Source organism: Kitasatospora sp. NPDC048722 (assembly GCF_040650235.1).
GTDB lineage: Bacteria > Actinomycetota > Actinomycetes > Streptomycetales > Streptomycetaceae > Kitasatospora.
Window position 1 is genome coordinate 1 of record NZ_JBEZGX010000061.1, and the last position, 55,484, is coordinate 55,484.

The 55,484-nt window shown below is 73.2% G+C and carries 52 protein-coding genes and 1 pseudogene; 38 read left to right on the top strand and 15 right to left on the bottom strand.

The window, feature by feature from the left end; all coding sequences use genetic code 11:
* Window positions 1-394 precede the first annotated feature (394 nt).
* The 3 genes from AB0C76_RS33155 (at window position 395) to AB0C76_RS33165 (ending at window position 1,893) form a co-directional block, all read left to right on the top strand.
* Entirely contained in the window at window positions 395-622 is a 228-nt protein-coding gene (locus tag AB0C76_RS33155) for a hypothetical protein (protein WP_359972735.1), read from the top strand.
* Between the two features lie 431 nt (window positions 623-1,053).
* Window positions 1,054-1,416, top strand: coding sequence for a hypothetical protein (locus tag AB0C76_RS33160; RefSeq protein ID WP_359972737.1), 363 nt, complete (start codon window positions 1,054-1,056; stop codon window positions 1,414-1,416).
* Window positions 1,417-1,635: 219 nt separating this feature from the next.
* Window positions 1,636-1,893 carry a hypothetical protein gene (locus AB0C76_RS33165; RefSeq protein WP_359972739.1) on the top strand — a complete coding sequence of 86 codons (258 nt, stop codon included), beginning with the start codon at window positions 1,636-1,638 and terminating at the stop codon, window positions 1,891-1,893.
* 189 nt (window positions 1,894-2,082) lie between these two features.
* On the opposite strand, the gene AB0C76_RS33170 is transcribed toward AB0C76_RS33165, so the two are convergent.
* Complete coding sequence (locus tag AB0C76_RS33170) at window positions 2,083-2,613, bottom strand: MarR family winged helix-turn-helix transcriptional regulator (protein ID WP_359972741.1); 531 nt, start codon at window positions 2,611-2,613, stop codon at window positions 2,083-2,085.
* Window positions 2,614-2,675: 62 nt separating this feature from the next.
* Here AB0C76_RS33170 and AB0C76_RS33175 point away from each other — a divergent pair, with 62 nt between their 5' ends.
* The gene (locus AB0C76_RS33175) at window positions 2,676-4,805 is read left to right on the top strand and encodes an MMPL family transporter (protein WP_359972744.1); all 2,130 of its coding nucleotides are present in this window, start codon (window positions 2,676-2,678) and stop codon (window positions 4,803-4,805) included.
* A 91-nt stretch (window positions 4,806-4,896) separates the two neighbouring features.
* Complete coding sequence (locus AB0C76_RS33180) at window positions 4,897-6,513, top strand: MFS transporter (RefSeq protein WP_359972747.1); 1,617 nt, start codon at window positions 4,897-4,899, stop codon at window positions 6,511-6,513.
* 330 nt (window positions 6,514-6,843) lie between these two features.
* On the opposite strand, the gene AB0C76_RS33185 is transcribed toward AB0C76_RS33180, so the two are convergent.
* From AB0C76_RS33185 to AB0C76_RS33200, 4 genes are all read right to left on the bottom strand, one after another.
* On the bottom strand, window positions 6,844-7,275 hold the full coding sequence (locus AB0C76_RS33185) for an SRPBCC family protein (RefSeq protein WP_359972749.1): 432 nt from the start codon (window positions 7,273-7,275) through the stop codon (window positions 6,844-6,846).
* Window positions 7,276-7,671: 396 nt separating this feature from the next.
* Entirely contained in the window at window positions 7,672-8,487 is an 816-nt protein-coding gene (locus tag AB0C76_RS33190; RefSeq protein WP_359972752.1) for a DUF2071 domain-containing protein, read from the bottom strand.
* A gap of 349 nt (window positions 8,488-8,836) precedes the next feature.
* Window positions 8,837-9,121, bottom strand: coding sequence for a hypothetical protein (locus tag AB0C76_RS33195; RefSeq protein WP_359972753.1), 285 nt, complete (start codon window positions 9,119-9,121; stop codon window positions 8,837-8,839).
* A gap of 322 nt (window positions 9,122-9,443) precedes the next feature.
* Window positions 9,444-10,793, bottom strand: a complete 1,350-nt coding sequence (locus AB0C76_RS33200; protein ID WP_359972755.1) for a glycosyltransferase — start codon at window positions 10,791-10,793, stop codon at window positions 9,444-9,446.
* A gap of 347 nt (window positions 10,794-11,140) precedes the next feature.
* Between AB0C76_RS33200 and AB0C76_RS33205 the strand changes: the two genes are divergently transcribed.
* The 3 genes from AB0C76_RS33205 to AB0C76_RS33215 all read left to right on the top strand — a co-directional run bounded on the left by AB0C76_RS33205 (window position 11,141) and on the right by AB0C76_RS33215 (window position 14,767).
* Window positions 11,141-13,096 carry a glycosyltransferase family 4 protein gene (locus AB0C76_RS33205; protein WP_359972758.1) on the top strand — a complete coding sequence of 652 codons (1,956 nt, stop codon included), beginning with the start codon at window positions 11,141-11,143 and terminating at the stop codon, window positions 13,094-13,096.
* A gap of 1 nt (window position 13,097) precedes the next feature.
* On the top strand, window positions 13,098-14,339 hold the full coding sequence (locus tag AB0C76_RS33210) for an NAD(P)/FAD-dependent oxidoreductase (RefSeq protein ID WP_359972760.1): 1,242 nt from the start codon (window positions 13,098-13,100) through the stop codon (window positions 14,337-14,339).
* A 176-nt stretch (window positions 14,340-14,515) separates the two neighbouring features.
* A complete protein-coding gene (locus tag AB0C76_RS33215; protein ID WP_359972837.1) occupies window positions 14,516-14,767 on the top strand; it encodes a UBP-type zinc finger domain-containing protein in 252 nt (83 codons plus the stop codon).
* Window positions 14,768-14,959: 192 nt separating this feature from the next.
* Here AB0C76_RS33215 and AB0C76_RS33220 read toward each other — a convergent pair whose 3' ends face one another.
* Together AB0C76_RS33220 and AB0C76_RS33225 are read right to left on the bottom strand one after the other, a co-directional pair.
* The gene (locus tag AB0C76_RS33220; RefSeq protein ID WP_359972762.1) at window positions 14,960-16,474 is read right to left on the bottom strand and encodes a cryptochrome/photolyase family protein; all 1,515 of its coding nucleotides are present in this window, start codon (window positions 16,472-16,474) and stop codon (window positions 14,960-14,962) included.
* The gene (locus tag AB0C76_RS33225; protein ID WP_359972764.1) at window positions 16,471-16,995 is read right to left on the bottom strand and encodes a DUF4383 domain-containing protein; all 525 of its coding nucleotides are present in this window, start codon (window positions 16,993-16,995) and stop codon (window positions 16,471-16,473) included. The genes AB0C76_RS33220 and AB0C76_RS33225 overlap by 4 nt, the downstream gene beginning before the upstream one ends.
* A gap of 646 nt (window positions 16,996-17,641) precedes the next feature.
* Here AB0C76_RS33225 and AB0C76_RS33230 point away from each other — a divergent pair.
* Window positions 17,642-18,694 carry a MerR family transcriptional regulator gene (locus AB0C76_RS33230; RefSeq protein WP_359972766.1) on the top strand — a complete coding sequence of 351 codons (1,053 nt, stop codon included), beginning with the start codon at window positions 17,642-17,644 and terminating at the stop codon, window positions 18,692-18,694.
* A 396-nt stretch (window positions 18,695-19,090) separates the two neighbouring features.
* Window positions 19,091-20,584: an SDR family oxidoreductase gene (locus AB0C76_RS33235; protein ID WP_359972768.1), complete on the top strand. Its 1,494-nt coding sequence runs from the start codon at window positions 19,091-19,093 to the stop codon at window positions 20,582-20,584.
* 384 nt (window positions 20,585-20,968) lie between these two features.
* On the opposite strand, the gene AB0C76_RS33240 is transcribed toward AB0C76_RS33235, so the two are convergent.
* Both AB0C76_RS33240 and AB0C76_RS33245 read right to left on the bottom strand, forming a co-directional pair.
* Entirely contained in the window at window positions 20,969-21,235 is a 267-nt protein-coding gene (locus AB0C76_RS33240) for a hypothetical protein (protein WP_359972770.1), read from the bottom strand.
* Window positions 21,236-21,322: 87 nt separating this feature from the next.
* Window positions 21,323-21,745 (bottom strand): SsgA family sporulation/cell division regulator, encoded by a 423-nt coding sequence (locus AB0C76_RS33245; RefSeq protein WP_359972772.1) that lies wholly within the window; start codon window positions 21,743-21,745, stop codon window positions 21,323-21,325.
* Between the two features lie 441 nt (window positions 21,746-22,186).
* Between AB0C76_RS33245 and AB0C76_RS33250 the strand changes: the two genes are divergently transcribed.
* Together AB0C76_RS33250 and AB0C76_RS33255 are read left to right on the top strand one after the other, a co-directional pair.
* A complete protein-coding gene (locus AB0C76_RS33250) occupies window positions 22,187-22,441 on the top strand; it encodes a hypothetical protein (protein ID WP_359972774.1) in 255 nt (84 codons plus the stop codon).
* A 292-nt stretch (window positions 22,442-22,733) separates the two neighbouring features.
* Complete coding sequence (locus AB0C76_RS33255; protein ID WP_359972775.1) at window positions 22,734-23,078, top strand: hypothetical protein; 345 nt, start codon at window positions 22,734-22,736, stop codon at window positions 23,076-23,078.
* Window positions 23,079-23,243: 165 nt separating this feature from the next.
* On the opposite strand, the gene AB0C76_RS33260 is transcribed toward AB0C76_RS33255, so the two are convergent.
* The 3 genes from AB0C76_RS33260 to AB0C76_RS33270 all read right to left on the bottom strand — a co-directional run bounded on the left by AB0C76_RS33260 (window position 23,244) and on the right by AB0C76_RS33270 (window position 25,564).
* Window positions 23,244-23,543, bottom strand: coding sequence for a hypothetical protein (locus AB0C76_RS33260; RefSeq protein ID WP_359972776.1), 300 nt, complete (start codon window positions 23,541-23,543; stop codon window positions 23,244-23,246).
* 15 nt (window positions 23,544-23,558) lie between these two features.
* Window positions 23,559-24,569: a YihY/virulence factor BrkB family protein gene (locus tag AB0C76_RS33265; RefSeq protein ID WP_359972777.1), complete on the bottom strand. Its 1,011-nt coding sequence runs from the start codon at window positions 24,567-24,569 to the stop codon at window positions 23,559-23,561.
* Between the two features lie 107 nt (window positions 24,570-24,676).
* Window positions 24,677-25,564 (bottom strand): Rieske (2Fe-2S) protein, encoded by an 888-nt coding sequence (locus AB0C76_RS33270; protein WP_359972778.1) that lies wholly within the window; start codon window positions 25,562-25,564, stop codon window positions 24,677-24,679.
* Window positions 25,565-25,979: 415 nt separating this feature from the next.
* On the opposite strand from AB0C76_RS33270, the gene AB0C76_RS33275 reads away from it, so the two are divergent.
* The 14 genes from AB0C76_RS33275 to AB0C76_RS33340 all read left to right on the top strand — a co-directional run bounded on the left by AB0C76_RS33275 (window position 25,980) and on the right by AB0C76_RS33340 (window position 40,719).
* Window positions 25,980-27,767 (top strand): thiamine pyrophosphate-requiring protein, encoded by a 1,788-nt coding sequence (locus AB0C76_RS33275; RefSeq protein ID WP_359972780.1) that lies wholly within the window; start codon window positions 25,980-25,982, stop codon window positions 27,765-27,767.
* A 3-nt stretch (window positions 27,768-27,770) separates the two neighbouring features.
* Window positions 27,771-30,833, top strand: a complete 3,063-nt coding sequence (locus AB0C76_RS33280) for an FAD-linked oxidase C-terminal domain-containing protein (RefSeq protein ID WP_359972782.1) — start codon at window positions 27,771-27,773, stop codon at window positions 30,831-30,833.
* A 3-nt stretch (window positions 30,834-30,836) separates the two neighbouring features.
* A complete protein-coding gene (locus AB0C76_RS33285) occupies window positions 30,837-31,352 on the top strand; it encodes a DUF1360 domain-containing protein (protein ID WP_359972785.1) in 516 nt (171 codons plus the stop codon).
* Window positions 31,349-32,452 (top strand): enolase C-terminal domain-like protein, encoded by a 1,104-nt coding sequence (locus AB0C76_RS33290; protein WP_359972787.1) that lies wholly within the window; start codon window positions 31,349-31,351, stop codon window positions 32,450-32,452. Before AB0C76_RS33285 ends, AB0C76_RS33290 begins: the two co-directional genes overlap by 4 nt.
* A gap of 87 nt (window positions 32,453-32,539) precedes the next feature.
* Window positions 32,540-34,294 carry a glycoside hydrolase family 15 protein gene (locus tag AB0C76_RS33295; RefSeq protein WP_359972789.1) on the top strand — a complete coding sequence of 585 codons (1,755 nt, stop codon included), beginning with the start codon at window positions 32,540-32,542 and terminating at the stop codon, window positions 34,292-34,294.
* Window positions 34,295-34,612: 318 nt separating this feature from the next.
* Window positions 34,613-35,689 carry an SDR family oxidoreductase gene (locus AB0C76_RS33300; protein WP_359972791.1) on the top strand — a complete coding sequence of 359 codons (1,077 nt, stop codon included), beginning with the start codon at window positions 34,613-34,615 and terminating at the stop codon, window positions 35,687-35,689.
* A 3-nt stretch (window positions 35,690-35,692) separates the two neighbouring features.
* A complete protein-coding gene (locus AB0C76_RS33305; RefSeq protein ID WP_359972793.1) occupies window positions 35,693-36,016 on the top strand; it encodes a plasmid stabilization protein in 324 nt (107 codons plus the stop codon).
* A 399-nt stretch (window positions 36,017-36,415) separates the two neighbouring features.
* A complete protein-coding gene (locus AB0C76_RS33310; RefSeq protein ID WP_359972795.1) occupies window positions 36,416-36,871 on the top strand; it encodes a hypothetical protein in 456 nt (151 codons plus the stop codon).
* Window positions 36,868-37,158: a monovalent cation/H+ antiporter complex subunit F gene (locus tag AB0C76_RS33315; protein ID WP_359972797.1), complete on the top strand. Its 291-nt coding sequence runs from the start codon at window positions 36,868-36,870 to the stop codon at window positions 37,156-37,158. Before AB0C76_RS33310 ends, AB0C76_RS33315 begins: the two co-directional genes overlap by 4 nt.
* 53 nt (window positions 37,159-37,211) lie before the next feature.
* Window positions 37,212-37,514, top strand: coding sequence for a monovalent cation/H(+) antiporter subunit G (locus tag AB0C76_RS33320; protein WP_359972800.1), 303 nt, complete (start codon window positions 37,212-37,214; stop codon window positions 37,512-37,514).
* Complete coding sequence (locus AB0C76_RS33325) at window positions 37,511-37,801, top strand: DUF4040 domain-containing protein (protein ID WP_359972803.1); 291 nt, start codon at window positions 37,511-37,513, stop codon at window positions 37,799-37,801. The genes AB0C76_RS33320 and AB0C76_RS33325 overlap by 4 nt, the downstream gene beginning before the upstream one ends.
* A 41-nt stretch (window positions 37,802-37,842) precedes the next feature.
* Window positions 37,843-38,550 (top strand): MnhB domain-containing protein, encoded by a 708-nt coding sequence (locus AB0C76_RS33330; protein WP_359972805.1) that lies wholly within the window; start codon window positions 37,843-37,845, stop codon window positions 38,548-38,550.
* Window positions 38,550-38,897: a cation:proton antiporter subunit C gene (locus AB0C76_RS33335; protein ID WP_359972807.1), complete on the top strand. Its 348-nt coding sequence runs from the start codon at window positions 38,550-38,552 to the stop codon at window positions 38,895-38,897. Before AB0C76_RS33330 ends, AB0C76_RS33335 begins: the two co-directional genes overlap by 1 nt.
* A 4-nt stretch (window positions 38,898-38,901) precedes the next feature.
* Window positions 38,902-40,719 (top strand): proton-conducting transporter membrane subunit, encoded by a 1,818-nt coding sequence (locus AB0C76_RS33340; protein ID WP_359972809.1) that lies wholly within the window; start codon window positions 38,902-38,904, stop codon window positions 40,717-40,719.
* Between the two features lie 166 nt (window positions 40,720-40,885).
* Here the strand turns inward: AB0C76_RS33340 and AB0C76_RS33345 are convergent, their stop codons facing one another.
* Complete coding sequence (locus AB0C76_RS33345; RefSeq protein ID WP_359972811.1) at window positions 40,886-41,059, bottom strand: CsbD family protein; 174 nt, start codon at window positions 41,057-41,059, stop codon at window positions 40,886-40,888.
* Window positions 41,060-41,509: 450 nt separating this feature from the next.
* On the opposite strand from AB0C76_RS33345, the gene AB0C76_RS33350 reads away from it, so the two are divergent.
* The 10 genes from AB0C76_RS33350 (at window position 41,510) to AB0C76_RS33395 (ending at window position 52,987) form a co-directional block, all read left to right on the top strand.
* Window positions 41,510-41,941 (top strand): STAS domain-containing protein, encoded by a 432-nt coding sequence (locus AB0C76_RS33350; RefSeq protein WP_359972813.1) that lies wholly within the window; start codon window positions 41,510-41,512, stop codon window positions 41,939-41,941.
* Window positions 41,931-42,395 (top strand): ATP-binding protein, encoded by a 465-nt coding sequence (locus AB0C76_RS33355; RefSeq protein WP_359972815.1) that lies wholly within the window; start codon window positions 41,931-41,933, stop codon window positions 42,393-42,395. The genes AB0C76_RS33350 and AB0C76_RS33355 overlap by 11 nt, the downstream gene beginning before the upstream one ends.
* 211 nt (window positions 42,396-42,606) lie before the next feature.
* Window positions 42,607-42,975 (top strand): STAS domain-containing protein, encoded by a 369-nt coding sequence (locus AB0C76_RS33360; protein WP_359972817.1) that lies wholly within the window; start codon window positions 42,607-42,609, stop codon window positions 42,973-42,975.
* Window positions 42,976-43,232: 257 nt separating this feature from the next.
* Complete coding sequence (locus AB0C76_RS33365; RefSeq protein ID WP_359972819.1) at window positions 43,233-47,342, top strand: HAMP domain-containing protein; 4,110 nt, start codon at window positions 43,233-43,235, stop codon at window positions 47,340-47,342.
* On the top strand, window positions 47,339-49,657 hold the full coding sequence (locus AB0C76_RS33370) for a SpoIIE family protein phosphatase (RefSeq protein ID WP_359972821.1): 2,319 nt from the start codon (window positions 47,339-47,341) through the stop codon (window positions 49,655-49,657). Before AB0C76_RS33365 ends, AB0C76_RS33370 begins: the two co-directional genes overlap by 4 nt.
* Window positions 49,658-50,105: 448 nt before the next feature.
* Window positions 50,106-50,471, top strand: a complete 366-nt coding sequence (locus AB0C76_RS33375; protein ID WP_359972823.1) for an ATP-binding protein — start codon at window positions 50,106-50,108, stop codon at window positions 50,469-50,471.
* A gap of 228 nt (window positions 50,472-50,699) precedes the next feature.
* A complete protein-coding gene (locus AB0C76_RS33380; protein ID WP_359972825.1) occupies window positions 50,700-50,900 on the top strand; it encodes a hypothetical protein in 201 nt (66 codons plus the stop codon).
* 15 nt (window positions 50,901-50,915) lie between these two features.
* Window positions 50,916-51,284: a low affinity iron permease family protein gene (locus AB0C76_RS33385; protein WP_359972827.1), complete on the top strand. Its 369-nt coding sequence runs from the start codon at window positions 50,916-50,918 to the stop codon at window positions 51,282-51,284.
* A 149-nt stretch (window positions 51,285-51,433) separates the two neighbouring features.
* A complete protein-coding gene (locus AB0C76_RS33390; RefSeq protein WP_359972829.1) occupies window positions 51,434-52,252 on the top strand; it encodes a ribonuclease BN in 819 nt (272 codons plus the stop codon).
* 276 nt (window positions 52,253-52,528) lie between these two features.
* Window positions 52,529-52,987, top strand: a complete 459-nt coding sequence (locus tag AB0C76_RS33395; protein WP_359972831.1) for an SRPBCC family protein — start codon at window positions 52,529-52,531, stop codon at window positions 52,985-52,987.
* A gap of 545 nt (window positions 52,988-53,532) precedes the next feature.
* Here the strand turns inward: AB0C76_RS33395 and AB0C76_RS33400 are convergent.
* Window positions 53,533-53,691, bottom strand: a complete 159-nt coding sequence (locus tag AB0C76_RS33400) for a hydrophobic protein (RefSeq protein WP_359972833.1) — start codon at window positions 53,689-53,691, stop codon at window positions 53,533-53,535.
* Window positions 53,692-54,224: 533 nt separating this feature from the next.
* On the opposite strand from AB0C76_RS33400, the gene AB0C76_RS33405 reads away from it, so the two are divergent.
* On the top strand, window positions 54,225-54,680 hold the full coding sequence (locus tag AB0C76_RS33405; protein WP_359972835.1) for an STAS domain-containing protein: 456 nt from the start codon (window positions 54,225-54,227) through the stop codon (window positions 54,678-54,680).
* A 276-nt stretch (window positions 54,681-54,956) separates the two neighbouring features.
* On the opposite strand, the gene AB0C76_RS33410 is transcribed toward AB0C76_RS33405, so the two are convergent.
* Window positions 54,957-55,178: a hypothetical protein gene (locus AB0C76_RS33410; RefSeq protein WP_359972839.1), complete on the bottom strand. Its 222-nt coding sequence runs from the start codon at window positions 55,176-55,178 to the stop codon at window positions 54,957-54,959.
* Between AB0C76_RS33410 and AB0C76_RS33415 the strand changes: the two are divergent.
* Window positions 55,132-55,401, top strand: a pseudogene (locus AB0C76_RS33415) (IS5/IS1182 family transposase); the annotation flags it as partial. The gene AB0C76_RS33410 and the pseudogene AB0C76_RS33415 sit on opposite strands and share 47 nt — an antisense overlap.
* Window positions 55,402-55,484: the final 83 nt, after the last annotated feature.

Sequence of the window (55,484 nt, forward strand, 5' to 3'; positions counted from 1 at the left end):
ACCGGGAAACAAAAAGGCGCCTGCGAAACATCAGCAGGCGCACACAAAGTTCATGGGAACCACTACTGCAACTAAAACGACTCTAGCAGGCCCAGGCCCGCCGCGGGTGGATATTTCACCCCCGGTTCTGCGACGCCCTACGCCGGGGGCGCCGGCCACGAGGTCGCAGGACTGTCAAAGTGACTGCACGGCAGCCCATTTGGGCATCTTATCCGGCCCCTGGGGTGCCGCCCAGCCGCTCTCCCGGGGGCGAGTCGCGCAGGTGCCGAGCCTCCGTCCTCGGCGTGGCGGACCCGCGAAAGCGACACCATGCCCACCGGCGGCATCCGGACCGCCTCGAAATCGAGTGCGTGAAGAAGGCGCGCTCCCGCGATTTCGGCGCATACTGCACGGAATGAAGAAATCTGCAGCAGTCCGCCGTGTCCTGCCCGCCAGCCCCTTCAAGGCCCGGATCGAAGCACCGCGCAAGCACTTCGCCATCGGTGACCGCGTCACCCACGACACGTACGGCCTCGGCAGGGCCATCGGTGTCGAAGGCGACAGTGACATCGCGGTACTCGTCGACTTCGGATCGCGACGGGAACGCATCACCCAGCCCTACGCCACGATGTTCAAACTCTGACACCGGACACACACGGTTCTCCGCCGGGTCCGCCGCGCCGCGCATGGTGCGGGCCCTGCGGTGCACCCCTGGTCGGCGCGACGGCCGGGGGGCACGCGCCCTGACGGGGCCGAACGAGCACCCGTCTGCGGCCGCGGCCTCACTGGTGATGGCCGGATCCGGGGATGACCGGTGCTGGAGTGGGCGGGCCCGGGCCGAGGGCTGATGGGCCCGACTGCCATGCCTGCCCGATCACCCCGGCCCGCACGATCCGGGCGACGGCCCGGCCCTCGCGGCTGCCGCCGCCCGCCCGGAACCGCGGCGCAGGCGATCGGCACGTCAGATCGCCGCCGTGTGGCGCCCGGCCGTACGGCAGGCGCAAGGCCGGTGACCGCCACGGTCGCTGCCCAGGCCCGTGGGCCCCGCGGAGGCGGTGCCATAGTCTGGGGGACATGTCAAACCCCGACGGGCTGCTCGTCGACATCGCCGCGATGGTCGAGTCCGAGCACAGCAACCAGATGTCCCTGACCGTGGTGGTCCCCGGAGCGGTGATCACCGGCAGGCTCGCGCCGGTGTCCCTGTGGTTGGAGCGGGTGGCGGAGGTGCTCCAGGCCTCGGAGCACCTGAAGCCCTTCGCCGCTCTCTTCGCCCCGCCCGCCGACGGCCGGCCCGCGCGGCCCACCCATCTGCATCTCCACCGGGCGAAGATCCTGCAGGGCGACTTCGGACTGCCCCACACCGGCGGCATGTACCGCATCGCCATCGAGGACGTCAGCAGCTGGACGGTCGGGGACCTCAGCTACTCCGAATCCTGACGACCGCGGCAGGCCAAGTGGCCGCCCGGCTCGGCGCTCTGACCGCTGGTCCGGGTGTCGGGGCCGGAGCCACGGGCGGCCCGGGCCGAAGCGACGACCGGTTCGGCCCGTTCACCGAGCCGTAGCCCATCGGCCGGCCTCACCGGGGCTCTCGGAGACGACAGCGGCGTAGCAAGCGGTGCCCGCGTGCACGGCAGGGCAGGGTCGCGATCTGCGGCCATGGCCGAAGTCCTCACGGCGACGCCCCAGGAAGCTATCGAGACGCTTCCGGCCGGCAGTCGGCGGTCCGCCGCGGGTTCGCCGGAGTGCCCGCACCGGGACGCCGCCCGCCGCACCGGGATCGCGCCGGCCCGGAGCCAGGACGCGGAGATCATCGCCGAGCACGTGCGGCACACCGCCGACCTGTTGCTGGAGCGCGCCCGCGTGCTCGCCGACGCGGTCGAGGCCGGCCGGGTCGCCGTGGTCCGGCTGTCCTGACAGCTCGCCGACGGCACCGCCCACCTGGTCACCGCCCGGGGCCTCGACCTGCCCGCCGGCTCGGTGGCGTGATCCGGTGCCGTCAGGTCCTGTCGCGGGACTTCCGTGCGTGGGGGTCGCTTTGGGGCGGCGCGTGGGTCAGGGCCGCCGGCCGGGCCGGGGCCCTGCCGAAGAGATGGCGGATCCCTGCTATTCGGCGTTCTGTGCCAGGTAGGTCCGGTAGGCCCCGGACACGTTCTCCAGGTAGCGCTTCGCTGCCGCGCGCTCGGTCTCGTCCAGTGTGGCGGATGCCTCGTGGAGCAGTCCCAGCAGCGGGGCGAGTTCGCCCATCACGTGGGTGAGGCCGCTGTCGGTGACGTCCAGGACCTGGCGGCGGCGGTCGCTCGGGTGGGGACCGCGGGTCATGTGCCCTTCGGAGACGAGCCGGTTGACGGACTGGGTCCCGGCCGCGCTGGTGACACCGAGGCGCCGGGACAGTTCGACCGGGCCGATCGGCTCGCCCGCGCCCCTGGCCATGATCACGTGTTCGACGGCCTCGACGTTGGTGAGCGGCATGCCGAGCCGCTCGGCCAGCACCGCGCGGGCGAGCTGGGTCAGCGTGAGGACCTCGCGCAGCGCCCGGGAGAGTTCGTCGCCGGTGGGGGCGCCGTGCGGGCTGGCGGGTTCGCGCGGTCCGGAATCCGAATCCGGTGCGGCTCCGAAGGACTGGTGTTGCGCCATGGGCATCAGTCTGACACGGTAAGAGTCGCTAAGTAACTTAACGATTTCGAGGGTGCGTTCCCGTGTCCCCTTCTCTGACCCGGCAAGCCGGGGCGCCGTCCACCGACCGTCCGTCTCCCACGGGCGGCCCCCTCGGGAGGCCGAGGGCAACCGCCTGGCTCGTCCTGCTCCTGACCGTCATCGGGCTCGGCGCGGCGTTCGCGCTGGGGCCCGGTGACGCCACCACCACGAAGGCGGCCGGGACCGGCCTCCCGCCCTCGTCCCAGTCCGCCCAGGTGGCCGAGATCCTCAAGGGTTTCCCGTCCGGTGCCGCGGCTCCGGCGATCGTGGTCTACAGCACCACCGACAACAGCCCCCTGACGGACGCCCAGCGGTCCGTGATCGGCCAACGCGCCACGCTGCTCGGCGCCCTGGGCCTCGTACCGGCGGCCGCGACGCCCCGACTCGTCGACGGCAAGGTCGCGACCGTCGCCGTGATGCTGCCCACCGGGGCCGGTGACGACCTGAACGCCGCGGCCGTCGACCGCATCCGCAGCGTCGCCGCCCAGGACCTACCGGCGCCCTTGCGCTCCGAGGTCACCGGAGGACCCGCGTTCCGTGCGGACATCGGCAAGGTCTTCGCCGGTGCGGACACCAACCTGCTGATCGCCACCGCCTCGGTGGTCGCCGTACTCCTGCTGATCACCTACCGCAGCCCGATCCTGTGGCTCGTCCCGCTGTTCGTCGTCGGCGCCGGGGACCGCGTGTCCGGCATACTCGTCGGCGTCCTCGCTCCGCACGCCGGTGTCCAGGTCGACGCGTCAGCTGCCGGGATCCTGTCCGTCCTGGTGTTCGGCGCGGGCACCGACTACGCCCTGCTGCTGGTCTCCCGCTACCGAGACGAACTCCACCTCACCGAGGACCCGTTCACCGCTATGGCCCGCGCCTGGCGCGGCACCGCCCCGGCAGTCCTGGCCAGCGGCACCACCGTCGTCCTGAGCCTGCTCACCCTCCTCGCCGCCGAACTCACCGGCAGTCGCGGCCTCGGCTTCGCCGGCGCCATCGGCATTCTCACCGCGATGTTCTTCGGCCTGGTCGTCCTACCCGCCGCCCTCGTCCTGCCCGGACGCCGGATCTTCTGGCCGCTCGTGCCCACCGTCGGAGGCCCGGTCACCGCCGACCGTCGCGGTCTGTGGGCGCGCATCGGCCGCTCCGTCGCCGAACGTCCCGCCCAGGTCACCGTCGCCGGGACCGCCGTCCTGCTGCTCCTCGCAACCGGCGCGCTCGGCATCGGTACCGGGCTCGCCCAGGCCGACTCCTTCCGCAAGACCCCCGAGGCCGTCCTCGGGCAGCGCACCCTCGCCGCCGTCCAGCCCGCCGGCGCCGCCGACCCCCTCACCCTCCTGTCCACCACCACCGCAGCCGACCAAGTCGCCGCCGCCGCACGGCAGGTGCCCGGCGTCGCCGCCGTCACCCCGGCGAGCCACACCGACCGCTGGGCCCGCGCCGACGTCATCCTCGACGCCGCTCCCGGCACCCCGGCCTCCAACCGCACGATCAAGCAACTCCGCCGCGTCGTCGCCGGTGTGACCGGCGCCGACGCCCTGGTCGGCGGCACCACGGCCGAGGCCTACGACACCGCCGAGGCCAACGCCCGCGATACCCGCGTCGTCGTCCCCCTCGTCCTCGCGATCGTCCTGATCGTGCTCATCGCCCTGCTCCGTGCGCTGGTCGCCCCGCTGCTGCTGGTCGCCACCGTCATCGCCTCCTACTTCGCCGCCCTCGGCGCGAGTTGGACGATCTTCCGAACCTTCTACGACTTCCCGGCCCTGGACAGCAACGTTCCCCTGTTGTCGTTCCTGTTCCTCGTCGCCCTCGGCGTCGACTACAACATCTTCCTCATCGCCCGCACCCGCGAGGACACGCTCGCCGGACACGACACCCGACGCGCCGTCCTGCGCGCCCTCGCCTCCACAGGCGGCGTCATCACCAGCGCCGGCGTCCTGCTCGCCGCCGTGTTCGCCGTCCTGGGCGTGCTGCCGCTGATCACCCTCACTCAGATCGGCGTCATCGTCGGGATCGGCGTCCTGCTCGACACCCTGCTGGTGCGCACCGTCCTCGTCCCCGCACTCGTCCTGCTGACCGGCCGCCGCTTCTGGTGGCCCGGCCGCCCCGAAAGCGCCGGGCCGCAGGCCGGCGGCCGGTCCGCGTGAACCGCGTCCGGGGCGCGCCCTCTTTCCGCGCCCCGGACGATCTCCCGTACTCCCCGTCACCCCGTGCCACACCGACCTGCAGGAGGCGCTCATGACCAGCACGGGCAAGGTCCCCCACAGCCCGACGGGTACCGCACCGGCCGCCAACCGTCGCCGCTGGTGGGGCCTGGTCGCGATCAGCCTCGGTGTCTCGCTGATCATCGTCGACTCCACGATCGTCAACGTCGCCATCCCCAGCATCATCGACGACCTCCACGTCACCTCCAGCGACGCCCAGTGGGTCCAGGAGACCTACACCCTGGTCTTCGCCTCCTTCCTCCTCCTGGCCGGGCGCACCGGTGACCGGATCGGGCGCCGCCGGGTGTTCCTGGCCGGCACCGCCGTCTTCGTCGCCGCGAGCGTCGCCGCCGCGACAGCCCCCAGCGGGCCGGTGCTGATCGGTAGCCGTCTCGTTCAGGGCCTCGGCGGCGCCATGATCCTGCCCACCTCCCTGTCGCTGATCAACGCCACCTTCCGGGGCCGCGAACGCGGGCAGGCGTTCGCCGTCTGGGGCTCGACGATCGGCGGCACCGCCGCCCTCGGGCCGCTGCTGGGCGGCTGGCTCACCACGCACCTCTCCTGGCGCTGGGCGTTCGGCATCAACCTGCCGCTCGGCGCGCTGGTGGCCGCAGGCGTCCTGCTGCTGGTCGCCGACAGCCGGGACGACGGGGCCGAGCGCGGCGTCGACGTTCCGGGAGCGGTCCTGTCCGTGGTGGGATTCACCGGTGTCGTCTTCGGCCTGATCGAAGGCCGTGCCTACGGCTGGTGGCAGCTCGAGCAGCCGTTCTCCGTGTTCGGCGCGCGCGTCGACAGCGGCCTTTCCCCGGTGCCCGTCGCCTTCCTCCTCGGCCTCGCCGCGCTCGCCGCGTTCGTCGCCGTCGAACGGCGCCGCAACCGCCGCCACCGCACCGCCCTGCTGGACCTGCGCCTGTTCGCCGTCCCCTCGTTCCGCAACGGCAACACCGTGGCGGGCGTGGTCAGCCTGGGCGAGTTCGGAATCCTCTTCTCCCTGCCCCTGTGGTTCCAGAACGTGCTCGGCTACTCAGCCTTCCAGACCGGACTCGCCCTGCTCCCGCTCGCCGTCGGCAGCTTCGCCGCCAGCGGTCTCGGTGCCGTCCTCGCACCCCGGATCGGCACCCTCAACCTCGTCCTCGTGGGCATCGCCTGCGAGATGGCCGGCGTCGCCGGCATCGGCCTGGTTCTCTCACCGGACGGAAGCGGCTGGCAGGTGTCGCCGTTCCTGTTCCTCTACGGCATCGGCGTGGGCTGGGCCACCGCCCAGATCACCGGCGTGGTCCTGGCCGACGTGCCCGTCGCCCAGTCCGGCCAGGGCTCCGGCATCCAGAGCACCACCCGCCAGATCGGCTCCGCCCTGGGCATCGCCATCCTGGGAACCGTCCTGTTCACCACCCTGACCGCCGACCTCACCGACTCCCTGCGCAATGACGGCCTGCCCCCCGTCCAGGCCCGCTCCATCGCCACCGGGGTCCAGTACAGCGCGGGAACCTCCATCCGGGCGCTCCTCGCTCAGCCGGCCACTCATCAGGCCGGACAACGAGCACGCGAGTCCTTCACCACGGCCACCTCGACCGCCGCCTACACCGCGGCCGGAGCCCTCGCCCTCGGCCTGACCGCGGCCGTCAGACTCAAACGGACGCTGCGGACGTGACCTTCATCGGACCGGGGCCCGCCGCATCGCACCCACGCAGGTGTCAGGGCGGTGGGCGGTGAACCGCCTGGCCGTGCAGCGGCCCCGCCACGCGGCGCTGTGACGGGACCGTTCGCCGGTACTCGACACAGCCGGTGCGCCGAGTTCGGCTGCGGGGCGGTCAGTCGAGCGGGCCGCAGAGGGCGGGTGCGGTGGCTTCCTGGGGCAGGGCGGGGTTCAGTTCGCTGGGCCCGAGGACGTTGTCGTACGTGCCCCCGACGGGCCCCGCACGGTGGTCGGAGCGAAACGACGGCGGAAACCGATGACGCCGATCGACCGCGGCACCACCGGTCAAGTTCCCGCCAGCACCGCGGGCAGGCGGACGGCCACCGCGTCCGCGAGGCGCTCGAACTCGGCCCGCAGGAACGGCGCGGCAAGAAGCGCCAGGCCGTTGAACCGCAGCGAAGCGCGGTAGACCACCACCGTGCCCCCCTCGGACGCCCGGACCGTGATGTCATCGGTGGCCTTGACGGTCCGGTTGCGTCCGACGAACACGAGCCGCTTGGGGCTGTACTCCTCCAGGCAGTAGAAGAGCTCGGTACGCCGGCCCCGGAACCGCGAGACGTTGCGCCAGCGAGCCCCTTGAGCCACAGGGCCGGGGTCCAGGCGCGTGCAGCTCTCGGTGCCCGGATCCCACTGCGGTGTGTTCCCGAAGTCCGCCAGGTAGCGCAGGACCTCCCCGGCCGGCCGGTCGACGAGCATGGTGCGCTCCACGCTGATCATCAGGTCTCCCTTCCAGTGCTGCCTGCCGCCTGCCTCGCATGCGTGCCGTCACCTGCCTGTTCGTTGCGGGCAGCGCTGCGGATGGCGGGCCCACGCGCCTTCTTCGAGGCACGGACGCGGCCACGGACCGGGCATGCGCACGGGAGGCGACTGATCGCGCAGCCGCAGGCACGCTGCCGCGATTCGCGTGGTCGAATCCTGTCGGCGGCCTCCGCCCACCACCGGTGAGGGGATCAGGAGGCAACGTCACGCCGTCCCTGCGGCCCGGGCACCGCACGCCGCCCAGGACCGCGGGCGCGAACTCCGCGAACTCCCGTGCCGGGCCGGTCCAGGACACCGAGTCGGGCGGGAAGAGCCCGGCGGGCGGGATGACCGCCGTGCCGTGAATGTGCCCGGTCACCGCGGGCCGTCCTGGGCCGGTCGGGAGTCGGATCCGCGCTGGTCCCAGGTCACCGGCCTCCATGCGCCGAAGCGAACCGGTACGCCCGTCGAGTAGAGAACGCTCGTCGGTGGCCCGCACACGTCGACTCCCGCGGCGCTGGTCAGATCTTGAGCCAGGTCGGTGAGGCGGGCCTCGTAGAGCGGCCAAGGGGGATGATCGGTGGGCAGGTAGACGGTTCGTCGCCTCACCTGGTTGTGCAGGCCCCAGCGGGCTGTCAAGAACTCCGCCAACGGGCCGGGGCGCTCAAGCCGCTGGCCGATGTGTGCGGTGAGCAGGCACGTTGCGTCAGGGCTGGAGACGCGTCGGGTTCTCGTTGCGAGGCAGTAGAGGTCGCGCTCCACGGCGAGTCGTGTCGAGGACCACCTGTAGGGAAGTGCGAACACAGCCCGCGCGGTCATGACGGCCGCGAGCCGGGGGCAGTCGAGCGACCTGAAGACGACTCCGCGGTGACCCTGCCGGTCCACGGAGTAGAGCCTGACATTCACCTCGGGGAAGCTGCCCAGGTACGGAACTCCCGGCCAGCCGCCCGGGCCGAGGCGTTCCATGGAGAAGGCCACCAGGCCGACCCAGCTGGTTCCGTTCCAGACGTCGGGAAAGACTCCCGACGGCATCAGGTGCGAGACCGCGGCGGGACGGACCGGCCAGTGCAGGAAGAGGACATGCCGCCAGTGCTGCGACAGCAGCGGCCGCGCGACCGGTCGGGCCGGTCCCACCGTCACCGGTTCGATGATCATCCGGATCCCTTCCGCACCCACCAACGGCTCCAGCATGCACACGGAACCGCAGGCACCGGAACTCGCATCGTTGGTGCAGCAGATACGGGACAGGACAGGCCGTGGCCTGCCTGTCCGGGCTGCGCGGACTCTCGATCGCCGTGCACACCGGGCGACCAACGGCGTCATGGTCTCGTCGTCCCCGCCAGGGACCGGACCCTGCTCCGCTGATCCGTGCCGGGCCGCCGACGAACTCCCAGCCTTCTTCAGCGTCGGCTGCATCGCCTCTCGCACGGCTGGGTCGACCGGAGAGAACGGCCATTGCCGGGTGTGTCCTGACGTTCGCGATCAGGTATCCGGCCCCGCAGAGCGAGCTGCGGGGCCGGACCGGCCGAAGCCGGCCAGGTCATCCGGCTTTCTCGCTCGGGTGGTCGAGCCAGGCGCCTCGGGAGCTCTCGGCAGGGGCGGACACCTGACTCTCGTAGCCGGCGAGCGCCAGGCCGAGCCCGAAGAAGGTGGGCGCCCACTCGCCCACGAAGATTCCCCACCGGTCTGCCCGCTCGACTCCGGCCTGCTCGGCCTTCATCGATGCGACCCAGCTCAGCAGGGACAAGCCGATGGACCCGAAGGCCGCCGCGTAGGCGTGTTCGCTGGTGATTCCGGCTTCGTGGAGCCGACGGACGATGCTCATGACTTCTCCGATGGTTCTTGTGCTGTGCTGTGTCCTGCTCCTCCAGGCTGGCTGCGGTTCTCGTCCCGCACCGGTCGCATCGTTGATGCACCGGCCGGGCGGAAGGCGGTCAGAGCGTCGGGCGACGGCTGAGGAGGCGGTCGAGTTCGGGTGCGTCGAGGCGAAGGTGCTGCCCGATGTCGTTCCGCAGCCTCTGCTCCCGGTCGGTCAGGGGTCCGTTCACGGTGGTGGCTCCTTCGACCTGTACCGCTTCAGCGTCCGCAGGGTGCAGCCGGTCGCCACTCGCAGCGTTTCGCGTCTTCGCCGTGCCCAAGCCGTGGGTTCAGCGGCGGGCGGGCATGTGCGTCAGGAGTGCGGCTGCGGTCCAGTCCGGGCCGCGGGGGCGAACGCGCATGCTGAGTCCGGCGGTTCCACGTGCCTGTCCGGCCAGAAGGTCCGCGATTGCGGAGCCCGCGGATTCCGGGGTGAGCGTGTTGGGGTCGAGGCAATGGCCGAGGGCGGCTCGCTCGGCGTCGTGGGCGATGGCGAACTGGTCGCTGGAGAAGGGCAGAACGAGTGCGGGCACGCCGGCGTGCAGGCACTCGGTGAAGGAGTTGTTGCCGCCGTGGTGGACCATGACGGCGGCATGCGGAAGCAGTTCCTGCTGCGGGATGGCCGGGGCCACGTGCAGCCGTTCGGGCGCGGCGTCGTGCAGCAGGGGGTGGCTCGTGACGTCGGTGACCCGGTTTCCGGCGGCCACGATCACCGAGGCCGGGGTGTGGCGGAGGATTCCGGCTGTCGCGGTCGCCAGGACGTCGTGGCGCGCTGACAGGAACGTTCCCAGGGCGACGAGCACCAGCGGGCGCCCGCCGGCCGTCAGGCGCGCGAGCACGGCCTGCCAGCAGTCGTCCAGCGGCTCGTGGCCGTCGTGCGGCAGCAGGTGGCCGGCGTACAAGGCCTTGGGGCCGCTCGGGGCGGGGGGAAGCCAGGGCAGACGGGGATAGTTGAAGACGACGACGTGCGGTGAGCACAGGGTGAAGGCGCGGTCGGGTTCGGGCCTGCCCGGAGCGTGGTGGCGGGCTGTCGCCTTGAAAGCGGCGGTGAACGCGGCGTCGTTGGCCGCGACCGCCGCGCGCAGCCGGTCGAGATCGGCGGGGGCCGGGCGCAGGATGTCGGGCCACGCGTAGGGCAGTCCGAAGTGGGCGTCGGGGGAGGCCGGCAGGTAGCTGGGGTGGCCGGGGCAGAAGGTGGCGTAAGGCAGGCCGAGGCAGTGCAGGGCGAGGGTCGCGGAGTAGGAGAGCTGGTCGACGAGGTACCAGTCCGGGTGCAACTGCGCGTCGAGGGCCGCGAGGTCGCGCAGGACCCGGTCGGGCTCGGCGAGCATGTCATCACTGCGGTGGCGTGCCTGGGTGAGGAGAGTCGCCGTCGGCCCGTCGAACGTGGCATCCAGGAATTCGCGCAGGCGCTGGGCCTCGGAGTGGTCCTGGCGAGTGGTTTCGGCGACCCCGTGGTTGGCATTGCGGGTGACGGCGAGTTCGACGAAGCCCAGGCCGCTGCGGGTGGCGAGGTCGTTGAAGGCACGGGTACAGGCGAAGTCGACGCGGGCGCCGTGTCGGGCGAGTGAGGCGCCGAGTACGGCGAGTGGCCGAGCATGGGAGTGGAAGGGCGGGCTGATCACGGCGACGCGGGCCATGGTGTCCTCCGTCAAGGGCATCGGATCGCGTGCGGCTTCCGATCATGCCAGGCTTCCCTCGGAAGCCACGGATGGACGCCGGCTGCCGCGACCAGGTCCGTGCGGTGCAGGTACGGCGATCCCGAGCGTACGCGCCGGGTCCAATCCACTTCATCACCTCTCTCCGAAAGTGCCCGTGACTCTTCGGTGGCATGGGAGGAAGACCGATGACACACCACGTCACGCCCGTTCCGGCCACAGCAGCGCCACAGACCGGTGCCGCAGGTGCCGGGGCCCTCGCCGCTTGGCGGAGATTCCACTGGACCCAGGACGTGGGTGCCGTCACCGGTGGTGATCTGCTCGGACGCTTGGCACGGGCCGAGTACGGGGGTGCCTGGGCCCATCCGGATTCGCTGCTGCCGCGCCCGGATCGCCGCGCGGCGCGGCTTCGGCAGCTGGCCCGGCGCGAACGCGCGATGCCGACCTGGGTGCTGGCCGCCGCAGGCGCGTCCCCCGACCTGGAACCGTGGGAACGGATCGCTCTTGCCGAGGCGTGGGAACGCGGCTCCGACCCCGACGGAGGGCTGAGCGCGACCGCCGAGATCCGCAGACGGCTGCTCGCGACTTCCGGCCCTGCCGAAACCGCCTTCCTGCTGGATGTGGCGGACGCGAACAGCCTCAAGCCCCTCTCCGCCAGGGAAGCCGTCGACCTGCAGCCCACCGGACGGCCCCAGAGGCATGCGCTCTGGCGCTACCTGTCGGGAGTGCCAGGCGGAGATCTCGTGCTGCCGAGTCCGGACACGGCGCTGGACGCCTACGAGCGGCTGCTCCTCGCCGCATGCTACGAGCGGGTCCACCCCGGGGCACCGGCGGGACAGCGGTTCAGGGTGGCGTTCGACTCACTGGCCGAGCCGTTCGAGGCGTATCCGGTGGTCGCGCAGTCGATGCTTCTGGGTCGCCTGGAGGAACCCGGCGCCGGACTCAGCGGCGGCATGAGCGTGCTCCTGACCGCACTGGGCGGAGCCCTGACGACCCACGCGCGCGCCGCACGGGTGCTGACCCTGACCGCCGCCCGGCCCGCAGACACGCAACGCGCAGAACTGGTAGGCCGATCGGGTGCGGCACACCTGCTGGTGCGCCTGCCCGTCGACTCACCAGAACCACTCGACCCGCAGAATGCGGCCACACATCAGCCCGCCCTGGCATGGTGGACGGCCCGCGTCTTCGAACTCCCCGGCGCCCGGCCGGACATCACGCATGTCAGGTTCGCCGACGACGCTTCACTCGCCGTCGCCCAGGCCACCCGCCGCTACGGCGCGAAGCTCGCGTTCACGGTCACCCCCGATCCGCACCGGACGATGGACGAACGGCACGCCGGCCTGCCCACGGAGCAGACCGGCGACGAGAGCCGCGCGCTGCGCCTGGACATGCACCGGATCTTCGTCGCCGACCGCCTCGTCTCCCGCGCCGACCTGCTGGTGGCCATGCCGGGGCGGCACGGAACGGAAGAACTCCTCGAACACTTCCCGCAGTTGGAGAAACGCTCGGTCCATCTCCAGCCCGAGGGCATCGCGCCGTTCCGGCCCGCTCCTGATGACGGAGCGACCGCGAACGGGATGCTGGCACGCCTGTTCGGCGGCGGTGGCAACGTCGACGGCCTGGAGACCACCGATCGTGGACTCCCGTTGCTGCTGTGCGTGGGACGGCTTCACCCCGTCAAACAGCAGGAACAGCTCGTGCGAGCCTGGCTGCTGGCCGGTCTGCACCACCGCACGACCCTGCTGCTGGTTGGAGGTTCACCCACGGACCCGACCAGCATCGAGGTGGCGGTCCGCACCAGGGTCACCGCACTCCTTGCCACGGACCCGCTCGCGCGAAGGCGGTCGGCCCTGTGGCCCGCTCTGTCCAACCGGCACGTCCGGCTGTTGGAGAGGGCGTTGGCGCGGGGCGGACCGGGATCCGCGCTCTACGTGTGCCCCAGCGCGAAGGAGGAGTTCGGACTCGCCGTACTCGAGGCCATGGAAGCCGGCCTCCCGGTGGCCGCCCCGCAGCGCGGCGGCGCCTCCCACTACCTGCGCGACGGCGTCAACGGACGACTTCTGGCCACCGAATCGGCAGACGTGCTCGCCGAGGGCCTGCGCTCGTTCGTCCTCACCCCTCCACCCGAGCTCGCGGCGATGGCGGCAGCCGGGTCGGCGACGGTCCGCGAGCGGTTCGGCATCGACGCCATGGCCGCATCCCTGGCGGAGGCCTACCGGACCACGTGCCGCACGGGGCGCCCGCGCCGGGGCCGGACCGGTACAGACCGGGAAGGCGACAACTGAGATGTCACGGGGAGAAGCAGCGGAGGTCGTGGTGGTCGGCGCGGGCCTGGCTGGGCTGGCCTGCGCGCTGGACCTGACGGCGGCCGGACGGGACGTCCTGGTCGTGGAGGCCGCGGAGGAGGTGGGCGGGCGGATGCGCACTGACGTGGTCCGGGGCTTCCGGCTCGACCGAGGCTTCCAGGTGTTCAACACCGCCTACCCGCAGGTCAGGCAACGGCTGGAGCTGGGTGCGCTGGGACTGCGCCCGTTCACCCCCGGGTTCCTGCTGGCCGACGCCCGGGGCGCACGTCGGGTGGTCGATCCGACCAGGCGCCCGGGCCAGGCCGGCGACCTGCTGCCCGGCAGGCTGCTGTCGCTGCGCGACCTGGCCGCTCTGGGCCTACTGGGAGCGGGGGACGCGGTGCTGCCCGCCGCCCTGCTCAAGCGCCTGCCGGAGACCGACACCGCCCGCGCGCTGCGCCGGGCGGGGGTCTCGCGGCGCACCGTCGACGAGGTGCTCGGCCCGTTCCTGGCCGGGGTGTTCCTGGAGGAGGGCCTGGAGACCTCCAGTCGGCTGTTCCATCTTGTGTGGCGCAGCATGCTGCGCGGGAGCCTGTGCCTGCCGCAGGACGGCATCGGGGCCGTGCCGCGCCAGTTGGCGGCCCGGCTGCCGGCGGCCCGACTGGTGTGCGGCACCCGGGTGGAACGGGTGACGGCCGGCGGGGTGGCGCTCGTGGACGGTTCGGTGCTGCGGGCCCGCGCGGTCGTGGTGGCGACCGGGATGGCGCAGGCCACCCGGCTGCTGCCGGGCCTGGAGGTTCCGGCGGCGCGGGCGGTGACGACCTTCTACCACGCGGCGCCGGTCAGCCCGTTGCGCGAACCGACGCTGGTCGTGGACGCGGGCCGACAGGTGCTGAACACGGTGGTGCTCTCGGAGGTCGTCCCCGGCTGCTCGCCGGACGGGCGGGCGCTGGTGTCGACCTCCGTCCTGGGGACGGACGCGGACGAGCGGGCGGCCCGTACGCGCGTCGGCACGCTCTACGGGGCGGACACCTCGGACTGGGAGCAGCTGGCCGAGTACCGGATCACCGAGGCACTGCCGGCCGCGCCGGCACCGCTTCGGCTGAGCCGCACGACCCGGTTCACTTCCGGACGCCACGTGTGCGGGGACCACCGGGCCACGGGCTCGGTGCAGGGGGCGCTCGCCTCGGGCGCCCGGGCCGCCCGGGAGGTGCTGGCCGACCTGGCCGGGACGGGACGGTGAGGCCCGTTCACGGTGGTGGGTGGCCTCCGGCCCGCGCCCGGGCGACCGTCGCCCGGCCCGGATCCGTCGTCGCGCCGCCCCATGGGCGACCCGGTAACCTGGCTGGCGTGAACGACCAGCGTGCATGGCGTGTCGCAATCGATCCGGGCCTGGTCGTCCAGCGGACCTGCGGCCACCTGGACGGGCTCCCGGAGGTTCCCGCGAACCCGGCCCCGGGCTGCGAGGAATGCCTGCGGACCGGCCGAACCTGGGTGCACCTGCGGGTCTGTCTCAGCTGTGGGCACGTCGGTTGCTGCGACAGCTCGCCCGGGCAGCACGCCCACCATCACGCACGTACCGCCGGCGGGCACCACATCGCCCGGTCTCTCCAGCCCGGCGAGGACTGGGCCTGGTGCTACACCGATGAGGTGTTCCTGCACCCCGCCTGACCCGGGCGACCGATGCGCCCGGACGCGGGGCTCCGGATCGTGCGGTGGCCCGGACGGCCCGTGCGGCGCGGACCCGTACGCTCTCCGGCCCGCCCATCTCGACGACCCGGTCCGGCTCGGCGCCTTCCCCGCCGACCGGCGCCCGGGGGCTACGACAGGGCGGTCGCGGTCTCCGGCCGGCCCGCTGCCCGCTCACGGGGGTGACTGGCCGCGGCCCCGCTCAGCGGCCAGTAGTTCGGGCAGGCCGGTGAGGCGGCGCAGGCCCGCGGCGGCCTGGGCGGTGCGGTGGTTGGCGGCGAGCAGGTCGTGGTGGCGGTGGACGAAGGCCCAGTAGCCGGTGGTGAAGGGGCAGGCCCGGTCGCCGAGGCGTTCGGTGGGCCGGTAGCGGCACGGGCCGCAGTGGTCGCCCATGCGGTGGAGGTAGGCGCCGCCGGCCGCGTAGGGCTTGGTGGTGACGAGGCCTCCGTCGGCGAACTGGGACATGCCGACGACGTTGGCGGTCATCACCCAGTCGTAGCCGTCGACGAAGCACCGGTGGAACCAGTCGGTGATCTCGCGCGGGTCCCAGCCGTGCTGCAGGGCCCAGTTGCCGAGCACCATCAGGCGGGGGATGTGGTGCACCCAGCCGTGGTCGCGGACCTCCCCGAGGACGCCGGACAGGCAGCGGGCGGTGACGGCGTCGGCGTCCAGCTCGCGGAACCAGGCGGGCAGCGGCTCGTGGTGGCCGAGGCGGTTGGCGTCGCGGTACTCCTCGCCCAGGTGCCAGTAGAGCTGCCAGACGTACTCGCGCCAGCCGGCGACCTGCCGCACGAAGCCCTCGGCGCTGTTGAGCGGCACCCGCCCGGCCCGGTACGCGGCCTCGGCGGCGCGTACGCACTCGCCGGGGTCGAGCAGGCCGAGGTTGAGCGGGACGGAAAGCGCACTGTGGGCCATCCACGGGTCGGCGTGCAGCATGGCGTCCTCGTACCGGCCGAAGTCGGCGAGGCGGTGGGCGACGAAGCGGGCGAGCGCCCGCTCGGCCTCCCGGCGGGTCGCGGCGAAGCGGCGCGGGCCGTCCCGGCCGACGAAGGCGACGTCGCCGTCGCGCTCCCAGCGGTCCAGGTCGGCCCGGACTCGCTCGTCGATCCCGTCCTCCTCGGGCTCGAACGGGGGCGGCAGCGGCAGGGTGGCGGCTCCCTTGGGCGGTGGTTCGCGGTTGTCCCGGTCGAGGTTCCAGCGGCCGCCGGCCGGGCTGCCGTCCGGTTCCAGCAGCAGGTGCTCGGCGCGGCGCACCCGGTGGTAGAAGTCCTCCAGCAGCAGGCGTCGTTCACCGGGGGCGCCGGCCCAGCGGCGGAAGTCGGCGAAGCCCACCAGGAAGCCGCGCGGCGGCAGCACCGTCACCTGGGCGAGGCCGTCGACCAGGCCGAGGGCCGCGCGCGAGGTCGGGTGGCACACGGTGACCCGGCGGCGGCCGACCGCCCGGGCCAGGCCCTCCCGGTAGGTGTCGGCCTGCACGTAGCGCACCCGGTCGCCCAGGGCGTCCGCGGCGTGGCGCATCGCCGACAGGACCAGGTGGGCCTTCGCCCGGTGGAACCGCCTCCGGCGCAGCACCGAGCGGGCCTCGATCATGACGAGCGGCGCGTCCGGGTCGGGCCCGTCCTCGGCGGGGGCGAGGAAGTGCGGCCCGAGCTGGTCGCCGAAGAGCCAGTGCGGGCGCGGTCCGCTCACGCCGGACGCCCGGGAAGGGCCGTCCCGCCGGACAGGACGGCATTGCCGTCCTCGTCGGCCGGCCGCGGGTGGCGGTGGCGCCAGTAGGGGTTGTCGAGCGGCAGCTTTCCGCTCACCCGCCCGTACATGCCGAACGTCGCGATCACCAGTCCCATGACGAAGCTGAAGAGCACGTTCTGGATGCGGAAGGCCAGGATGTTGGCTGACGAGTCCATCAGGGCCAGGTTGACGAAGCCGCTGAGGACGAACAGCGCGCCCACCGCGATGTTGATCGTGGAAGCGGTGTTTCCGCCGATCACCGCACCGCCGACGAGCACGACGGCCGTGACCACCGACACGAGGCTGAGCAGACCGTTGCTGGACAGACCGGCGACCGTCTCCCCGGAGGTGCTGAAGAAGGACAGCCCGTCCGCGAAGCCGAGACAGCCGAACACGAGGAGGGCCGCGCCGCACAGCCCGGCCCCGACACGGTAGACCTGCGACAGCCGGTGGTCGACCGGCAGTTCATCGTGCAGTTTCATGGTCCGCTCCATCTCGTGAGGATCCGGTGGGCGCGCACTCCGCGGCCTCCTCCGCAGAATCGGCCAGCGCAGCCGACGGGAGGAGTCGCAGCGGTGCCGCATCGTTTACTCCTCCGCCCCTCGGGAAACGCTGCACGGCGATGATCGTGCGTTCGAGGCCCTGCACCGCGTGCTCGCTGCACCGGTGTACGGAGTGGCGCCGCGGACGCTGCGCAGTGGACCTGCACGTGGGCTCCCGCACATCGGTGCGGAAACGCTGCGATTGGGTGCGGACAGCCGGCCGATGCAGCATGAAGACGTTGATGCACGGATCCACCGAACGTCGTGGGGCCCGGAGGGATTCGGAAGCTCGCGGGCCCCGCTGGAGACGCTCCGGTGTCAGGGCTTCCATCCGGTGGGAGCCCCCAGCACACCGCCGACCGCGGGAGAACGTCATGACCGCCGACCAGCAGCTCCGCACTCACGAGCATCCCGTTCCTGCGAGTCCCCCGGCCGAGACGCCCGAGTGCGAGGCGTCCACGTGCGCGGGTATCTCCACTCCAGAGTCGGTCGAGTTGCACACGGCCTGGCCGGGCTGGATCCCGCTCCTGGTCATCGCCGCCATGGTGGTGTCCTGCGCGGGGTTCGCCGTCGGAAGGATCGCAGGATGGTGACCTCATCGGCCCACCGGCTGACCGGCTCACGATCCGCAGATCCGGGTTCAGAGCCCGACCCGGTGGACACCGTGGGGCTTCCGACCGGCGGTGTGGCCCGGCGCCTGGGAGTGTCACCCACCACGATCCGCTCCTGGGAACGCCGTTACGGCATCGGCCCTGTCAGCCGAAAGGCCGGCCACCATCGCCGCTGGAGCCACCAGGACATCGCCGTCCTGGAGACGATGTGCCGGCTCACGGCACGCGGGGTGCCTCCGGGCGAGGCCGCTCGCGCCGCCCTGGCCGAGCGCGAGGTCTTCGTTCGGGAGGACGCCCCGCGACCTGCCGGCCCCGAGCCGCGAACGATCTCACGCGGAGGCGAGCGGCCCACGTGCGGTCCAGGCGGAAGCCGCGCCCTGCGGGTCGGTACGGTGCGTCCCGAATGCCGGGGTCTGGCCCGGGCGGCGGTACGGCTGGACGCTCCGGAGGTCGCCCGGATCCTGCGGGAAACGGTGGACGCGTTCGGAGTGATCGACGCATGGACCGAGGTCATGATGCCCGCGCTGCGCGCTGCGGGCCGCAAGTGGGCAGCGGACGGCGAGCAGTACGTCGAGGTCGAGCACCTGCTGTCCTGGCACGTCTCCAGTGCTCTCCGGGCGGTGGCCGTCGGCGCGTTCACCGCCCGACACGTGAGCCCGGTCCTCCTGACGGCCACGCCCCTCGAACTGCACACCCTCCCGCTCGAAGCCACGGCTGCGGCACTGGCGGAGCGTGCGGTGCCCTTCCGCATGCTGGGTGCGGCCGTCCCGTCCAGGGCCTTGCTGCACGCCGTCCACCGGATCGGCCCAGGGGTCGTGATGATCTGGTCGCAGGACCAGCACACCGCGGACCGCGCGCTGGTGCGCACGGTCGGCGACAGCACGTGGGGTCCGCGCGGCTCCCGCAGCAGGGCCGTGGTGGTGGCCGCGGGCCCCGGCTGGGCCCGCGGCCAGCCTCCGGCCGGCGTCGCTCGCCCCTCCACCCTCGCGGACGCCGTCGACCTCCTGGAGCAGGCCGTCACGGACTGACGCACCACCGGAGTCCACCGCTTTGTCTCTGGCCCGGTCATGCTCACGGGTGGTGTTCCGGCCGGCGGAGGTCGGACGGGACACCACCGTCCCCACGGCGCTTCCGCCCGCCGAGGTTCCGGTGGCCGTGCGTGCGTCGGGCGCCGTGAGCAGGCCGGTGAGCCGGTCCGCCCGCCGCTGGAAGCAGCCGCCTGGACGCGCGTGGTCGGCCTGCCGGTGCTGCCGGACGGCGCGAGCGCCGGAACCGGCCGCGATCGCCGGACAGGCGGCCCGAGCGAACCCCGTCCAGCCCGCCCGCCGATCCGCCCGGTCGCGGGCTCCGGACAGCGTGCGCGATCCTGGTCCCGTCGATCCGGCCATCGGCAGGACACGGTGGTTTTGCGACGAGGAGCCGAGATGAGAACGTTGCGACCCGACTCGAAGCGCTGCCTGGTGACCGGCGCGAGCGGCTACATCGGCGGCCGTCTGGTGCCCGAACTCCTCGCCCGCGGGTACTCCGTGCGTTGCCTGGTGCGCAACCCCGACCGGCTGCGGGATCAGCCATGGCGAGCCGACGTCGACATCGCAGCCGGCGACGTGAGCCGGCCCGAAACCCTGACGAAGGCCTTCGACGGCATCGACGTCGCCTACTACCTCGTCCACTCCCTCGGCACCGGACCCGCCTTCGAAACCACCGACCGGAACGCTGCGCGCGCATTCGGGGCCGCAGCGGCAGCCGCCGGCGTCACCCGGATGATCTACCTCGGCGGTCTCGTCCCCGCCGCGGTACCTGTAGCGGACCTCTCACCCCACCTGCGGTCCCGCGCCGAGGTCGGCCGTATCCTGCGCTCCAGCGGTGTTCCGACCGCGGAGCTGCGCGCCGCCGTGATCATCGGCTCGGGCAGCGCCTCCTTCGAAATGCTCCGCTACCTCACCGATCGCCTGCCCGCGATGGTCACCCCCCGCTGGGTCTCGACCCGCATCCAGCCGATCGCCGTCCGCGACGTCCTGCGCTACCTCGCCGCCGCCGCCGGTCTGCCGCCCGAGGTGAACCGCACCTTCGACATCGGCGGCCCCGACGTCCTCACCTACGAGCAGATGATGCAGCGCTATGCCCGCGCGGCCGGACTACGCCGTCGCCTCATCGTCCCCGTGCCCGTCCTCACTCCCCGTCTCTCGAGTCACTGGGTCGGCCTGGTGACCCCGGTGCCCAACTCCATCGCCCGTCCCCTGGTCGAGTCCCTGCGCCACGAGGTCGTGTGCGGCGAGCACGACATCGCCCGGTGGGTGCCCGACCCGCCGGAGGGCCTCACCGGCTTCGACCAGGCCGTCACACTCGCCCTGCGCCGCATCAGGGACGCCGACGTCGCCACCCGCTGGTCCTCCGCCTCCGTGCCCGGAGCCCCGAGCGACCCGCTGCCCTCCGACCCCGACTGGGCCGGCGGCAGCCTCTACCAGGACATCCAGGAACGCACCGTGACCGCTTCACCGGCCGCCGTGTGGCGAGTGATCGAAGGTATCGGCGGCGACAACGGCTGGTACTCCTTTCCGCTCGCCTGGGCCCTGCGCGGCTGGCTCGACCGCCTGGTCGGCGGTGTCGGCCTGCGTCGGGGGCGACGGGACCCCGCCCGGCTGCGGGTCGGCGACTCCCTCGACTTCTGGCGCGTCGAGGAGATCCGGCCGGGCCGGCTGCTGCGCCTGCGCGCCGAGATGCGCCTGCCCGGTCTGGCCTGGCTCGAGCTGTCCGTCGAACCGGACGGTGACCGTGGCGCGCGCTACCGGCAACGGGCGCTCTTCCAGCCGCACGGCCTGGCCGGCCACGCATACTGGTGGTCCGTCGCGCCGTTCCACACGGCGGTGTTCGGAGGAATGGCCCGCAACATCACCGAACGCGCACGCCAGGACCCCTGACCCGGCCGCGTCCCCGTTCCGGCCTGGACGACCTGGACGACCTCGGCCGCGAGTGCCTGGACGGGCTGGTTCCAGAGGATCGGCCCGCCGTCGGCCGGGCCTGCCGGCGCGGCTGGCGGGCCGGAGCCGGGAGACGGTCCAGGGCGGTGCGGCTTTGCGGGTCGGCCATCCGGCGAGCGGGCATCGCGGCCTGACACCGGGTCCGTGCGACGGGGCGTCGGTCGGTGCCGGGCGGACGCTGCCGAGGTCGGCGGTCGCTGGTCTCCGGGACCGGCCGTCAGGTCGGTCCCAACCTCCGTGAAGGGGCGGCCCGTCCTTCGGGCTGCTCCTCCGGTGGTCGGCTGCTGACCGGTTGCCCCCTCCGGCACCGTCGCGGCGCCGCGGTCACAGCGTGTGCAGGGCCCGCTCGCACTCCTGGCACCGCTGGTCGGCGAGCACGGGTGGGTACCAGGACTCCCCGGGCCGGGTCGGCCGGTAGTGCGTGTGCTCCATCGGGCCGGTGTCCAGCCCGCACAGCGTGTACGGCTGCGGGTCCTCGGGAACGTCGGGATCGGCCCCGGCGGCGTGCACCGCGATCACGGCGGGTTCGACGCCCTCCGCACCGATGGCCCTGTCGGGCTCCAGCTCGAAGAGCACGATGATCGATCCCATGCACCGAGCCTCGAACATCCCCTGCGGGCCCACATCCGGGGGTGGGCCGTTCGGGGCGGGGCCACCGGTCCGGCGTCCCTTGCGCGATCAGCCGGTGGTGCGCAGCCGGGCGAGGGCGGCGTCGATATCGAGGTGGTCGCCCTCCGATCCCGCGGGCACCAGGGTGAACGAGTCGGCGAGGAAGGCGTTCACGGCGTCTTCCGGGGCGCTGAGCACCGCCTGGCCGTCGGGGCCTCGCAGGGTGATGAGGATCTCGCCGGCGGATCCCGGCCCGACCTTGACGTCTCCGTCGCCGGTGGGGGCGTGGCGTCCCTCGTTCAGCAGGTCGCGGCTGAAGTACCAGCACACCTTGGCGTCGGAGCCGGTGCAGTCGCACGGGGCCAGCGGGAACACCAGGCATGCCGCGTACGGAAGGGCCGTGTCGAAGCGGAGCTCCACGTGGACCGTGACGTCGGGCAGCGGGCTGTCGGGGAACGTGACGGGCATCGGGCGGACAGCGGACTTCTGCATCGGATCTTCTCCTGCGACGGCGGTGTGCGCCGGCCTCTGGTGGGCCGGGGCATGCCAACGGCGCCTACCCCAGCGCCCGCCCGTCAGTCGGCGGGTCGGACATCTGCACAACTCCCTTGCTTTCGGGGTGCGTTGCCCGTCGCCGCCACGTAAGCGGAGCTCGGCAGGCCGGGGCGGTGCTGTGCGCGCGAGAGCACACGGCCGTCACGGACCACCGGCCTGTCGGGCGTGGACGTGCGCTCGCTGCGGACAGGTCTTCCGGCCGTCGGCCGTTCATCGCGGGCCTGTGGGAAATGACAGGCCAGGGTCGCTTCGTGGATCGCCTCCGCCGATCGGTGGTGGCATGCTCGGATGATTGCGTCTCGTGTACGGAGGGAGTCTGCTGATGCTCGTGCCGTCCGCGCTGAAGTGCCGTCCGGGCGGGTCGTGGTGAGGGGCTGGGTGATCGGGGTCGTCGGCGAACCGGACGAGTGGAAGCGGCTGCTGGTGCTGCTCACCGACGGTCGGCGGCTGGTGACCGGGGAGCTTTCCCGGCGGGAGCGGGCGGAGCTCGGGGCGCCGGTCGCCGAGCGGCTGCGACAGCCGCATCCGGGCGCGCGGTCGATGGTGCGCTGGCTGCACCCGGTGCTGGCCGTCGTCGTCGAGCTGGAGGCCAGGCAGGTACACCGGATCGCACTGCCCGCAGCGGCCGAGTGAGCGATCCGCCGGCGGGAGCAGGCGGTTGTGCTCCGGCGGTGCTGCCGCGGCGCGAAGGTGCCGGTACCGCCCTGCTGCCGGCGCCGCGCGCGGCGTTCCGAACCTGACCTGGACCGGCAGAAGCCGCTGATGTCCGGCGCGGTCGTGCCGCGGTTGGGTGCGGCCTTCGGGACACCGCCCATCGGGGCCGTTCACCCGATTGCCCCGCCTCCGGCGAAGGGGCGCTTGCCGGTTCGCCGGTCGCCTGTCCCGCCCGGCGGCGAGCGGCGGTGGGTCGTCGTAGGTTGCGGTCATGACCAGTGACGAGACGACGATCCCGACCGTGGGGGTGCGCCCACTGGACGAGGTGTTCGACGCGATCGAGAGCGCCAACCGGCGCCCCGTGCCGTGGAGCGGCTTCGACCACGGCGTCCTGGGGGCCTACCGGTGGGCCGCCGGAGCCCAGATCGCGGCGCCGGTCACCGCGGCTGCCGCGCTCGGGACCACCGGGCCGTGCCGGGCGCAGCTGCTGGCCGAATGCCAGGCCGCCGCGGTCCGCCTGCGCGACGCCCTGGAAGAACGGACGGACGCGGCGTACGCGCTGGGCGCCTACCAGGCGCTGGCCTGGCTGTGCGGCCACCACGAGGACCGCCCCTGACCGGCGACCGCGAGGAGCAGCGCCTGCTCCGGTGGAGGACTCGGCGCCCCGACCCCGACCTGTCGGTGAACCTCGCACCCGCCGACCCGGAGAGTGCCGGCGGGTGTCGGCCCAGGGTGGGCGAGCCGGCGTGGCCCGTGCGGGTCCACGCCGGCTCGATTCCGGCTACCGAGCCGACTCGGCCGCCGGGTCGGCCGCCTCGCCCCGCCCACTGCCGAACACCTCCTCGACGAGCCGCTGCTGCGCCTTCCGGAACGCCTCGGCCGTGGCGGCGAAGTCGAGTTCGGCGTCCCCGGTGGTGAGGGAGGCGGTCAGGGTCCTGCTGCCGTCGGGCGAGCTGTACATCAGCGCACCCCAGCCCCAGAAGCCGCCGTTGTGGTGGAGGACGGTGCCGCCGTCCGTCTCCTCCACGAACAGCCCCGTCGGCAGGGTTCCGACGGCGTGGGGGTCCCCGGATCTTCGCATCCGCCAGGCGGCTCGTCATCCCCCTGGGTGCCGACCCGCGGTCCCGTCGGCGTTGGCGTCCGGCGGTGGGTCGTCGTCGTCGAAGGCGACGTCGACCTGCTGTTCGGGGCGGCGTTCCTCCTGGTGGGCGATCGCGCTCAGCACCTGTTCGTCGGCGTCGGTGAGCGGCGGCTGGAGCAGGCTGCGCGGCCACAGGCGGCGGGCGAGGACGACGTTGGTCTCGGCGGCGTAGACGGTGATCTGCGCGGTCAGGTAGAGCCAGAAGAGCAGTCCGATCACGGTGGCGAAGAAGCCGTAGACCTGGCCGGCGTGGCGCAGCTCGTGCACGACGAGCAGGGAGCCGAAGGCCTGGAGGACGGTGAACAGCGGGCCGGCGATCGCGCAGCCCGGCCGGAGTGCGCGGGTGGGGATCTCGCTGGGGGTGAGCACGCGGAAGCAGGCCAGGCACAGGGCGGCGTTCAGGAGTGCGGAGACGATCAGTCCGCCGATGCGGGCGGCGGGCCCGCCGAGGGAGGAGGCGACGACTGCGGCGGCCCCGGTGCCGAGCACCAGGCCGGAGCCGAGCACGACCAGCAGCAGGAGGCTGCGGACCAGGCGCGGCCAGTAGCCCGGCCGGCGCACACCGGGGACGTTCCAGATCTCGGACATGGCGTGCTGGAGCACCTGCGCGATGCCGAGTGCGCCGTAGAGCATGAACAGCATGCCGACGACCAGGGCGAACCCGCTGCCCTGGAGGGAGTGGACGTTCTGGCGGAGCTGGTCGCCGATGATCGGGAAGTCGGCGAGGGCGGAGTCGAGGACGGACCGCTGTGCGCCGGGGTTGCCGTGCAGGACGAATCCGAGGACGGTGCTGAGCAGGAGGAGCAGCGGGATCAGGGCGAGGAAGCCGTAGTAGGTGATGAGCGCGGCGAGCAGTCCGCCGCGGTCGTCGCCGTACTTCTTGATCACGCCGAGGACCACGGCGGTGGGCCGGTGGCGCTGCTGGCAGCCGTCCAGGGAGCGCAGGGCGCGTTCGACCGGGTTCATGCCGTCCTCCTCCGCGTGGGGGCCCGCGGACCCGCCACGGATCGGGTCCGCGCGGGTGCGTCTGCCCGGTGGGCCGGTCCGTACGCCACGTGGGCGCGGACGGCCGGTCAGCCGGCGCCGGGCAGTCGTGCCTCCAGGTGCCCGGAGAGCACCCGGGTCTCGAACACCGGCAGTGGCGAGGTGGCCGGGCCGCTCGTGACCTCGCCGTCACGCAGGCGGAACTCGCTGCCGTGCCACGGGCAGCGCAGGCAGCCGTCGGCCACGGTGCCGTCGGCGAGCGGGCCGGAGAGGTGGGTGCAGCGCTCCGCGAGCACGTGGCAGCGCTCGCCCTCGCGGACGACGACCACGGGCAGGTCGCCGGCCGTTCTGCGGACGGGTTCGCCCGGTGGGAAGTCGTCGACCGGGCCGAGTCCGATCCAGTCGGCGGGCGCGAGTCGGCGTGCGGCGGCGGCCCGGTTGGGGCCGGCGGCCTGTGCGTAGGCGAGGTGGCCGCCGAGGACGCCGCCGCACGAGACGGCGGCGAGCCCGGCCAGGCCGAGCAGCCGGCCGCGGGCGCGTCGGCCCCGGCAGCGGGCCAGGAGCGAGCCGGCGTACAGCAGCACGCCGGTGGTGTTGGCGAGCGCGTGGACCAGGCCGGTGCGGCGGCGCGGCGCGTCGAGCCGCGCCCAGTCCACCCAGCCGGACAGCGCGGTCGGTGCGGCCGCCAGGAGCCCGGTCGCGACGAGGGCGTCGGCCGACCGCCGTGCGCCCGGGGTGAAGTCCAGCAGGCCCGCCGAGGTCCAGCAGCCGATGGGCAGTTGGACCAGGCCGGGGTGGAGCGGGTGGCCGAGCCAGACGCCGCGCAGGGCGTCGCGGTACGGCCCGAGGGGGAGGGCTTCCACCGCGTCGGCGAGTTTCCCGGACGGGAGGTCGAGGGCCTCCCAGTGCGCTGGTGCGTCCAGCGTGCGGCGCAGCCGACGGGACCACGGGCGGTCGTGCAGAGCTGAAACGTCCATGACGGGCGGCTTGCCGGGCGCCGGGAGGTTAAACCCCCGTCCTGGGTGTGTGTTGGGCCGATCCGGGTGCGCGCGCAGCGCCGGACGGGCCGTGGCCGCGGCCTTGCACCGCTACTGCGGGAACCGGGACTGCGGGCACCAGCACTGCGGTGGTCACGCTGCGGCGCGAACCGCCGAAACCACCGAACGACCGTCCGCCCCCGCCGTCCCCCTCGGTACGGTCGCCGCCGGGGCCCGTGGGGCAGCGATTGCGGTGAGCCCCGCATGCCTTCCCGGGCCTGAGCTCCGGCAGGTGGCTCGCCCGGAACACCGGGGGGTAGCACCCGCGGCGTTTCATCTCCTCGCGAGCGGTTAGCCGCTCTCCGGGGCCGTCCGGCTCACCAGGAGCCACGCCCGCGCCGTGGAGGAGTTCGTGATGAAGGTTTCCGACTACGTGCTGAAGCGCCTGCGCGACTGGGACGTGGAGTACGTCTTCGCCTACCCCGGGGACGGCATCAACGGGCTGCTCGCGGCCTGGGGCCGCGCCGAGGACCGGCCGCGGTTCATCCAGGCCAGGCACGAGGAGATGGCCGCTTTCCAGGCCGTCGGGTACGCGAAGTTCTCCGGTCGCACCGGGGTGTGCGCGGCCACGTCCGGGCCGGGCGCGATCCACCTGCTCAACGGCCTCTACGACGCCAAGCTCGACCACGTCCCGGTCGTCGCGATCGTCGGGCAGACGGACCGCAGCGCGATGGGCGGCTCGTACCAGCAGGAGGTCGACCTGCTCGGCCTGTACAAGGACGTGGCCTCGGAGTTCTGCGAGATGGTCACCGTGTCGGCCCAGTTGCCCAACGTGCTGGACCGCGCCATGCGCATCGCGGCGACCCGGCGCACGGTCACCGCGGTGATCATCCCGGCGGACGTGCAGGAGCTCGACTACGAGGCGCCGGCGCACGCGTTCAAGCAGGTCCCCTCCAGCCTCGGCGTCCCCCACTACGCGCCCGTCCCCGCGCAGGAGGAACTCGCGACCGCGGCGGAGGTCCTCAACTCGGGGGAGAAGGTCGCGATGCTGATCGGGCAGGGCGCCCGGCGTGCCCGCCGCGAGGTCGAGCAGGTCGCCGACCTGCTCGGCGCCGGGGTGGCGAAAGCCCTGCTCGGCAAGGACGCGCTGCCCGACACCCTGCCGTACGTGACCGGCTCGATCGGGCTGCTCGGCACCCGCCCCTCGTACGAGATGATGCGCGACTGCGACACCCTCCTCGTGGTCGGCTCCAGCTTCCCCTACACCCAGTTCCTGCCCGAGTTCGGCCAGGCGCGCGCGGTGCAGATCGACCTTGACCCGTCCATGATCGGGCTGCGCTATCCCTTCGAGGTCAACCTCGTCGGCGATGCCGCCGAAACGCTGCGCCGGCTGATTCCGCTGCTGGAGCGCAAGACGGACGGCACGTGGCGCAAGACGGTGGAGGACAACGCGGCGCGCTGGTGGGAGGTCATGCAGCGCCGTGCCGATGTGTCCGCCGACCCGATCAACCCGGAGCACGTCGTCCACACCCTCGATGCGCTGCTGCCCGACAACGTGATCCTGGCCGCGGACTCCGGGTCCGCGGCGAACTGGTACGCCCGCCACCTGCGGATGCGCGGTGACATGCGCGGCTCGCTGTCGGGGACGCTGGCGACGATGGGGCCGGGCGTGCCGTACGTGATCGGCGCTAAGTTCGCCCACCCGGACCGGCCGGCGATCGCGATCGTCGGCGACGGCGCCATGCAGATGAACGGCCTGGCGGAGCTGATCACCGCAGCGAAGTACTACCGGGAGTGGGTCGACCCGCGCATGGTCGTCGCGGTGCTGAACAACCACGACCTGAACCAGGTCACCTGGGAGATGCGGGCGATGCAGGGAGCGCCGCAGTTCGAACCCTCGCAGAGCCTTCCGGACGTGCGCTACGCCGACATCGCCCGGACGTTCGGCCTGGACGGGGTGCGGGTGGAGAAGCCGCAGGACGTGGAGCCGGCGTGGCGCCAGGCGCTGGCCGCGGACCGGCCGTTCGTCATCGACTTCCGCACCGACCCGGCGGTTCCGCCGATCCCGCCGCACGCCACCTGGGATCAGATCAAGGCCGCCGCCTCCGCCGTTCTGCACGGCGACAGCGACCGGGCCTCCATGGTTCAGCAGGGCGTGAAGGCGAAGATCCAGGAGTTCCTGCCCGGCAGCGGACGGAGCTGACCGATGTCCGGCAACCAGGAGGTGGATCCGGCCGCGCTCGGGCGAGCCCTGCGGGCAGAGGTGGACGGCGAGGTCCGCTTCGACGCGGGCAGCCGGGGCGCCTACGCCACCGACGGCTCGAACTACCGCCAGGTCCCGCTCGGTGTGGTCGTGCCGCGCACGGTCGCGGCCGGCGCTGCCGCGGTGGGCGTCTGCTCCCGGTTCGCCGCCCCGGTGCTGTCGCGCGGAGGCGGTACCAGTCTCGGGGGGCAGTGCACCAACGAGGCGGTGGTCATCGACTGGACCAAGTACTGCAACCGCCTGGTGTCGGTCGATCCCACGGCGCGGACCTGCGTGGTCGAGCCGGGCATCGTCCTGGACGAGCTCAACCGCCAACTCGCTCCGCACGGGCTCATGTTCGGCCCGAAGCCGTCCACGCACAGCCACTGCGCGCTGGGCGGCATGATCGGCAACAACAGCTGCGGGGCGTCCGCCCAGGCCTACGGCAAGACCGCCGACAACGTCCGCCGCCTGGAGATCCTCACCTACGAAGGCACCCGGTTCTGGGCGGGCCCCACCGGCGAGGACGAGTACGCGCGGATCGCGGCCGAAGGCGGACCGCGCGCCCGGCTCCACCAGGGGCTGCGGGACATCACCCGGCGCCACCTGGCCGAGATCCGGCGCGGCTACCCGAAGATCCCGCGCCGCGTCTCGGGCTACAACCTGGACGCCCTGCTGCCGGAGAACGGCTTCGACGTGGCCCGCGCCCTGGTGGGCAGCGAGGGAACCCTGGTGACGCTCCTGCACGCGGAACTGCACCTGGTCGAGGTGCCGGTGGCGGAGGCGCTGCTGGTCCTGGGCTTCGACGACATCTACGAGGCCGCCGACGCCGTCCCCGAACTGCTGCAGCACAGCCGCCCCACCCAGCTGGAGGCCATCGACGGGCGCATGGCGCAGCTGATGCGCGAGGAGCACGCCTACCTGGACTCGCTGGCGAGCCTGCCCGAGGGCGACAGCTGGCTGCTGCTGCAGTTCACCGGCGACACGAAGCAGGAGGCGGACGCGCAGGCGTACGAGCTGCTGCGGACGATCGGCCGTCACGAGGACGACCCGTCGGTGGCGCTGTCCGACGATCCCGCGCGGGAGCAGGAGATGCTCAGGGCCCGGGAGGCGGGCCTGGGCGTGACCGCCCGCCCGCCGGACGGGTCCGAGACGTGGGAGGGCTGGGAGGACTCCGCGGTGGCCCCGGAGCGGCTGGGCGACTACCTGCGCGACCTGGAGCGGCTGTTCGACCGGTACGGCTACCAGCAGGCCTCCCTGTACGGGCACTTCGGGCAGGGCTGCGTCCACACCCGGATCCCGTTCGAGCTGCGCGAGGGCAAGGGCGTCGAGGCGTTCCGGGCGTTCCTGTTCGACGCGGCCGACCTGGTCGCCTCCTACGGCGGCTCGCTCTCGGGTGAGCACGGTGACGGACAGGCCCGCGGCGAGCTGCTGCCCCGCATGTTCGGGCAGCCCCTCGTCGACGCGATGGGCGAGGTCAAGGCGCTGTTCGACCCGGGCAACCGGATGAACCCCGGCAAGGTCGTCCACCCCCGCCGCGTGGACGAGAACATGCGCCTGGGCGCCGGTTGGCGACCCGAGCCGAAGCGGACGCACTTCGCGTATCCCGACGACGGCCACGACTTCACCCGGGCGGTGCTGCGCTGCGTGGGCGTCGGCAACTGCCGTACCCACCAGGGTGGGGTGATGTGCCCCTCCTACCGGGCTACGGGTGAGGAGGAGCACTCCACCCGCGGCCGGGCACGGCTGCTGTTCGAGATGCTCGGCGGCCACGACGACTCCCCGGTCACCGGCGGCTGGCGCTCCACCGAGGTCCGCGACGCACTCGACCTGTGCCTGGCCTGCAAGGGCTGCAAGTCCGACTGTCCGGTCGGGGTCGACATGGCCACCTACAAGGCCGAGTTCCTCGCCCACCACTACGAGGGCCGCGTGCGCCCGCCCGCCCACTACGCGATGGGCTGGCTTCCGCTGTGGGCCCGCCTGGCCCGCACGGCGCCGGGCCCGGCCAACGCAGCCCTGCACGCCCCCGGGCTCGCGTGGCTGGGAAAGCGGGTGGCCGGCATCGACCCGCGCCGCGCCGCACCCCTCTTCGCGGCCGAATCGTTCCAGGAAGCCTGGCGCCGGCAGGGCAGGGCGGAGCCCGATCCGCGCGATCGCCGCACCGTGCTGCTCTGGCCGGACACCTTCACCAACCACTTCCACCCGCACATCGGCGACTCCGCCGTCCGTGTCCTTGAGGACGCCGGATTCGACGTCGCCGTTCCCGACGGGCCGGTGTGCTGCGGCCTGACCTGGATCTCCACCGGGCAGCTCGCCACCGCCCGCCGCGTCCTCAAGCGCACCACCGCGGCCCTGCGGCCGTGGCTGGAGGCCGGCACCCCGATCATCGCCCTGGAACCCTCCTGCACCGCGGTCTTCCGCTCGGACGCCCCCGACCTGCTCGCCGGAGACCAGGACATCGCCCGTCTGGCCGCGCAGACGCGCACCTTCGCCGAACACCTCGTCAACCACACCCCCGACGGCTGGCGACCGCCCCGGATCGGCCGGGCGGCGACCGTGCAGACGCACTGTCACCAGCACGCCGTCCTCGGTACCGACCCGGACCGTGAACTGATGCGGCGTGCGGGCCTGGACGCGAACGTCCTCGACGAGGGCTGCTGCGGCCTGGCCGGCAACTTCGGCTTCGAGCAAGGCCACTACGACCTGTCCCAGGCCATCGCCGAGCAGGGGGTCCTCCCGGCCGTGCGCGGCACCGCCCCCAGCGCGTTCGTCCTGGCCGACGGCTTCAGCTGCCGCACCCAGATCGAGCAGGCCTCGACCGGGCGGCAGGCCCTGCACCTGGCCGAGGCCCTCGCCCTGGGGCTGGACGGACCACCGCCGGGCGACCACCCCGAGAGGACGGCTCCGCGCCCGCAGCCCCGCCCCGCGGCGGCCGACCTGCTGACCGCAGGTGTCGCGGGCACGATGACCGGTCTGGCGGCGGCCGCCGCCGTCGCCCTGCGGCGCCACCGCGCCAGGAGGAGGTAGACCATGCGGTCCCTGCACGAGCGGCTCCATCGCGAAGCCCGCGCCTACGCCGGCGGCAGCGACCGCCCGCTCGCCGGCTACACCGGCCTCATGGCCCTGTACGCCGCCACGGTGCTCGCCACCGCCGCGACCGCCCGGGCCCGTCGCCGCGAGCTGCCCGACCCCACCCCTTGGGATGTCACCCTGACCGCGCTGGCCACCCACCAGCTCTCCCGCCTGATCACCAAGGACCCGGTCACCAGCCCACTGCGCGCGCCGTTCACCAGCTTCGAGGGCACCTCCGGCCCGGCCGAGCTGGAGGAGGACGTGCGCGGCGCCGGAGCCCGCAAAGCCATCGGCGAGCTGGTCACCTGCCCGTTCTGCACCGGCCTGTGGGTCGCCACCGCGAGCACGGCCGGGTCGGTCTTCGCCCCGCGCGCCACCAGACTCGCCACCGCCGGTCTGGCCGCCCTGGCCGGCGCCGACTTCCTGCACTTCGCCCGCGCCGTCGTCCAGCACGCGGCCGACGGGACGTCATGACCGTCACCGCCACCGTGGAGGCCCTGCAGGTGCAGGTCCTCGACGTTCCCACCGACGTCCCGGAAGCCGACGGCACCCTCGCCTGGGACTCCACCACCATGATCCTCGTCCACGCCCGCAGCGGGGACACCGCCGGCCTGGGCTGGACCTACGGCGCCCCCGCCACCGCCCAGGTGATCACCGGGCAACTCCGGGACACGGTCATCGGCCGCCCGGCGTGCGACGTCCCGGCCGCGAACGAGGCGATGAACCGCGCGGTGCGCAACGCCGGTCGCCCCGGCCTGGTCGCCGGTGCCATCTCAGCCGTCGACGTCGCCCTGTGGGACCTCAAGGCCCGTCTGCTCGGCCTGCCCCTGGTCGACCTGCTCGGCGCCGCCCGCCGCGAAGTCCCCCTCTACGGCAGCGGCGGCTTCACCACCTACACCGACCGGCAGCTCGCCGAGCAGCTCGCGGGCTGGGCCGAACAGGGCTTCCACCGCTTCAAGATCAAGATCGGCGAGAGCTGGGGTGCCCGGGAACGGCGCGATCTGGAACGCACCGAGCAGGCCCGGCACGTGGTCGGCGACGACGCCGACCTGTACGTGGACGCGAACGGCGCCTACACCCGCAAACAGGCCGTCCGCGTCGGACGGACGCTGGGCGGCCTGGGGGTGAGCTGGTTCGAGGAGCCGGTCTCCTCCGACGACCTCACCGGCCTCGCCCACGTCCGCGACGCCGTCACCTCCGACGTCGCGGCCGGCGAGTACGGATACGACCTGCCCTACTTCGCCCGCATGGCCCCGGCCGTGGACTGCCTGCAGGCGGATGCCACCCGTTGCGGCGGCATCACGGTCTGGCTGCGCGCCGCCGCCCTCGCCCAGGCCCACGGACTCCAGCTGTCCGGCCACTGCGCCCCGCACGTCCACGCGCATGCCGCGGCCGCCGTGCCGAACCTGCGCCACCTGGAATGGTTCCACGACCACGTCCGGATCGAGAGCCTCCTCTTCGAGGGAACCCTCAGCCCGGACGGGGGCTCGATCCGCCCGGGCCACAACGGGGAGCCGGGCCTCGGCCTGACCGTCCGCACCGAGTTGGCGGAGCGCTTCCGTGTGCGCGCCTGAGCAGCCCCGGCCCGTCCTCGACGCTCCGCGGCCACCCCGGGCCGCCGACAGGCGGCCTGCACCGCCGTACTGCGGGAGATGAGAAAGGTGACCGCCTCCATCGCCGGCCCTCCCACTCCTCACGCCCTGCGCGACTACGCCCTGCTCGCTGACGGTGAGCGCGGCGCCCTCGTCGGACCGCGCGGCGACATCGTGTGGCTGTGCGCACCCGCATGGGACAGCGACGCCGTCTTCGCCGCCCTGATCGGCGGCCCCGGCTGGTACACCGTCACCCCCACCGCACCGTTCGTCTGGGGCGGCTACTACGAGGGCGCCAGCCTCGTCTGGCGCAGCCGCTGGATCACCACCAGCGGCGTCGTCGAGTGCCGCGAAGCCCTCGCCTACCCCGGCGACCGGCACCGCGCGGTGGTGCTGCGCCGGATCCTGGCCGTCGACGGCGACGCCGGCCTCGATGTCCACCTGCATCCGGCGCCCGGATTCGGCACGCACACCCTGCGCGAGGTGCGCCGCGACGGACAGGGGCGGTGGACGGCCAGGGCCGGGAAGCTGCACCTGCGCTGGAGCGGCGCGCCCGACGCCCGGCCGGGCGACGCGGCGCTGTCCACCGCGGTGCGTCTGGAGGCCGGTGAGCAGCACGACCTCGTCCTGGAGATCTCCGACCGGCCCCTGCCCGCACCGGAGGCGGCCGACGTACTGTGGCGGTCCACCGAAGCGGCCTGGACCGCGCGCGTGCCCGGCCTCGCGAACACCCTGGGCCAGCGCGACGCCCGGCACGCCTACACCGTCCTGGCCGGCCTCACGGGTCCCGGAGGCGGCACCGTGGCAGCGGCCACCACCAGCCTGCCCGAACGCGCCGAGACCGGCCGCAACTACGACTACCGGTACGTGTGGATCCGCGACCAGGCCTACATCGGCCAGGCCGTCGCCGCCGCCGGTCCGCACCCGCTGCTGGACGACTCCGTACGGTTCGTCACCGCCCGCCTGCTCGACCACGGCCCGGCTCTCGCGCCCGCCTACAGCGCGACCGGCGCGGCGGTGCCCGACCAGCGCACCCTCGACCTGCCCGGCTACCCGGGCGGCTTCGACGTCGTCGGCAACCACGTCAACCGCCAGTTCCAGCTCGACGTGTTCGGGGAGAGCCTGCTGCTGATCGCCGCCGCCGCCCGTCACGACCGGCTCGACGCGGACGGCTGGCACGCCGCGCTCGTCGCCGCCGACGCGATCGCCGCCCGGCATCGCGAGCCGGACGCCGGGATCTGGGAACTGCACGACGACCGGTGGGCGCACAGCCGCCTGATCTGCGCGGCCGGCCTGCGGGCGATCGCCGCCGCCACGCCCCGGGCCGGCAGCGGGCGCGCCGCCGGCTGGGAGGCGTTGGCGGACGCGATCGTCGCACAGACCTCCGCCGACTGCCTGCACCCGACCGGCCGGTGGCAGCGTTCCCCGACCCAGGCGGGCGTGGACGCGGCCCTGCTGCTGCCCGCCGTCCGCGGCGCCGTGCCCGCCGAAGACCCGCGCACCACCGCCACCCTGAGAGCGGTGCGCGCCGACCTCGTGCAGGACCACTACGTCTACCGGTTCCGCCACGACCAGCGGCCCCTCCAGGACGCCGAGGGCGCCTTCCTGCTGTGCGGATTCGTCATGGCCCTGGCCGAGCACCAGCAGCACGACGAGGTGGAAGCGGCGCGGTGGTTCGAACGCAACCGAGCCGCCTGCGGTCCGCCCGGCCTCTACGCGGAGGAGTTCGACGTCGCCCAGCGGCAGCTGCGCGGCAACCTGCCCCAAGCGTTCGTCCACGGGCTGATGCTCGAAGCCGCCGCCGCACTCGCCCCCGGTCGCTGAGCCCGCTGTGACCGCACCTGAACGCCGCAGCAGGGCGACGGTGCCGCCGGCGGATCCCGGCGGCGTCGTCGCCCTCACCCCAGGCCGCACCAGCAGGACCGCGTCGTCCCAGGACTGCTGAGCGTGGATGGTCAGTGGTCGGGCCGTGGCCGTTCGTCGGCGTGGCGGTGATCGTGAGCTGCCTCGCGGGAAAATCCGGTGCATCGCTGAACTGCCGGCCCTGGGCACGTCCACCCCGTCGAGGCTGCGGTCCGACGATCGGCCACGCATGGGGCGCCCGGCCGTTTGCCGCGCCGATTCCGGGAAAGCCGCACCAGCATGGAACCTGTGGAACCTGCATGCCGCACCATCGTCATCACCGGGGCCAGCGGTGGCATCGGGCGTGCCTGCACGGTGGCGTTCGCCGCCCGTGGGGACCGGCTGGCCCTGATCGCCCGCGGCCACGCAGGCCTGGAGGGCGCGGTGCGCGAGGCCGAGGAAGCGGGTGCTGCCGTGGTCGTCGCCATCGAGGCGGACGTTTCCGACGCGCACGCGGTGGAGGCCGCCGCCGAACGGGTCGAGGAAGAACTCGGGCCGATCGACGTGTGGGTCAACGACGCGTTCGCCTCCGTCTTCGCCCCGTTCACCGAGATCACCCCGGAGGAGTTCCGGCGAGTGACCGACGTCACCTATCTCGGCTACGTCTACGCCACCCGGGCCGCTCTGGCCCGGATGCTGCCCCGCGACCGCGGGGTGATCGTGCAGGTCGGCTCGGCGATCGCCTACCGCGGCATCCCGTTGCAGACCGCCTACAGCGGCGCCAAGCACGCCATCCAGGGCTTCAACGAGGCACTGCGCTGCGAACTGCTCGCCTCCGGGACCCGGGTGCGGACCACGATGGTGCAGATGCCGGCCGTCAACACCCCGCAGTTCGACTGGGTCCGCTCCCGACTGCCCAACCGGGCGCAGCCGGTTGCGCCGATCTACCAGCCCGAGGTCGCCGCCCGCGCCGTGCTGTACGCGGCCGACCACCCCGGGCGGCGCGAGTACTGGGTCGGCGGCAGCACGGTGGCCACCCTGGTGGCGAACGCCGTCGTGCCCGGGCTGTTGGAGCGCTACCTGGCCCGCACGGGCTTCGGCTCCCAGCAGGAGGACCGCCGGCGCCGTGCCACGGACCCGGACAACCTGTTCGAGCCGGCGGACGCCCGGCGGGACTTCGGGGCGCACGGCCGCTTCGACGACCGGGCCCGGGACCGCAGCCCGCAGCAGCAACTGGCGCACGCCTTCGGCGCCCTCGCCCACACGGGGCGTCGCGCGGCCGGACGGGTGCAAGCCGGTTTGCCCGGCGCCGGTGGCGGGTTCCTCTCACGGATGCGGGGTACACGCGCCCCGCAGTCGTCGGAAAGGAGTGCCTGAATCATGCCTCGCGGATCGACTCCCAAGCGGGAGCGGCAGTACGAGCACATCAAGGACAGCGCGCTGGAGCGCGGTGAGAGCGAGAAGCGCGCCAAGGAGATCGCCGCCCGCACCGTGAACAAGGAGCGGGCCCGGCACGGGGAGTCGAAGACCGCCAGCCGCAGCTCGGTGAAGGACATCTCGTCCTCCCGTCGAGGTGGTCTGCATTCGCACAGCGGCTCGCAGGGCCCCACGTACGAGCAGTTGTACAACGAGGCCAGGCAGCGCAACATCCACGGCCGCTCGAAGATGAACAAGAAGGAACTCGCACACGCCCTGGGCCGATAGGAGCTGGTGACCGTGGGTACCGTTCCCGTGCCGCCCGACCCCGACACCAACCCCCTGCCCCCGACCGAGCCCCCGCGGCCGCCCGGCCCGCCGCAGCCCGTGCGGCCGCCTGGCCCGCCGGAGCCGGTCGAGCCCCCGAAGCCGCCGGATCCGCCCGCGCCTCCCGGTTCGCCCGAGCCTCCGCCCGGACCGCCCGGACCGCCCGAACCGCCCGGCCCGCGCGAGCCGACGAAGCCGGCCCCGCCGGAGCCCGCGCACCCCCGCCCGCCGGAGCCGCCCGACTGACCCGGAGCCCGTGGCACGGACGGGCCCCGGACGGCGCGTGGAGGCGCCGCCTGCGTCGCGGTGCAGCCAGGCGGCCGGCAATCGAACGATGGCCTGCGGACTACAGGAGGTCCGGTGCTCGCCCGGCTGGTGGAGATCGTGGTGTGGGCTGCTGCGTTGACCGGGCTGACGCTGGTCTTCGTCGGCTCCCTGTCGCCCGTCGAACTGCTGGTGGCCTGCGTGACCGCACTCGGTGGGGCGTTCGCGGCCCGCAGGATGCGCCTGGCCGCCGACGTCCACGTCGAAGGAGGTCGTGGCGCGGTGCGCGCACTCCTCGCGCTGCCGGGCTCGGTCGTGCGGGGGCTGGCCGCGCTGACGGCTGCGACGGCCTTCGATGCCACGGGTGGGAGCGTTCGGCGCGTTCGGCTGCGGGCCGGGGCGGGAGCCGGGTGGGCCGGTACCCTGCTCGCCGCCTCCCCGGACACCTGCGTGATCGACGTGCCCCGCGACGACGAGGTCATCGTGCACGCCCTGCGGCCGAACGCGGGGCCGGTCGAGAAGGCCGTGGCCCGCACGGACGGCGCGCGGTGAACGCCTGGACGGCGGCGGCCCTGGTCCTGCTCGCCGCCCCGGCGCCGGCGTGCCTGTGGGTCGCGGCGCGCGGCACCGCGGTGCGCCGTCTGATCGGGGCGTCGATGCTGTCGACCGTGGTCGGCGCGGTGTTCCTGCTGCTCCCGATGGCATACGACCGGTCCTCCTACCAGGACCTCGCGCTGATGCTGGCCGTCCTGGCCCCCGCCGGCACCCTCGTCTTCGCCCGCTTCGTCGTCGGCCACCGCCACGACGCCCACCCGCACGATGCCGCGCCCGAGACCTGACGAGACCGCGCCCGACAAGCCACGTGGAACCGGGACGCGGGAGGGAGTTCGGATTGACGCCACGCCACGTGATCGTCCTCGTGCTGCTGTGGGCCGGTGTGGGGTGCGTGCTGCTGTCCGCCGCCGCGGTGCTGCGGCTGCGCGGAACGCTGATGCGGCTGCACTCCCTCGCACCGGCATCGGTGGCCGGGGTGCCACTGATCGCCGCGGCCGTGGCCGTCGACCAGGGACCGGGCCGGGGGGCGGCCAAGACGCTGTGCATCGGTCTGGTCTTCGCCGTCGGCGGGACGGTCACCACGATCGCCATCGGCCGGGCCGCCCGCCAGGCCGAGGTCGAGGAGGGGAGCAGCCGGTGAACCAGTGGCTGATCGGCGTCGCCGTCGCCTTCGTCGTCCTCGCCGCCACCACGGCGGTCCTCACCCGGGACCCGACCCGCCAGGCGGTCGTCCTGTCCGTCCTCGGTCTCGGCCTCGCGGTGCTGTTCGCGGTGCTGCAGGCGCCCGACGTGGCTCTCTCCCAGCTCGCCGTCGGCACCGCGCTGACCCCGCTGCTGATCCTGCTGACCGTCCGCAAGGTCACCCGCCGCCCGACCCACCCGGACGACCACCCCGCCACCGGCGACGACGGGCAGGAGCAGAAGTGACGGCCCGTGCCCGGCTGGCCGTGTTCCTGGCAGCGGCCGCCGTGATCGCTGCATTCTTCACGGCGGCGTGCACCCACCTGCCGCCGTTCGGAACGGACAGCCACCCCTACGGGGAGCGGGCGGTGGCGGCCGCTCTGGACCGACGCACCGCCAACGTCGTCTCCTCGGTCAACTTCGACATCCGCGCCTTCGACACCCTCGGCGAGGAGTCGATCCTCTTCGGCACGGTCCTCGGGGCGACCCTGCTGCTGCGCCGGGCCCGCGACGAACGCCACCGTCGCGCCGAAGCGGAACGCGTCGTGCCCACCACCCGCCTGTTCGGCGCGCTGCTGCTGCCCATCGCCCTCGTCGTGGGCGTGTACGTCGTCGCCCACGGCCAGCTCAGCCCCGGCGGCGGCTTCCAGGGCGGCGTCGTCCTGGCCACCGCCCTCCACCTGGCCTACGTGGCCGTCGACTACCGGGCGCTGAAGAAGCTGCGTCCGCTGGCCGTCCTCGACGTCGCGGACTCGCTCGCCGCGGCGTCCTACAGCCTCGTCGGCCTGGCCGGACTGATCGCCGGCGGTGCGTTCCTCGAGAACGTGCTGCCGCTGGGCACCTTCAACACCATCACCTCCGGCGGTACCGTCCCGGTCCTCAACGCCGTGGTCGGCGTCGAGGTCGCCTGCGGCCTGATCGCCCTGCTCGCACACTTCCTCGACCAGGCCGTCGAACTCACCGACCCCGACCAGCAGAGATACGGAGACACCTGATGGGAACGTGGGTCTTCCCGGCCGCCGGCTGGGTCCTGCTCATCGCCCTGTACGGCCTGGTCACCAGCCGCAACCTCATCCACGCCATCGGCTGCCTGGCCGTCGCCCAGTCCTCCACCTACCTCCTGCTCCTCGCCGTCGGCTACCGCCGCGACGCGACCGCCCCCGTCTACTCCGACCTCACCCCCGGCACCCGTCCCGTCGTCGACCCCGTCGTGCAGGCCCTCGCCCTGACCGACGTGGTCGTCGGGGCGACCGTCACCGCGCTGCTGCTCGCCCTCACCATCCAGCTGCGCAAACGCCACCACACCGTCGACCCGCAGGCCCTCACCGGCCTCAAAGGCTGAAGCCGTGACCGAAGCCGTCCTGCTGCCGCTCGCCGTGGCCATCCCCCTCCTCGGCGCGGCACTGCTGGCCGTCGCCGGCCGCAGACTTCCCCGGACCGGCTGCGACGTCCTGGCCACCACCTGCGCCGGTGCCGAGGCGGCGTGCCTCGCCCTGCTCTGGACACGCACCGACGGGCACGTCGCCACCGCGGAGCTGGGCGGCTGGCCCGCCCGCCTGGGCATCGTGCTCGCCGCCGACCCCATCGGCGCAGGACTCGCGCTTCTCGTCGCGGTCCTGGTGCTCGCCGTCGTGGTCTACGCCTGGCGGTACTTCGACGAGCCCACCGGCGAGCACGCCGGCGCCTTCCCCGCCCTGATCCTGCTGTTCGAGGCCGGCATGGCCGGCTTCGCGCTCACCGGCGACCTGTTCAACGCCTTCGTCTTCTTCGAACTCATGGGAGCCGCCGCCTACGCCCTGACCGGCTACCACATCGAAGACCCCCGCCCCCTCCACGGGGCGATCACCTTCGGCATCGTCACCTCCTTCGCCGCCTACTGCTCCCTGCTCGGCACCGGTCTCCTCTACGCCCGCACCGGCGAACTCAACCTCGCCCGCCTCGGCGAGCAGGCGGCCGCCCACCGCACCGACGTGCTGACCGTGGCCGCGTTCGCCCTCATCGCCACCGCCCTGCTGGTCAAGGCCGCTGCCGTGCCGTTCCACTTCTGGCTCCCAGACGCCCACGCCGTGGCCCCCACCCCGGTGTGCATGCTGATGTCCGGCGCCATGGTCGAACTCGGCGTCTACGGCATCGCCCGCATCTACTGGACCGTCTTCTCCGGTCCCGGCGGCATCCCCCACCAGGCCTTCCGCACCACCTTCACCGCCCTCGGCCTCCTGACCGCCCTGCTCGGGGCCCTGATGTGCTGGCAGCAGCGCCACCTCAAGCGCCTGCTCGCGTTCTCCACCATCAGCCACGTGGGCCTGTTCCTCATCGCCGTCGCCCTGCTGACCCCCGACGGCGCCACCGGCACCGCGGTGTACGTCGCCGCGCACGGCCTGGTGAAGGCCGCGCTGTTCGCCCTCACCGGTGTACTGCTGGACCGCTACGGGAGCGTCGACGAGCACGGCCTGCACGGCAGAGCGCGTGACCTGCGCACGGCCGGCGTGCTGTTCGTGGTCGGTGCCCTGGCCCTGGCCGGGATGCCGCCGTTCGGTACGGGTCTCGGCAAAGCCCTGAGCGAGGACGCCGCCGGCCGGTGGCAGCCCTGGCTGCCGGCCGTGTTCGTCGCCGCCTCCGCCGTCACCGGCGCCGCGGTACTGCGTGCGGGCCTGCGGATCTTCTGGGGCGCCGGCCCCGTCCCGCGCAGCCGACCGGACGAGGACGAAACCACCGGCGAGGGCGAGGAACCCGAGATCCGTTCCCCCCGGCGCACACCGCCCCGCGCCATGACGGTCGTCCCGGCTGTCCTGCTCGGCCTCGCCGTCCTCATCGGTTCCCTGCCCGCCGTCACCGCCGCCCTCGCCCGCGGGTCGGCCCTCTTCACCGACCCCGGCCGCTACACCGCGGCCGTCCTCACCCGCCCCAGCACGCCGCCCGGGCCGATGCCGGCTGCCGACTGGACCGCGATCGGGGTGCTGCTCGGCCTGCTGTCCACGGGCATCGCGGTCGCCCTGGCCGGTACGGCGGTCCACCGGGGTGTTCCCGCACTTCCCTCCCGGCATCCCGTTGCCCGGGCGGTGCGGGCGCTGCGGCGCCTGCATTCCGGGCACCTCGGCGACTACCTCGCCTGGCTCGCCCTCGGCGTGGCGGTGCTGTGCGTCGCGATCGCCGCCCAGACCTGAAGCGCCGGCGCACCCGCCGACCGCGCCGGATGCTGCTTCGGCGGGGCGAGAGCCGCCGAGGGGGCGGGGGCGCAACTCACCTCGCCGTGTCGTTCCCGCTTGCCTCCTCGGGGCGGCGGGGACGCAGCCGCCCGGCGGCCGTACGGTACGGCCGCCGGGCGTGGGTTCAGTCCTTTCCCGCGTCCTTGAGCTTCTCCGCGGCCTGTTTCACGTCGCTCTTGACCTGTTCACCCCTGCCTTTGGCGACCAGGGGGCGGTCACCGGTGACGCGGCCGGTGGCTTCCTTGACCTTGCCCTTGGCCTTCTCGGCGGCGTTGCGCAGCTTGTCGTCGGTGCCCATCGGGTGCACTCCCATCTCGGACCGGGCGGGTCGTCCGCCCGGGCGGGCGTCTGCCCGGGAGCCGCGGTTCCATGCACCACGCCGGGCAGGACCAGGAAGCCGAACAGGATCCGGGCGCCGGTCCGGGTGACCCCCGCCTCCTGGTGCAGGTCACCCCGGCACCGGTCCGCCCGCTCCTCGGGCGACTCCCGGCGGCCGGTTCGGGGCCGGCGTCCGGTGCCGTCGAGGCTGGTGACCGGCGTGGTCATGGTGATCGCCTCCTGCTTCCCTCGTGGGTGTAGCCGTCGCGGGGCTGGGCAGACGCGGGGCATGGACGAGGAGGAGACGGTGGGCCAGGCCCCGCCCGGGACGGCGGTTTCCCCGACTCCGGTCGTCCGGGCGGCCCGACGTGCCGCGCGGCATGATGGTCGGGACGACAGGACGCCGCCGCGAGCCGACCAGGAGCACGCCATGCCACGGCCAGCCGAGCAGCCCGGCGAGGGGGATCATGAATCAGCCGGCTTGCACGTCGCGGTGCGCCGGGAGGGCCCGGCGCGAGTGGTCTCCGTCGCCGGTGAACTGGACCACGACAGCGCGAACGGCCTGCGGGCGGCGCTGTCCCGTCCAGCTGCCGAGGGCGAGGAGCGCATCGTCGTCGATCTCGCGGACCTGTGGTTCTGCGACTCCACCGGGCTGAACGTCCTGCTACGCGCACGCCTGGACGCCGAGGCGGCCGGACTGCGGCTGGAACTGGCCGGGCCGCGACCGACGGTGGCGCGGCTGTTCGAGATCACCGGGGCCGACAGCGTGCTTCGCATCCACCCCGACCTCGACGGCGCTCTGAAGGCCACGGACCCGTCGCCGGGCACTCGCGACGGCGTGGGAGGCCGGCATGAAGAGTGACCGGGAAGGGCCCGCGCGGCGTTCCTCCGACCGGACCAGCGTGCTCGTGCTGCACGGCACCGAGGGTGCGGTCCAGCGCTCCCGGGACTTCAGCCGCAGGACCCTGGCGTCGTGGCAGTGGCTGCCCACCATGGACGCCGAGCAGCTGGCCGTGGTGGAGGATGTCCTGCTGATGGTCTCGGAGCTGGTCACCAACGCGTGCCTGCACGCGCCCGGTGGCCCCCGGGAACTGCGGCTGAGCTGGAACGGCGAGCGGCTCCGGGCGGAGGTCTCGGACGCGAGCCCGGCCCCGCCGCGGCTGCGCCGGCACGCCGACCCCGGCCGCCCCGGTGGCCACGGCCTACGTGTGGTGGACCGGTTGGCGCGCGACTGGGGCTGCCTGCCCGAGGGGGCGGGGAAGCTGGTGTGGTTGGAGATCGCGTCCCCGATGGGCCTCGGCGCCCCTCGGGGGTGACCCCGAACCCGCGGTGCCCTGTTGAGTTTGCTCTTCTCCCGGGCGTTTCCGGCCCCCCGCAGCGGATAGCCGCGCTGCGGGGGCCGCCGTGGTGACTGACGCGTCGTGTCCCCGAACGCTTTCCCACGGATCGCGGGTGGCCCAGCCCGGTCCGGGACGTACCGGACTGCGTGACCCGTCCGAAGCGCGACGAACGGAAGGAGCCGACACCATGCCCCGCCGACCGTCGATCACCGGCCGCGATCCAGCGCCGGGCGTGTTCGCCGCGCAGGCCAGGCCGTGGACCGGCGGGACCGTCGTCGAACTGCGCGGCGAACTCGACGTGGACTCGGCCGGCGAACTGCGCACGGCCCTCGACACACTCCTGGCCGCCGCGCCCGTCACCGTCATCGTCCTCGACTGCGCGTGCCTGGAGTTCTGCGACTCCACCGGACTCAACACGATGCTCCGGGCCCAGACCCGCGCGGTGGCCCAGGGCAGCCGGATCGAGCTGGCCCGCCCCCGCCCGCTGGTACTCCGAATGCTCGAACTGACCGGCGCCACCGAGGCGTTCCCGATCCGGGACACACTGCCGCAGTGACGGCCGGGGCGCGGACCCGGCCTGCTGCGAGGCCCGGCGACGTCCCGGTGGACCTTCGGTCCACCGGGACACGGTCGAGCTGCGGGCCGAGCCGCAGGGCGGTCCGCTCGCCCGGTCGCTCGGTCGACCCCTGCTCTGCCTGTCGCCCTTTCCCGTCCGGTGGCACAGTGGTTTCAGGGCGGTGGCCCGCCGCCCTCCGGGCCGGGGCGCCCGGTCGGGGCACCTCGGTCATGCGACCGGTCCGGACGGTGGGACGGATGGACGAGCAGCCGGCACCCGGTGCCACGTCGGCCCAGCACGCCCTGCGTCAGCTGCTCGCGGGGCTGACCGCGGTGCGCGACGGGGACTTCCGGATCAGGCTCACGTCCGACCAGCCCGGTGTGCTCGGGGAGATCGCGACGGTTTTCAACGGGATGGCGGACCAGCTGGCCCGGGTGACCTCCGAGGTGACCAGGGTGGCCCGGGAGGTCGGCACCGACGGGCGGCTCGGCGGCCAGGCCCAGGTCCCCGGGGCGGCCGGAACGTGGCTGGACCTGACCGATTCGGTGAACGCGATGGCCGGCAACCTGACCGGGCAGGTGCGCAACATCGCCCAGGTGACCACGGCGGTGGCGCGCGGTGACCTCACCCAGAAGATCGAGGTCGACGCCCGCGGGGAGATCCTGGAGCTCAAGAACACCGTCAACACGATGGTCGACCAGCTCTCGGCGTTCGCCGACGAGGTGACGAGGGTGGCCCGGGAGGTCGGCACGGAGGGGCGGCTCGGCGGCCAGGCCAGGGTCGAGGGCGTCGCCGGGACGTGGCGCGACCTGACGGACTCGGTGAACTTCATGGCGGGCAACCTCACCGCCCAGGTGCGCAACATCGCCCAGGTCGCCACGGCCGTCGCCGAGGGCGATCTGACCCGCAAGATCGACGTCGACGCCCGCGGGGAGATCCTGGAGCTCAAGACGACCCTCAACACGATGGTCGACCAGCTCTCGGCGTTCGCGGACGAGGTCACCCGCGTCGCCCGCGAGGTCGGGACCGAGGGCCGACTCGGCGGTCAGGCGGACGTGCGCGACGTCTCCGGGACGTGGCGCGACCTCACCGAGTCCGTCAACGTCATGGCGGACAACCTCACCGCCCAGGTCCGCTCGATCGCCGAGGTCACCACGGCCGTCGCCGAGGGCGACCTCACCCAGAAGATCCGCGTCGACGCGCGGGGGGAGATCCTGGAGCTCAAGGACACCATCAACACGATGGTGGACCAGCTGTCCGCCTTCGCGGACGAGGTGACCCGGGTGGCCCGGGAGGTCGGCACCGCCGGCAACCTCGGTGGGCAGGCCACCGTCCGGGGCGTCTCCGGCACGTGGAAGGACCTCACCGACAACGTCAACGTGATGGCCTCCAACCTCACCGGCCAGGTCCGCTCCATGTCCGAGGTGGCGACCGCCGTCGCGCGCGGTGACCTGTCCAGGAAGATCACCGTCGAGGCCAAGGGCGAGGTCGCGGCCCTGGCCGACGCGATCAACACCATGGTGGACACCCTGTCGGTCTTCGCCGGCGAGGTGACGAGGGTGGCCCGGGAGGTCGGCACCGAGGGCATCCTCGGCGGGCAGGCCCGGGTGCCCAACGTCGCCGGGACCTGGAAGGACCTCACCGACAACGTCAACTTCATGGCGCACAACCTCACCAGCCAGGTGCGCAACATCGCCCAGGTCACCACGGCCGTCGCAGAGGGCGACCTCACCCGCAAGATCGACGTCGACGCGCGCGGCGAGATCCTGCAGCTGAAGACGACCATCAACACCATGGTCGACCAGCTCGGCTCCTTCGCGGCGGAGGTGACGCGGGTCGCGCTCGAGGTCGGCAGCGAGGGGCGACTCGGCGGCCAGGCGCGGGTGGAGGGCGTCTCCGGCACGTGGAAGCGGCTCACCGAGAACGTCAACGAACTGGCCGGCAACCTCACCCGACAGGTCCGGGCGATCGCCGAGGTCACCAGCGCCGTCGCGGCCGGCGACCTCACCCGCTCGATCAGCGTGGACGCCTCCGGCGAGGTCGCCGACCTCAAGGACAACATCAACGCCATGGTCGAGTCGCTGCGCGACACCACCCTGGCCAACCAGGAACAGGACTGGCTCAAGACCAACCTCGCCCACTTCTCCGCCGCGATCCAGGGCCGCCGCGACATCCGGGCTCTCGCCGAAATGATCACCGACGAGCTGACGCCGCTGGTCGGAGCCCAGTACGGCGCCTTCTTCCTCGCCGAGGAGCGCGGGACCGGCACCGAACTGGCCCTGATCAGCGCCTACGGCCGCCCGACAGGGGAAACCCGGCGGCTGCGCATGGGGGAGTCCCTGGTCGGACAGGCCGCCCGAACCCGGCGCACCATCGCACTCGACGACCTGCCCCCGGGCTACGCCGTCATCGCCTCCGGGGCGGGCTCCACCGACGCCCGCTCGCTCGTGATCCTGCCGATCGCGCTGGAGGAGTGGCTGCTCGGCGTCATGGAGTTCGCCTCCGTCCATTCCTTCACCCAGGTCCACCGCGACTTCCTGGAACGGTTCACCGAGTTCTGCGGCGTCAACATCGGCACCCTGCTCGCCAACGCCCGCACCGACGAACTGCTCGGCGAATCCCAGCGGCTCACCGCCGAACTCCAGGCCCGCTCCGAGGAGTTGCAGGACGGCCAGGAGGAGCTGCGGCGTTCCAACGCCGAACTGGAGGAGAAGGCCGCCCTGCTCGCCCAGCGCAACCGCGACATCGAGGCCAAGAACCTGGAGATCGAGCAGGCCCGCCAGGAACTGGAGGAACGCGCCCGGCAGCTGAGCCTCAGCTCGATGTACAAGTCCGAGTTCCTGGCCAACATGAGCCACGAACTGCGCACCCCGCTCAACAGCCTGCTCATCCTCGCCCAGCTGCTCGCGCAGAACGCCACCGGCAACCTCACCCCCAAGCAGGTCGAGTACGCGGGCGTCATCCACTCCGCCGGCGCCGACCTGCTCCAGCTCATCAACGACATCCTCGACCTCTCCAAGGTCGAGGCCGGGAAGATGGAGGTGACCCCCGAGCCCTTCGCCGTGCGCGAGCTGCTGGAGTACGTCGAGTCCGCCTTCCGCCCGCTCGCCGACGAGAAGGGCCTCGCCTTCGAGGCCGTCGTCGGCGATGCGGTCCCCGACCGACTCGTCACCGACCAGGCACGGCTGCGCCAGGTGCTGCGCAACCTCCTCTCCAACGCCGTCAAGTTCACCGACACCGGCCGGGTCGGCCTGCGGATCGAGCGCGCCGACGGCCCGGGTCTGCCGACCGAACTCGGCCGAACGGAAAGGGCGGTGGCGTTCCACGTCGAGGACAGCGGGATCGGCATCGACCCCGCCCACCTGGACCTCATCTTCGGTGCCTTCCAGCAGGCCGACGGCACCACCAGCCGGCGCTTCGGCGGCACCGGCCTCGGGCTGTCGATCAGCCGCGAGCTCGCCCGGCTGCTCGGAGGCGCCCTCACCGTCAGCTCCACCGCCGGGAAAGGCAGCCGGTTCACCCTCTACCTGCCGCTCGTCGGACCCGACGAGCCGGACGCCGAGGCGGAGTCCGAGCCACGGATCCTGGTGGTCGAGCCCGACCCGCCGGCCCTGCTCACCCTGCTCACCCGCGCCGCCACGGACGCACTGGGCGCACCGCAGCAGCCGGTCCGCCTCCACACCGCCGGGGACGAGGCCGAACTGCGGGCCGCCCTCGGCGCCGGGCCCTACCGCTGCGTCGTCCTCGACCTCGCCCGGTCCGGCGAACTGGCCCCCGCCCTGCTCGACACCCTGGCGGACGGCACCCCCGTCCTCGGCTACCAGGGCGACGGCGCCGGCGGTCGGAGCGACACCGCCGCCGGAGGAGTCGTGGTCATCCACGGACTGGACGACCTGCGGGAACGCGTGATCCACCTGCTGGGAGGTCGCCATCCGGCCGCGCCGGCCGTGCCGGCCGCCGACCTCGTGATCCCGTCCCCGGACGACCCGGTCGCCGGGCGGACCGTCCTGATCGTCGACGACGACCTGCGCAACGTCTTCGCCCTGGCCGCCGCCCTCGAACAGCACGGCCTGACCGTCCTGCACGCCGGCGACGGCCGCGCCGGCCTCGACCTGCTGCGCACCCACCCCGAGACCGACCTGGTCCTGATGGACGTGATGATGCCCGGCCTCGACGGTTACGCCGCGATCGCCGCGATCCGCGCCGACGAACGCTTCGCCCGCCTGCCCGTCATCGCCGTCACCGCCAAGGCCATGCCCGGCGACCAGGACAAGAGCCTCGCGGCCGGCGCCGACGACCACGTCACCAAGCCCGTCGACACCGACGACCTGCTCGACCGGATGCGGCACGTCCTGGACGCGACATGACCGCCGGGCACGAGCCGGCGGACGCCACGGCCCGGGCTCTGGCCGGCGCCGTCCGCCGGCTACAGCGCGCCGCCGTCCGGATGCGCGCCGAGGAGCGCACCCGGGCCGTCGTCGACCTCGCCACCGGGATGCTGGCCGAGCGCCTGGACGTGTGCCCCGCCGAGGCTGCGGCCCACCTCGCCCGGCTCGCCGGGGAGGCGGGCGTACCGGTCGCAGCCCTGGCCGCCGACATCGTCGGCTTGTCCGGCCCTCCACCCGAGCGACCTGTCGGGACACCCGGTTCCGTGCCACCGGTGACACCCGCGCTCGCCGCCCTCCCCGACCTGCAACGCGCCGCCGAAGCCGCGCTGGAGCAGACGGCAGGCGCGCTCGGCGTCCACGCCGTCGCCCTGTGGCAGCGACTGCCGGGCGGTGTGCTCGCCCTTGCAGCGCACGCGGGGCTGCCCGCCGGTGAGGCCGCGGCGTGGAGCCGGGTACCGCCCGGCATCCCCACCCCGGCCCAACGTGTCGCCGCCGGCGGGACGGAGCTGTGGCCCGGAGACCCGGGGACGGAGGGCCCGTCGGTGGGACCCGGTACGGCGCGGGCCGTCCTCCCGCTGCTCGCCGGGGGCCGTCGCCGGGGTGCGCTGGAGATCGTCTGGCCCGCGCCGGGCCCCACCCCCGTGCTCGGCGGGCCCCAGCGGCGTCAGCTCCACGCCCTCGCCGACCTCTGCGCGACCCTCCTGGCCGACGCCCGGGCCGCTGTCCCTTCCGACGACGCTCTCCTGGACGGCCTTCCCGCCCCGGCCCTGCTGCTGGAACCGGTCCTCCGCCGGGGACAGGTCGTCGACTTCACGCTCGTGCGGGCCAACGCGCGCTTCCACGATCCGCTGGACCGCCCCCGGTACGAACTGGAGGGCACCTCGCTCCTGGAGGCCTATCCTCTCGCCTGCGCCACCGGCCTCCTCGTACGGTTGCTCAGGGTGCACGAGACCGGGGAACCGCTGCCGGCCGAACGCGTGCGACTGGCCTTCCGGAGGGACGAACTCGCCCTTCCCGCCACGGTCCTGCTCTCAGCGGCGCCGTACGGCGACCGGCTGGTGGTCGGCTGGCAGCCGGAACGCGAGCCGGCCGACGAGGCCGAGGAAGCCGCCCTGCTGCACCAGGCCCAAAGGCTGGCCCGGGTGGCAGGGTTCGAGGAACACCCCGCCGGCGGACGGATCCGCTGGAGCGAGGGCCTGCGGGAGATCTACGGGCTGCCGCCCGACGCCGACCCCGTCCCGCTGGCCCGGCTCGCCGGGCACACCCACCCCGACGACGAGCCCGCGGTCCGGCGGCTGCTGGACACCGTCAGCCACCGGCACCGCACCGCCGCCGCCGTCGTCCGGCTGATCCACCCGGACGGCACCTCCCGGCACACCCGGGTGGTCGCAGAGCCCGTCCTCGACGACGACGGTCGGCTCACCGCGGTCCGCGGCGCCTTCCACGACGTGTCCGCGCAGCACCGGACGGAGATCGCCCTCGGCGCCACCCGGGAACGTCTGGCCGACAGTGAGCAGGAGACCGCCGCAAGCGAACAACTCGCTCTTCGGCTCCAGCAGGCCATCCTGCCCGCCGCACCGCCCCCGCTCGGCCCGGCCGGTCTTCGGGCCGCCGTCCGCTACCGCCCCGCGGCCCAGCGCGACCGGGTGGGCGGCGACTGGTACGACGTCCTGCCGCTGCCCGACGAGTGCGTCCTGCTCGCCGTCGGCGACATCGCCGGCCACGGCGTGGGCGCGGCCACCGGCATGGTCGCGCTGCGGCACGCCCTGCGAGGCCTCGCGGTCACCGGCGCCGGACCGGCCCGGCTGCTGAGGTGGGTCAACACGGTGGCGCTGCGCGGGCAGGTCACCGCCACGGCGGTCTGCGTCCTGCTCGACCCGGCGAGCGGCGGGCTGCGCTGGGCCCGGGCGGGCCACCTGCCGCCGATCCGACTCGGCCCGGACGGCGCCGAGGTGCTGCCGCTGCCGCACGGCGTGCTGCTCGGCGCCCTGGAGGAGGCCCGGTACGAGGAGCACACCGCCCACCTGCCCCCGGGTGACGTCCTGCTCCTCTACACCGACGGCCTGGTCGAGCGCCGGGACCGCCCGGTCGAGGAGTCCGTCGACCAGCTGATCCGCGCCGCCGGCGCCCCCGGCCCCGACCTGGAGGGCTACCTCGACCGCCTGCTGGAACTCAGCCCGGCCGACACCGACGACGACACGTGCCTGGTCGCCGTCCGGGTGGATGAGGGACCGCCCTGCGCCAAGGGCCGGCGACCCGCACGAGAGGACCGTGCCCGCGACGCGCGGTGTTAGGGGCAGGCGTGCCCGGGTAGGCGCGATCCGCGGGGGCCACCAGGACCGGAACGGAGAGGAGAGGACTCCTCATGTTGCTGCTGGGTCTGGCCCTGATGGCCCGGCGAACCCGGCACCCCGGCCGGCCGGGCGCGCGACCGGTGGCCCACCGCACGGCCCTTCCGGTGCGGCCGGCCCGACCCGCCCCATCCCTCCCACGGGAGGAGGGCGAGGTGCTCGCGCCGCAGGAGGAACCCGTCGCCCAGCAGGGCGGCCGCGCCGTCGGCGCGCCGGCCGAACCCCCCACGTGGCGGCCGGACCCGTCACCTGTTCGGTCACTGAGGGCGCCCACCCACCGGACCCACGACCACCACGGACCCTCTCGGGGAGGGAGGAAGGCGACGATCTCATGAGCCGATCAGTGCCTTCCTCCGCGCGTCCGTCGCCCACGAAACCGCAGGCACGGCGAATGCCGTTCTCGGCCCGGCCAGGGGCGGCAGGCGACGCCCGCGCCTTCACCGCCGCGTTCCTGGCCGACGTCACCGACCCGCTGGTGGTCGCCGACGCGGTCCTGCTGGTCTCCGAACTCGTCGGCAACGCCCTGCGCCACGGCAGCGAGCCCGGAGCGCTGGTCCTGGTCCGCGCCGCCGGCCGACTGCGGATCGAGGTCAGCGACGCCAGCCCGCGCCCACCCCTGCCGCGGCGGCCGCGCGGCCCGGACGAGGCGGGGGGCCTGGGCCTGTTCCTGCTGAGCCGCCTCGCCCTGCGCTGGGGCTGGCGCCCGTCGGGGCCGGGCAAGACGGTGTGGTGCGACGTGCGCTTGCCCGCGGGCTGACGGCGGGCATCCGGCGCCCGCCGGGCGCGCCGTGCTGCCCGGCCCGGACCTGGGCGCACGGGCGACTCCTGAACCACCGCCGACGACCCACCGACCAGCGAGTCGGCCTGAGGTGGAACGTTCGTCGGAAACGGGGAATCAGGTGGGTCCGGTGTGGAACCTGCGAAGCCGGGCAGCCGCCTGGTGCCCCCTCCTTCGGGAGGAAACACCAGGCGAAAGGCCGACATCATGAGCACCCCCGACGTGAGCACCCCCGACGTGAGCACCCCCGACGTGGACGCGAGCCGAGACGACGAGCAGGTGCGGGAACGGTCCGCGGAGACACGGGAGATCGTGGCGCCCACGCCGGCGGACGTCCGGGCCGAGGGCGAGGACCCGGAGGACGACGAGGAGCCGCACCTGCCGGCGGCTGATACCCAGGCCCCATGACGGGCGGGCCGGGACATGTCGTTCCAGCATCCCGCCGAGCGCGCAGGCGGCGGCCACCATGGCTTCGGGCGCGTGGCCGAGCGGGCCTCGAACTTCACCAGCTCGCCCGTGTTCTTCCTGGTGTGCCTGCTCCTGGTGGCCGCCTTCGTCGCCGTGCACGCCGCCGGCCTCGCGCTCGGCTGGCAACTCCTGATCGGCGATCTGATGACCGCCGTGACACTGCTCCTCCTCGCTCTGCTGAAGAACTCCGAACGGCGCGCCGAGCACGCCGTCCAGCGCAAGCTCGACTCGATCGCCGCCGCTCTGCTCGAACAGCGCAGCGGGCACACCGACAAGGCGGTCGAATCCCTGGAAGAGGCCATCCGGCTGGAGGACGAGAGCTGAAACGCCTGGACGCACCCGTGGCACCGGCTGGAACGGCGGACCGCCGAATGCGTCCCGCCGGGTGGCATCCTGACAGGACACGTCAACGGGCGCCGAGAACAGTGAGGATCCAGTGGCCCTGAACCGACCGTCGCCGCCCGGCACCGCGGATGGGTGACACGCCCCACCGCAGCGGGGTCACGCCGCCCGCCCGCACCTGGTGGCAGGTCCTGCGGACGGCGGCGCGCAGCGTGTGGGAACAGGGCCGCACGATCGAACTTCTCCAGCGCTCGATGGCGTTCGCCGCGCTGTTCTTCGTGACCCTCGTCCCGTTGCTGATCGTCATCGCCGCGGCCTTCCCCTCCCGCGGCAGCGGCATCGCCGAGTGGATCACCGACGGCCTCGGCCTCACCGGCCAGGGCGCCACCGCCGTCACCCGACTCTTCGTCTCCCGCGGCCAGGTGCTCAGCACCACCACGGGCTTCGGCCTGGCCGCGCTCGCGGTCTTCGGGATCTCCCTCATGGCCTCCGTCCAGGGCGTCTACGAACGCATCTGGGAACTCGACCGGGGCCCGTGGCACACGGTCTGGCGCCAGGTCCTCGGCCTGGCCGGGCTGATCGGGTACCTCGTGCTCGCAGCCTGGAGCGGCACGCCGTGGCGCCACTCGACCTTCCAGCCCACCGCCCGCATCGCTGCGACGATCATCGGCGGCATCCTGCTGTTCTGGTGGCTCCAGCACCTGTTGCTCGCCGGGCGCGTCCCGCCCAGGGACCTGTTGCCGGGAGCCGTCGCGACCATGGCGGCGCTGGCCGGGCTCCGCCTCTTCTCCCGGCTGGTCTTCGCCCCCTTGCTGGTGTCCAACGCCGTCTCCTACGGGACGGTCGGCACCGTGCTGATCGTCCAGTCCTGGCTGATCGGCGTCGGCTACACCGTCTACGCCGGCGCACTGGCCGGCCGCGCCGTCGTCGAGGCCCGCCGCGGGCCGTAGCGGCCGGTCGGGCCGGCCGGCCGCTACGTGCCACCACCGGGTCGGCTCCCAGCTGCCCGTGTGGGACCCACCCCCGGGCGGTTGCTCGCCGAGCTCGCCGCCCGGGACCGGGCCCAACTGGTCATCGTGGTCCACTCGCATCGCGGTTTCGGCCAGGGGGACGGACCGACGCTGCTTCAAGAATGCGCCCGCGGGAGCGGTTAGGGGGACGCGGAGCGGGCAGGCGCCCGGGCGGCCGGGAACGGCCCGGCCGTCGAACCCGCAAGGAGGCCCCAGATGAGCATGGTGAAGGAGACGGTCGACGTCGACGTGCCGCTGCACACCGCCTACAACCAGTGGACCCTGTTCGAGGAGTTCCCGCGCTTCATGGAAGGCGTCGAGGCGGTGACCCAGCTGGACGACCGCCACAACCACTGGCGGACCAGCATCGGCGGTGTCACCCGGGAGTTCGACACCGAGATCGTCGACCAGCTGCCCGACGAGCGGATCGCCTGGAGGACGACGGACGGCGACGTGCGCCAGAAGGGCGTCGTCACGTTCCAGCGGCTGGACGACCTGCACACCCGGGTCAACCTGGCCATCGACTTCGAACCCGAGGGCATGGCCGAGAGGGCCGGCGACATGCTGGGCATGGTCGACCGCAGGGTCAAGGGGGACCTGCACCGCTTCAAGGACTTCATCGAGCAGGAGGGCCGGGAGGAGGGCGGCTGGCGCGGCCGGATCACCCCTGGCTGAGCCCCGTCGCCGATCATCCGGAGGGGCGGCCCCGGCCCGAGCGGCCGGGGCCGCGGCATGCCTGCGCCCGGTGGTGATCCGAGTCGGTGTCCGGGTCTCCGGGCAGGCCCGAATGCGGCACCCAAGGCCGCCCGGCCGTCCGGACCAGCAGGAGACGGCTCGCGAGGCGTGGGATTCGGCCGGGGCCGCCCGGGGACGCGCTCGGACGGGCAAGCTGCCGAGGAGGACACGAACAATGTCGAACGATGCCGTCGTCCTACTGCGGGAGGACCACAAGAAAGTGCGCAGCGACCGGAACAGGGCGGAATGGGAGAACGGAACGAGGCGGAAGGGGAGAATGGGAAGAAATTCGCTGCGTGACGTCCCGGGCCCGGGTGAAACCGGCCGTGACGGCTCTTTCCCGGATGCCCGCGGTGGCCGGCTGTTCGCCGGTCGGTCCGTCCGTGTGCGTCCCGGGCTCCAGGCGGTCTGCCTGGAGCCCGGGAGCTCTGACACCGGAGCCGGGCCCTGGTGGCAGGGCCCGGCTCCGGTTGTGTGAGGGAAGGTCACCACCGGTACCACCGTCGGCCGCTGCCGCCGGCGAAGACGAAGCCGAGGACCCAGAGCACCAGGACGGCCAGCGCGATCCACCACAGGATGTGTATGGCGAAGCCGGCACCACCCAGGATCAAGGCCAGCAGCAGGACGAGAACGAGGACGAGCATCGGAATCGGTCCTTTCGTGCGCAATGGAGTCTTCGGACACGGCGTGTGCCCGGCTGCGGCCGGTCCATACATGCAGTCGGTGACTTCCCAGGGCCGCCGCCCGTCGGCCGGATCACGCGCATTTCGCGTCAAAGGAAAGCGCGAATTCACTTTCGTGTCTCGCGTATCGCGATCGTCCTGTGCGACCCGGGCATCAGGGTGCGGGACATCGCGACAGGCCGCCTGCTGACCGAGCGGGCGGCCCAGCGGATCATCGCCGGCCTCGAAGCCGACGGCTACCTCGGCCACCGCGCGTCGGACGGTCGAACGTCTACCAGGTCATCGACGGCGAGCAGCTGCGCCGCCCCGCGGACAACGGCCCGACGCCGGTCGAACTGTCGGCCGTCCTGCTCCGCTGACCGACCCGTGAGCGCAGGAGCCCGGTTACCCGTATTGCCATTGACGAATCACCGTTCACGTATCGGTTGACGCGAGAAGGGATTCGGCAGACGCTGAAGGTGTCCCCCACCCTCCCCAGGCAGGAGACAGAGACCATGAGCGGTAAGCCGCCCGCGGCGCACTCCGCCACTCCGACTCCTCCACCGCCCGCGTCGGGCGGCAGTCAGCTGCCCGCCGACCAGTGGATCGCCGACGGCCTGCTCGTCAAGCTGGTCACCGAAAGTGAGCGAACCCGCGCGACGGTGTGCGGAGAGATCGACCTCGACATCGCCGACGGCCTCCGCGAAACCCTTGAACGCGCGCTCGGCGGCAGCCGCACAGGGCTCGACCTGGACCTCTCCGCCGTCACCTTCTGCGACAGCGCCGGCCTCAATCTCATGCTGCGCCTGCGCAGCACCGCGCACCGTGCCGGCCGCACCCTCAAGATCACCGCGGCCAGCACCCAGGTCGAGCACCTGCTCGCGATCACCGAGACAACCAGCCTCTTCACCGCCGAAGAAGCCCTGGGAAGCCCCTCCGAGGGTCCCCGCCACGAGAACACGGACCCATGACCGCGGCGTCGCCCTCGTCGCTCCTGGCACCCGGGTGGCGTCGCCGGCGATCCGGCCGGTCGACCCGCACGACCGCTCGCCGAGAGACCGTCGTGCCGCCGTCGGTCATGACCCAGGCCGATCGTGCTCTGCCAGTCGGCGAGCTGCCGCCGAAGCTCGCCCCTGCTGCGCCGAGCCGTCGGGGAGCGCCTCACTCGCCGGTGGAACGGGTCGGCCGCCGCAACTACGTGCCGTCCCGCGTTCGGCCTGCGGCGTGGGCCCGCACAGTGCGGCGGGTCAGGCGGTGGCCTTGCCCGCGGTGACCAGGGCGGCGAGTGCGGTCCGCCGGACGTACACCAGCAGGCCGACGGTGACGCCGGCCATCACCAGGGCCATCAGGACGTGGCCGAGTGCCGAGACGAGGGCGAAGCCGAGGGCGCCGAGCAGGACGTGGGTGCCGATCCGCAGGCCCACGAGGGGTGCCGGGGACTCGGGCTTCGCCGGCGAGATCGCCCGCAAGGGCGCCCCAGCCCCGATCCGGGCCGGCCGGCGGTGGTGGTGGTGGAGCGGAACCGCTCGTGGATGAACGGCTTCGGCGGTCGCGCTGCACCGGGAAACGCTGGCGCGTCGTGGACGTCCACCTCCACCCGTCCGCCGGAATCGTCACCCTGCGCATGCTCGTCCGCCGTGCGACCCGTGCTGCCGCTGGGACAGCCGCTCCACCACCAATCGCCCGGAGTGACGCCTACTGACGGGTGTTCTTGACCGTGGGCTGCGTCTTCTGGTTGTAGATCTCCTTGCCGTCCGCGTTGAAGGCATGGACGT

Coding starts and splice junctions, on each gene's coding strand:
- AB0C76_RS33155 (WP_359972735.1), top strand. CDS start 395: ATGAAGAAATCTGCAGCAGTCCGCCGTGTCCTGCCCGCCAGCCCCTTC.
- AB0C76_RS33160 (WP_359972737.1), top strand. CDS start 1,054: ATGTCAAACCCCGACGGGCTGCTCGTCGACATCGCCGCGATGGTCGAG.
- AB0C76_RS33165 (WP_359972739.1), top strand. CDS start 1,636: ATGGCCGAAGTCCTCACGGCGACGCCCCAGGAAGCTATCGAGACGCTT.
- AB0C76_RS33170 (WP_359972741.1), bottom strand. CDS start 2,613: ATGGCGCAACACCAGTCCTTCGGAGCCGCACCGGATTCGGATTCCGGA.
- AB0C76_RS33180 (WP_359972747.1), top strand. CDS start 4,897: ATGACCAGCACGGGCAAGGTCCCCCACAGCCCGACGGGTACCGCACCG.
- AB0C76_RS33185 (WP_359972749.1), bottom strand. CDS start 7,275: ATGATCAGCGTGGAGCGCACCATGCTCGTCGACCGGCCGGCCGGGGAG.
- AB0C76_RS33190 (WP_359972752.1), bottom strand. CDS start 8,487: ATGCTGGAGCCGTTGGTGGGTGCGGAAGGGATCCGGATGATCATCGAA.
- AB0C76_RS33195 (WP_359972753.1), bottom strand. CDS start 9,121: ATGAGCATCGTCCGTCGGCTCCACGAAGCCGGAATCACCAGCGAACAC.
- AB0C76_RS33200 (WP_359972755.1), bottom strand. CDS start 10,793: ATGGCCCGCGTCGCCGTGATCAGCCCGCCCTTCCACTCCCATGCTCGG.
- AB0C76_RS33210 (WP_359972760.1), top strand. CDS start 13,098: ATGTCACGGGGAGAAGCAGCGGAGGTCGTGGTGGTCGGCGCGGGCCTG.
- AB0C76_RS33225 (WP_359972764.1), bottom strand. CDS start 16,995: ATGAAACTGCACGATGAACTGCCGGTCGACCACCGGCTGTCGCAGGTC.
- AB0C76_RS33230 (WP_359972766.1), top strand. CDS start 17,642: ATGGTGACCTCATCGGCCCACCGGCTGACCGGCTCACGATCCGCAGAT.
- AB0C76_RS33235 (WP_359972768.1), top strand. CDS start 19,091: ATGAGAACGTTGCGACCCGACTCGAAGCGCTGCCTGGTGACCGGCGCG.
- AB0C76_RS33240 (WP_359972770.1), bottom strand. CDS start 21,235: ATGGGATCGATCATCGTGCTCTTCGAGCTGGAGCCCGACAGGGCCATC.
- AB0C76_RS33245 (WP_359972772.1), bottom strand. CDS start 21,745: ATGCAGAAGTCCGCTGTCCGCCCGATGCCCGTCACGTTCCCCGACAGC.
- AB0C76_RS33255 (WP_359972775.1), top strand. CDS start 22,734: ATGACCAGTGACGAGACGACGATCCCGACCGTGGGGGTGCGCCCACTG.
- AB0C76_RS33260 (WP_359972776.1), bottom strand. CDS start 23,543: ATGCGAAGATCCGGGGACCCCCACGCCGTCGGAACCCTGCCGACGGGG.
- AB0C76_RS33265 (WP_359972777.1), bottom strand. CDS start 24,569: ATGAACCCGGTCGAACGCGCCCTGCGCTCCCTGGACGGCTGCCAGCAG.
- AB0C76_RS33270 (WP_359972778.1), bottom strand. CDS start 25,564: ATGGACGTTTCAGCTCTGCACGACCGCCCGTGGTCCCGTCGGCTGCGC.
- AB0C76_RS33275 (WP_359972780.1), top strand. CDS start 25,980: ATGAAGGTTTCCGACTACGTGCTGAAGCGCCTGCGCGACTGGGACGTG.
- AB0C76_RS33280 (WP_359972782.1), top strand. CDS start 27,771: ATGTCCGGCAACCAGGAGGTGGATCCGGCCGCGCTCGGGCGAGCCCTG.
- AB0C76_RS33285 (WP_359972785.1), top strand. CDS start 30,837: ATGCGGTCCCTGCACGAGCGGCTCCATCGCGAAGCCCGCGCCTACGCC.
- AB0C76_RS33290 (WP_359972787.1), top strand. CDS start 31,349: ATGACCGTCACCGCCACCGTGGAGGCCCTGCAGGTGCAGGTCCTCGAC.
- AB0C76_RS33300 (WP_359972791.1), top strand. CDS start 34,613: ATGGAACCTGTGGAACCTGCATGCCGCACCATCGTCATCACCGGGGCC.
- AB0C76_RS33305 (WP_359972793.1), top strand. CDS start 35,693: ATGCCTCGCGGATCGACTCCCAAGCGGGAGCGGCAGTACGAGCACATC.
- AB0C76_RS33335 (WP_359972807.1), top strand. CDS start 38,550: ATGGGAACGTGGGTCTTCCCGGCCGCCGGCTGGGTCCTGCTCATCGCC.
- AB0C76_RS33345 (WP_359972811.1), bottom strand. CDS start 41,059: ATGGGCACCGACGACAAGCTGCGCAACGCCGCCGAGAAGGCCAAGGGC.
- AB0C76_RS33350 (WP_359972813.1), top strand. CDS start 41,510: ATGCCACGGCCAGCCGAGCAGCCCGGCGAGGGGGATCATGAATCAGCC.
- AB0C76_RS33355 (WP_359972815.1), top strand. CDS start 41,931: ATGAAGAGTGACCGGGAAGGGCCCGCGCGGCGTTCCTCCGACCGGACC.
- AB0C76_RS33360 (WP_359972817.1), top strand. CDS start 42,607: ATGCCCCGCCGACCGTCGATCACCGGCCGCGATCCAGCGCCGGGCGTG.
- AB0C76_RS33365 (WP_359972819.1), top strand. CDS start 43,233: ATGGACGAGCAGCCGGCACCCGGTGCCACGTCGGCCCAGCACGCCCTG.
- AB0C76_RS33370 (WP_359972821.1), top strand. CDS start 47,339: ATGACCGCCGGGCACGAGCCGGCGGACGCCACGGCCCGGGCTCTGGCC.
- AB0C76_RS33375 (WP_359972823.1), top strand. CDS start 50,106: ATGCCGTTCTCGGCCCGGCCAGGGGCGGCAGGCGACGCCCGCGCCTTC.
- AB0C76_RS33380 (WP_359972825.1), top strand. CDS start 50,700: ATGAGCACCCCCGACGTGAGCACCCCCGACGTGAGCACCCCCGACGTG.
- AB0C76_RS33385 (WP_359972827.1), top strand. CDS start 50,916: ATGTCGTTCCAGCATCCCGCCGAGCGCGCAGGCGGCGGCCACCATGGC.
- AB0C76_RS33390 (WP_359972829.1), top strand. CDS start 51,434: ATGGGTGACACGCCCCACCGCAGCGGGGTCACGCCGCCCGCCCGCACC.
- AB0C76_RS33395 (WP_359972831.1), top strand. CDS start 52,529: ATGAGCATGGTGAAGGAGACGGTCGACGTCGACGTGCCGCTGCACACC.
- AB0C76_RS33400 (WP_359972833.1), bottom strand. CDS start 53,691: ATGCTCGTCCTCGTTCTCGTCCTGCTGCTGGCCTTGATCCTGGGTGGT.
- AB0C76_RS33405 (WP_359972835.1), top strand. CDS start 54,225: ATGAGCGGTAAGCCGCCCGCGGCGCACTCCGCCACTCCGACTCCTCCA.